Consider the following 55,308-nt stretch of genomic DNA (forward strand, 5'->3'; position numbering starts at 1 on the left):
GCCGTGGCGGCGAGCGAGGCGGCCGCCGCCTCGGGGTCGCTCGAGAGCTTCGTGCCGTAGCTCGGGATCATCTCGCGGAGCTTCGGCTCCCACTCGGCCATGCGGTCGGGGAAGCAGCGGCCGAGCACGTCGATCATGATCGGCGCGGCGGTCGATGCGCCGGGCGATGCGCCGAGGAGGCCGGCGATCGTGCCGTCGGCTCCGGTGATGACCTCCGTGCCGAACTGCAGCACGCCGCCCTTCTCCGGGTCCTTCTTCATGACCTGCACCCGCTGGCCGGCGGTGATGAGCTCCCAGTCCTCGCTCTTGGCGGTGGGCATGAACTCGCGGAGCGCTGCGAGCTTCTTGTCGCGCGAGGCGAGCAGCTCGGAGACGAGGTACTTCACGAGGTCGAAGTTCTTCAGGCCCACCTGGATCATCGGTCCGAGGTTGTGCAGGCGGATCGAGAACGGCAGGTCGAACCACGTCGAGGTCTTCAGGAACTTCGGTGTGAATCCGGCGTACGGCCCGAAGAGCAGGGCCGTCTCGCCGTCGACGACGCGGGTGTCGAGGTGCGGCACCGACATCGGCGGCGCGCCCTTGGCGGCCTTGCCGTAGACCTTCGCGTGGTGCTGGGCGACGATCTTGGGGTTCGTCGTGCGGAAGAACTGGCCCGAGATCGGGAAGCCGCCGAAGCCCTTGATCTCGGGGATGCCCGAGTGCTGCAGCAGGGAGAGGGCGCCGCCGCCGGCGCCGACGAAGACGAAGCGGGCGTTGATCGTCTTCGGAGTGTTGCCGACGAGGTGGCGGAGGCGGATCCGCCAGGTGCCGTCCTTCTGGCGCTTCAGCCGGGTGACCTGGTGGTTGGTCGCGATCTCGGCGCCGCGGCGCTCGATGTCGCTGAGCAGGAATCGGGTCAGCGCACCGAAGTCGACGTCGGTGCCTGCGACCGTGCGGGTCGCGGCGACGCGCACCTTCGGGTTGCGCTTCTTGGCGAGGAGCGGGGTCCACTCGGCGATGCGCTCGAGGTCCTCCGTGAACTCCATCTCTTCGAAGAGCGGCTGGTCCTGCAGGGCGGCGACGCGCTTCTTCAGGTACTCGATGTTGGCCTTGCCCTTGACGAACGTCATGTGCGCCGCGGTGTTGATGAAGTTGTGCGGTTCGGGCAGGGCGCCGTGCTCGACGAGGTACGACCAGTACTGCCGGCTGATCTGGAACTGCTCGTTGATCGAGACGGCCTTGTCGGCGTTCACCGTGCCGTCGGGGTTCTCGGGCATGTAGTTGAGCTCGCAGAGCGCCGCGTGGCCCGTGCCCGCGTTGTTCCACGCGTTCGACGACTCCTGTGCGACCTCGCCGAGCCGCTCGTAGACGCGGATCGTCCAATCGGGTTGGAGTTGCGAGAGCAGGGAGCCGAGTGTCGCGCTCATGATGCCCCCGCCGATCAGCACGACGTCGACGGTTTCCTCTGAAGTCACGGATTCCAGTGTAGATGCCGCAGATGGTGCCCCCGGACCAGCCCGCTCAGGCGCCGCCCAGCACCGGCAGCCCGCGTTCATCGAGCGGCCACGACGGGTTGTGCGCGAGTTCCCAGAGGTTGCCGTCGGGATCGGCGACGTACCCGCTGTAGCCGCCCCACTCGGTCTCGGCGGCGGCCTTGGAGATCGACCCGCCCGCGAGCACCCAGTCGCCGACGGCATCGTCGACCTCCTCGCGCGAGGCGAGGTTGATGGCGAGGGCGACCGCACGGAAGCCCGGGGCGTTCGCGTGCATGGTCGGCAGCGCGGCATCCTTCGCGAGCTCGGCGGTCTCCCAGAGGGCGAGCACGCCACCGGGAGTGGTGAAGAAGGCGACCTCGCCGGCCACCGACGATCGCGCTTCGCGCCAGCCGAGCCTGCGGTAGAACGCCGTGGCGACCTCGACATCGGCGACGCCGAGCGTGACGAGCGAGTAGCGCTGGGGAATGGCCATGGGCCGACGCTACGCCGGTCAGCGCGATCGCGCACCCATCGGCTCCATCAGAGCGCCTCGATCCCGCCGGCGACGAGGCCGACGCCGGCGGTGATCAGCCCCGCGGTCAGCACGGCGGCGCCGACCCAGAGGAGCACGATGAGGCGGTTCGGCTTCTCGGGCTCGCGGCCGAGCACCGACAGGAAGAAGCCCGCGGGCATGAGGATCGCTGCGATCGGCGCCCCGAGGCGGGCGACCCAGAGCCAGAACCCGTCGAGCGCGGCGTACGAGACGACCGAGAGGATCACCATCGAGAGCACGAGCAGCACGGCGGCATGGGCGTGGCCCGCGCGGAAGAAGCTCATCTGCAGCCGATTCGCGGGCGCGAGCCCCCGCACCACGCGCGTGAGGAAGTAGCCGCCGCTCTCGACCGTGACGAGTGCGAGCAGGAGGACGCCGATGAGGATGAGATCTGATGCGGACGGCATGGCCGGTCCCTTCTTCGCGGATTCATGATTGGATAGTTGTACTCTCCAATATTAGAGAGTCGCACTATCCAATGCAAGGGATTCCTCATGCGCATCTCCGCACTCGCCGCCGAAGCCGGACTGCCGGTCGCGACCGTGAAGTACTACCTCCGCGAAGGGCTCCTGCAGCCGGGCACCGCGACCTCGGCCACCCAGGCGAGCTACGACGAGAGCCACGTGCGCCGGCTCCGGCTCGTGCGCGCCCTCACGGGGCCGGTCGGCCTCAGCGTGCAGCAGGCGCGAGCCGTGCTGCAACTCGTCGACGAGCCCGGCGACGACCTCTACTCCACGCTCGGACGCGCGGTCGGAACCCTGCCGCCCGACGGCGCCCGGCCCGCTGACGACGCCGCCGACCCGTATCCGCGTGCGCGAGCCGCGCTCGAGGCCCTCGGCCAGGTCTACGACCCCGAGTTCGCCGCGGTCGCGCAGCTCGAGGGCGCCCTCGCCGCGGCCGACGACGCCGGCATGTCGATCACGCCCGAACGACTCGCCGCCTACGGGCGCGCTGCCGCGGATCTCGCCGCCTACGACCTCGAGCGGATGCCGACGGAGCCGCGCGCCGCCGTCGAGTACACGGTGCTCGGCACGGCGCTCTACGAGCCCGTGCTGCTCGCGCTGCGCCGTCTCGCGCATCAGGATGCCGCGGTGCGGCGCCTCGGCCGCGACGCCTGAGGTGTTCAGCGCGCGACGGGCTCCGCCTCGCGAGCGACCTCCGAACGGGGCATCCGCGTCGCGACCGTGACCGCGTCGCGCGCCCGCTCGAGGGCGTCGACCCCCGCTCCCGCCCGATCGAGCGCGAGCAGGGCGGCCCCCACGATCGGGGCCGCGTCGAGGATCTCGATGCGTGCGCGGGGCGCCACCGCGGCGAGGCCGGCGGTGATGCCGCCGATGAGCCGTTCGTCCACCGAGCGGATGATGCCGCCGCCGAGCACGATGGGGATGGCACGATCCGCCAGCCCGAGCCGCGTCACGCACGCGCGGGCGAACGCCACGATCTCTTCGGCCTGGCGATCGACGAGCCCGGCCGCGACGACGTCACCGGCGCGCGCGGCGTCGAAGACGCCGGGGGCGAGTGCGGTCAGCTCGCTCGAGTCCCGCCGACCGAAGTGCAGGTCCTCGATGAGGGCCGGCACCGAGGCGACGCCGAGCTGCTCGATGATCGCCGCGGTGAGCGCCGTGCGCGGGCCTCGGCCGTCGACGTCGCGCGCCGCGTGCCAGAGCGCCTGCTCGCCGAGGCCGCTGCCACCGCCCCAGTCGCCCGAGACACCGCCGAGCGCGGGGAAGCGCACATCGGCGCCGTCGGCGCGCACGCCGACCGCGTTGACCCCGGTGCCGCAGACGATGGCCACGGCATCCGGTTCATCGGTGCCGGCGCGCAGCACCGCATACAGGTCGTTGTCGACGACGCTCGATGCGCTCGCCCACTCGAACCCGGCGATCGCCGCGGCGTACTGCTCGACCTCGACGGGCAGGTCGAGCCCGGAGACGTAGAGCCCCGCGTGCACGACGGGCGACTCCCCCGCGACGGCGCGCACGAGCTCGTCGACGACGGCGACCGCCTCGCCGAGTCCTTCGAAGTGCGGGCTCGAGCCGGCACCGCGCTCGTGCGCGACGAGCTCGCCGTCGATCGTCAGGGCGACCGCGTCGGTCTTCGAACCGCCGCCGTCGACGGCGACGACGACGCCGCTCATCGCGCCCACTCCAGGAACGGCGCGTTCTCGGCCATGAGCAGGTCGGTGAGCTGCTCGGCCCGATCATGCTGCAGCACGAGCGGGTGGGCGCGCATCGCGCGGAGCACGCGATCGCGCCCGCCGTGCACCGCCGCGTCGAGCGCGAGCCGCTCGTACCCGGCGACGCCGGCGATGAGCCCACGGATGTCGTCGGGCAGCGGCGCGACCGGTTCCGCGACGAATCCGCCGTCGCGGAACACGGCCGGCACCTCGATCACGTGGTCGTCGGGCAGGAACGGCAGCACGCCGTCGTTGCGGAGATTGACCACGCGAGACCGACTCGCACCGTCCCGCATCGCGGCGAGCAGTTCGATCGCGGCCTCGGAGTAGAAGGCGCCGCCGCGCCCCTCGAGTGCGGCCGGTTTCTCGTGCTGTGCCGGGTCGGCGTAGAGCTCGAGCAGCTCGCGTTCGATCGCGCGCACCGCCTCGGCCCGGGTCGGCTCCTGCAGCTGCTCGCGCAGCACCTCGTCGTGCGCGTAGTAGTAGCGCAGGTAGTAGGAGGGCACGACGCCCAGCTGCGCGATGAGCGCCGGTGCCAGCTGCACCTCGTCGGCCAGCTCGCCGAGCCGGTGCCGGAGCAGCCCGGGCAGGCGGTCGTCGCCGTCGATGACGACGCTCCGCTCCCAGGTCAGGTGGTTGAGCCCGACATGGCCGAGGTTCACCCGGTCGTGATCGACGTCGAAGAGCGAGGCGAAGCGGCGCTGGAAGCCGATCGCGACGTTGCAGAGGCCGACGGCGCGATGGCCCGCCTCGAGCAGCGCACGGGTCACGATGCCGACGGGGTTCGTGAAGTCGACGATCCAGGCGTCGGGCTTGGCGTGCGCGCGCACCACGTCGGCGATGCGGAGCACCACGGGCACCGTGCGCAGCGCCTTGGCGAGCCCGCCGGGGCCCGTCGTCTCCTGGCCGATGCATCCGGCCTCGTGCGGCCAGGTCTCGTCGGCGTGCCGGGCGTCCTGCCCGCCGACCCGCAGCTGGATGAGCACGGCATCGGCGTCGGCGACGCCCGCGACGAGGTCGGTCGTGCCGATCACCGTCGCGGGGTGCCCGGCGTGCTCGAGCATGCGCTGCGACATACCGGCGACGAGCGAGAGCCGCTGCGGGTCGGGGTCGACGAGGCGGATCTCCTCGAGCGGCAGGGAGTCGCGGAGACGTGCGAACCCGTCGATGAGTTCGGGCGTGTAGGTCGAGCCTCCGCCGACGATGGCGAGCTTCATCAGTCCTCATTCCGTGCGTGGGGCGCCCCGCGCGCTCTGGCGCGAAGCGGAGTTCGGTGGCCGACCGGCGGATGCGCGCAGCATCCGCCCTTCGCCGGCCGAGTCAGGTGGCGAGCGAGATGTCCGCCTCGAGGTGGTCGCGGATCTGGTCGACGAGCTGCTGGCGCGCGCCGAGCAGCACCGGCTGGGTACCGGTGCCGCTCATCCGCACCGCGAGCTTCGGGTGAGCGGAGGGGTCGACCCGCTCGGCGACGAGCTCGGCGAGACGCGTGCCGCCGGCGATGCCGGTGGGCCCGCCGAGCACGACCATCGAAGGGTCGAGGATCGCGAGCAGCGGGTTCACGGCGAGGATGACGCGGTCGGCGAGGGCCGACAGCGCCACGTCGTCGTGCGCGAGTCGGGGCAGCACATCGGCGAGCGTCTCGTCGTCGCCGGCGATGAGTCGAGCCACGGCCGGGCCGCCCAGCAGGTCGGTGAAGTCGTTCGCCGCGGGAGCGAGCGGTGCCGCCGTCCTCGGCACCGCGAGGTAGCCGATCTCGCCGGCCCCGCCGGAGGCGCCGCGGTGCACGACTCCGCCGAGGTCGAGACCGACGCCGAGGCCGTCGCCGATCCAGAACAGCGCGAAGCTCGAGGCCTGCTGCGCCGCGCCCGCCGAGCGCTCGGCCATCGTCGCGAGGTTGACGTCGTTGTCGATCGTCACCTGCAGGCCGAGCCCCCGCTCGATGCGAGCACGGGCCCCGACCGCAGGCCACCCGGGCAGGGTGTCGGTGAACGAGAGCTCGTCGCCGTCGACGAAGAACGCGGCCTGGACGCCGATCACGACGCGGCTGACCGTGCTCTCGTCGATGCCCGCCTCCGCGCAGGCCGCGCGGACGGCGGCTCGCACATCGCCCTCGGGCGAGCGCTCGTGCACATCCGTCGCGATCTGCACGATCGGGTGATCGTGATCGACGGCGTCGACGACGACCGCCTGGATGGCGCGGTCGAGGATCGAGATCGCGACGCCCGTGATGCGATCGGTGCGCACACCGTACGTGATGGCGTTCGGCCCGCGGCCGCCCGACAGCTCGCCGACCGGCCGGATGAGGCCGACCCGTTCGAGGCGTGCGAGCATCTGCGATGCGGTCGGCTTCGAGAGCCCGGTGAGCTCGCCGAGCCGCGATCGCGTGAGCGGACCGTGTTCGAGGAGGAGCCGGAAGGCGGTGCGGTCGTTGCGCGCCGCGAGCCACGTCGGGGTGCCCGGGTCGATCTGGTTCACGGCAGTCCGCCTCTCTCGTTTCGTGTTCGTGGTCACTCTATCTGACAAGAATGTTTACTGATTGTTGGCTCACCCGCCGTTCCGCACGTCGTCGCGCAGCCGCCCGAGCCGATCCGGGTCGGCCGCGGCCTCGAGCAGCGTCTTCGTGTAGTCGTGTTGCGGATCGAGGATCACCTGCTCGCTCGGCCCGCGTTCGACGATCTCCCCGCGGTACATGACGAGGATCTCGTCTGAGAAGTGCCGCGCGGTCGCGAGGTCGTGCGTGATGTAGAGCACGCCCAGGTGCTCCTGCCGCTGCAACTCGGCCAGCAGGTTCAGCACGCCGAGGCGGATCGACACGTCGAGCATCGACACCGGCTCGTCGGCGATGATGAACCGCGATCCCGGGGCGAGTGCACGGGCGATCGCGACGCGCTGCCGCTGACCGCCCGAGAGCTCGTGCGGTCGGCGATCGGCGAACGTCGCCGCCGGTGACAGGCGGACGCGCTCGAGGAGTTCCTCGGCCCGCTCGCGGATCTGCCGCGACGAGAGCCGCGGGTTGTGGATGCGCAGCGGCCGTTCGAGGTGGTGCAGGATCGGGTGGAACGGGTTCAGCGAGCTGAACGGGTCCTGGAAGACCATCTGCACGTCCCGTCGATAGCGGGCGAGCCCGCCGCCGCGGGTGGCACTCACGCGCCCGTCGAGCAGCACCTCGCCCGACGACGGCGTCTCGAGCTTGGCCATCATGCGTGCGATCGTCGACTTGCCCGAGCCGCTCTCGCCGACGAGGGCGATCGTGCGGCCCGGCTCGAGGGTGAACGAGACATCCTTCACCGCATGGAGCGTGCGGACCTTCGTGCCGCTGCGCAGCCGGAAGTCCTTGACGAGGTGGCGCGCCTCGAGGGTCGAGGTCGCCGTCGCCGTCGCCGGCCCGCTCACGCCGCGCCTCCCGCCGCGACGCCGGTGCGGATGAAGTCGCCGCGATCGCCGCGCAGGCTCGGGAAGCTCGAGAGCAGCCGCCTGGTGTACGGATGCCCCGGCGCCCGGTAGATCTGCTCGGCGTCGCCCTGCTCGATGATCTCGCCGTCGAGCATGATCGCGATGCGATCGCTGATCTCGATGAGGAGCGGCAGGTCGTGCGTGATGAAGATCACCGCGAAGCCGAGACGCTCGCGCAGCCGCATGATCTCGCGGATGATGCCGCGCTGCACGACGACGTCGAGCGCCGTGGTCGGCTCGTCCATGATCATGACCTGCGGGTCGAGGGCGAGCGCCATCGCGATCATGACGCGCTGGCGCATGCCGCCCGACAACTCGTGCGGAAAGCTCGAGAGTCGCGTGGGGTCGACGCCCACGAGGGTCAGCAGCTCGGCGCTCCTGGCCTCGCGCTCGGCTCGCTTCATCGCCGGCCGATGGGTCGTGAACACGTCGTGCAGCTGCTTGCGAACATTCATGACCGGGTTCAGCGAGTTCATCGAGCCCTGGAAGACCATCGACACCTTGTTCCAGCGGAACCTGCGCAGCGCCTCGCCGTCGAGGGCGACGACGTCGATGTCGTCACCGGATGCGTCGTGGAACACCACTTCGCCCCCGGTCATGAGCGCCGGGGCCTTGAGCAGCCGGTTGAGTCCGTACGCGAGCGTGGTCTTTCCGCAGCCCGACTCCCCCGCGAGGCCGAGGATCTCGCCGCGGTGCAGCGTGATCGACGCGCCGCGGACGGCCTTCACCGGCGGGTCGACCTCGTACTCGATCGAGACGTCGCGTGCAGTGAGCACCGGCTCGCCGAGCGCGGCCGTGGCGTTCATGGCGTTCATGGCGTTCATGGCGTTCATGCGAATGCTCCGGTGTCGGCGACGCCCTTGCCGGCCTTCGCGGCCCTGCGCTGGCGCTTCGCGTTCTCAGGCGCGAGCCTGAGCTTCGGGTTCACGACCTCGTCGATCGCGAAGTTGATGAGGGACAGGCCGGCGCCGAGGGCGGCGATGATGAGGCCCGGCGGCACGAACCACCACCAGGCGCCCGTGCCGACGGCCTGGCCGGTCTGGGCGTCGTTCAGCATCGTGCCGAGCGTGATCGACCCGGTCGGCCCGAGGCCGAGGTAGGAGAGCCCGGCCTCGCCGAGCACGGCGAAGATGACGCCGAAGATGAACTGGGCGGCGAGCAGCGGAACGAGGTTCGGCAGGATCTCGACGAAGATGATGCGGCCGGGTTTCTCGCCCGCGACTCGGGCAGCCGCGACGTACTCGCGGGTGCGGAGCGAGCGCGCCTGCGCTCGCAGCACCACCGCGGAGCCCGCCCAGCCCGTGATGCCGAGCACGAGCGCGACGAGCAGCGAGCTGCGGGCGAGCGGCCCGAGGCCCTCGGCGGTCTGCACGTAGGCGGCGATCACCATGACGACGGGCAGGCCCGGGATGACGAGCACGATGTTCGTGAAGAGCGTGAGCACCTCGTCGAGCACGCCGCCGAAGTACCCGGCGAACACGCCGAAGATCACGGCGAGCAGCAGGGCCACGATGCCGGCGACGATGCCGATGAAGAGCGAGCCCTGCGTGCCCCAGGCCAGCTGCGAGAAGACGTCGTAGCCGAGCTTCGTCGTGCCCAGCCAGTGCTCGGCCGACGGCGGCTGCAGCGCCTCGTTGCTGGAGTCGCGGGGCGGCTGGGCGATCATCGGCCCGAAGATGCCGAAGAGGGTGATGAGGCCGACGATCACGACGCCCGTGACGAGCTTGCCCGAGCGGCTCGGCAGGATGTGGCGGAACCGGCCGCCACGGCTCGAGCGGGCCGCGGCGATCGCCGCGGTGGCCGTCGCGTCGCGGGCGGTCTCGCGCACCGCCTCGGCGGAGACCGGCGACTGGAACGGGGCATCGTCGCCGGTCGCGTAGCCGGAGTCGTCGGGCATGCGTTCGAGGGTGGGCTGGGAGTCATCCATTGTGTCGCACCCTCGGGTCGATGAAGCCGTAGATGAGGTCCATGAAGAAGTTGGCGGCGAGCACCGTGAGCGTGATCACGAGGAAGACCCCCTGCATGAGCGCATAGTCGAGACCCTGCACCGCCTGGATCATGAGCTTGCCGATGCCCGGGTAGCTGAACACCTGTTCCATCACGATCGAGCCGGCGACGACGAAGCCGAGCGCGATGCCGAAGCCCGCGAGGCTCGGGATGGCGGCGTTGCGCGACGCGTACTTCGTGCGCACCCGGCGCGGGGTCAGCCCCTTCGCCTCGGCCGTGACGACGTAGTCCTCGGACATCGTCGACACCATCATGTTGCGCATGCCGAGGAGCCAGCCGCCGACGGAGGAGAGCACGATCGTGATCGCCGGGAGGATGGCGTGGTAGATCGCGCTGCCGATGAACGCCCAGCTGAGCTCTGGGCCGGCCGGGAATTCGAAGACGTCGTAGCCGCCGACGATCGGGAAGAGCCCCAGCTGCACTGAGAACACGGCGACGAGCACGAGCGCGAGCCAGAAGTACGGGATCGACTGGAACACCGTGGTGATCGGCACGAGGTGGTCGAGCCAGGTGCCGCGCCGCCAGCCCACCCACGCTCCGACGATGATGCCCAGCAGGAATGAGATGACGGTCGCGACGCCGACCAGGATGATCGTCCACGGCAGGGCCGCCGCGATGAGATCGGCGACCGGGGCCGGATACCTCGTCGAGGAGACGCCGAGGTCTCCCTGAAGCAACCGGCCCCAGTACGCCACGTACTGGTCCCAGAGGGACATGTCCTTCCCTGCGCCGAGGATCGAGGTGATGGCCTCGATCGTCTCCTCGGAGAGCGGACGCCCGCCGCTGGCGCGCCGGAGCTTGCCGAGCATGATGGCTGCGGGGTCGCCCGGCAGGAGCCGCGGGAGCAGGAAGTTGAGCGAGATCGCCGCCCAGAGGGTCACCAGGTAGAAGGCGACCCGCCGAAGGTAGAAGCTCATGCCGCTGCCGTCCTCGAGATGGGGAAGGTTCGTTCCACGGGACCGACGACCTACTTCGCCGGGGTGAGGTGCGAGAGCACGACCGCGTTGGCCACCGCGAGGTACGGCAGCGGTGCTGCGTACAGCTCGCCCTCGCTCGGCCATCCACTGAACTTCTCGGTGTTGAAGAAGGACTGCGAGGCGTTCAGCACCACTGGGATGTACGGGAGGTCACGCGCGATCTCGGACTGGATCGTGGCGTAGGCCGCCTGCTTGGTCGCGACGTCCTGCGTCGCGCCAGCCGCGAGCACTGCCGCGTCGACGGCCGGGTTCGAGTAGCGCGAGTAATTCTGGCCGACGAGCGGCGTCTCGCCGACGCTCGCGGTCGAGGTGCCGGCGAAGTACTCGTGGTAGTTCGAGTAGGGGTCGGCGACGAGGCTCTGCGTGAGGCCGAAGAGCGCCATCTGGAAGTCGCCCGACTGGATCGGCGTCCAGTACTCGGCATCGGAGACGGTGCGGGCGTTGATGCGGATGCCGGCTTCGGCCGCCTGCTCCGAGATCAGTTTCGCGGCGTCGTTGTAGTCGGTCCAGCCGTCGGGCGAGAACAGGTCGATCTCGAAGGCGGCGCCGTCCGTACCGTAGAAGCCGTCGGCGTCCTTCGTGTAGCCGGCGGCCTCGAGGATCGCGCCGGCCTCTGCGGCGTTCGCCTCCTGCGGGCTCGTGGCGAGCTCCGGGTCGCTGAGCCACTGCTCGTCGCGCGGCTGGAGGGTGAACGACGGCGATGATTCGCCCGCGAGGCCGGCGAAGGCCTTGTCGGCGATCGTGGCGCGGTCGATCGCGACGTTGATCGCCTGGCGCACGGCCGGGTCGGTCTGCGGGCCTTCGCACCCGAGGTCGGCGTTGGCGCAGGTCGTGATCGTCGTCGGGTCCTGCTGGAGGTTCAAGGTCGTGATGTCGCCCGCACCGGTGACGGCGTCGGGGTTCGCGATGAACTGGCCGACCCAGTCGATCTTGCCGGTCGTCAACAGGTCTTGCGACGACTGGTTCGAGTCGAGGCCGAGGTACTGCACCTCGGTCACGGCGGGCGCGCCGTCGCGGAAGAGCTCGTTGGCGACGACCGTGTAGGCGGCATCGGAGAAGCTCTTGAGCATGTACGGGCCGGAGCCGACGGGCTCGGGGTTCGTCTCTGCCATGAAGTCGTCGATGTCGGCCCAGATGTGCTCGGGGATGATGTAGGTCGTCCCCAGCGTGAGCGATGCGCTCGTGAACTGCGGTTCGGTGTAAGTGAGTACGACGGTGGTGTCGTCGGTCGCCTCGGCCGAGACGAACTGCTCGGTCTTGTTCGAGCCGTAGCCGAAGGTGAAGGCGACGTCGTCAGCGGTGAGGTCCTCGCCGTCGCTCCACTTCAGGTCGGGCTTGATCGTGACGGTGAGCGTGCGGCCGTCTTCGCTGTACTCGTAGCCGTCGCCGATGAGTCCGGTGGGGGCGTCGGCCGAGAGCTGGTTGAAGAAGAACAGCGGCTCGTAGATCGCGCCGAAGGTCGCGTGCACGGCCGTGTCGACGGCGAACGGGTTGAAGTTGTTGTTGATCGGGGTGGCGCTGCCCGCCCAGACGCGCAGGACAGAGGCGTCGTCGCCGCCGCCTCCTGCCGCCGGGCTGCATCCGGTCATTCCCAGGGCGATCGCGGCCGCTCCTGCGGCGAGTGCCACCGCGAAGGAGCGTGTGGTTCGAGTCATCTCCGGCATTCCTCTCGTGCTTCGTTGCGTGGAAGGTGGTGCAGTTTGCCGCGTGCGGGATCTCGGTGCTCACGCGTTACTGGAAGCGACCCTAACAGAAAAGATAGTAACTGGAAACAAGTCATTCAGTTTCTGTTTCCCCGCGTGTTTTCGACGTGCATCCGACGCATCGGGCTGGCGCCTATGCTCTGGTGTGCAGATTCAGCGCAGGTCGGTCGCGACGCTGCACCCACGCATGGAGAGAGGTGTCCGGATGCCGCAGCGCACGCGACTCGAAGCACTCGCCGACGAGCGGCTGAGCGCGTCCGACAAGGGTCTGCCCGCCCGCGCCGCCGGACTCACGGTGAGCGAGTTCCTCGCGACCGGGCCTCGCCTCGCCGAGTTCTGGACCCCGCTGCTCGCACTCGACGAGCGCGCGCTCGCACACAACGCCGCAGTGATCCAGGGCTGGTGCGGCGAACGCGGCCTCGAGCTCATGCCCCACGGCAAGACGACGATGGCCCCGGCGCTCTGGCAGCTGCAGCTCGATGCCGGTGCCACCGGCCTCACTCTCGCGACGCCAGGGCAGGTGCGGACCGCTCGCGCGTTCGGCATCGCCTCGATCATGCTCGCGAACACGCTCGTCGCGCCGGCCGCGCTCGACTTCATCGCCCGTGAGCTCGCCGACCCGGCCTTCTCATTCCGCTCATGGGTCGACTCGGTCGAGACGGTCGAGGCGATGGAGCAGGGACTCGCCGGTGTCGACCTCCCCCGCCCGATCGACGTGCTCGTCGAGCTCGGCGGATCCGGCGGACGAACCGGCGCGCGCGGCGTCGGCGAAGCCGCGCGCATCGCCGAGCGCATCGCCGCATCGCCCGTGCTGCGACTCGCGGGCACGGCCGGATACGAGGGCAGCCTCGGCCACGACCGCTCCCCCGCAGTGCTCGATGCGGTGCGCACCTCCCTCGGCGAGATGCTCGAGGTGCACGCGGCGGTGCGCGGCCTCGCCGAGGGCGAGCTCATCGTCACGGCCGGCGGCAGCGCCTACCTCGAGCTCGTCGCCGAGGCGTTCGCCCCGGCGATCGCCGCCGAGGCCGCGGAGTCGACCAGTGCACGCGGCACCCGCTGGATCCTCCGCTCCGGCGCCTCCCTCCTGCACGACGACGGCTTCTACCACGGCATCTCGCCGATCGACGGCGAGCTCACCCCCGCCATGCGCGGCTACGCCCGCGTCGTCTCGCACCCCGAGCCGGGCCTCGCGCTCCTCGACGGCGGCAAGCGCGACTTCCCGTACGACGACGGCCTGCCCGTGCCGTTCGGCGTCGCCGAGGTGCCCGGTGCCGCCGAGCGGCCGCTCGCCGGGGCATCCGTCACCGCGCTCAACGACCAGCACGCTTACCTGCGCGCCGACGGCCCGCTCGAGCTCGCCATCGGCGAGGTCGTCTCGCTCGGCCTCTCGCACCCCTGCACGGCCTTCGACAAGTGGCGCTTCATCCCGGTCGTCGAAGGCGGCGGTTCCGACCGAGTGGTCGCACTCGTGCGCACGTTCTTCTAGACCGGAGACAGCGGATGCCCCGTGGCCGATCGGCCACGGGGCATCCGTCGTTCAGCTGGTGCTAGACCACCGCGGGCAGCTTCGCCGCGAGGAGCTCCGCGATCTGCACGGCGTTCAGCGCCGCGCCCTTGCGCAGGTTGTCGTTCGAGACGAAGAGCACGAGGCCCTTGCCCTCGGGTGCCGACTGGTCTTGGCGGATGCGCCCGACGTAGCTGGGGTCGGTGCCGGCCGCCTGCAGCGGCGTGGGCACATCGGAGAGCTCGACGCCGGGCGCGACCGCGAGGATCTCGGTGGCGCGCTCGGGCGTGATCGGGTTCGCGAATTCGGCGTGGATGGTGAGCGAGTGCCCCGTGAAGACGGGAACGCGCACGCAGGTGCCGGCGACGCGCAGGCCGGGCAGTTCGAGGATCTTGCGGCTCTCGTTGCGGAGCTTCTTCTCTTCGTCGGTCTCGAGGTCGCCGTCGTCGACGATCGAGCCGGCGAGCGGGATCACGTCGAACGCGATCGTGCGCGGGAACTTCTCGGCCGCGGGGAACTCGACCGCCGAGCCGTCGTGCACGAGCTCGATCGCGTCCTGCGCGACGGCAGCACGGGCCTGCTCGAGCAGCTCTTCGCCGCCCGCGAGCCCGGCGCCGGAGACCGCCTGGTACGTGCTCACGATCAGGCGTTCGAGACCGGCCTCGTCGTGCAGCACCTTCAGCACGGGCATCGCGGCCATGGTCGTGCAGTTCGGGTTCGCGATGATGCCCTTGACGGCCTCGTCGATCGCGTGCGGGTTGACCTCGCTGACGACGAGCGGGACTTCGGGGTCCATGCGCCAGCCGCTCGAGTTGTCGACCACGGTGACGCCGGCCGCGGCGAACCGCGGGGCCTGGGCCTTCGAGAGCGTCGCGCCGGCGGAGAAGATCGCGATGTCGAGGCCGCTCGGGTCGGCCGTCGAGGCGTCTTCGATGACGATCTGCTCGCCCTTCCAGGGCAGCGTCGACCCGGCCGAACGCGCCGAGGCGAAGTAGCGGATCGAGGCGACCGGGAAGTCGCGCTCCTCGAGGAGGCGTCGTACGACCGCCCCGACCTGACCGGTCGCGCCGACGACGCCGATGTTCACTCCGTTGGTGTTGCCCACGTGCACTCCTCCATCACCCGACGGCGTTCGGCCGTCGGGAAGCGTTCTTCCATTGTCCCAGCCGAGGCGGCGACGCCCGGCGGTTCGCGGAACCTTGGCAGGAAATGCCGCGGGATCCGCGAGGATTTCGACGATCGGTCGGATGCGAGCATCCGCTCGTTCGAGTCAGCGCCCGGTGCCGCCGTGCACGACCGCGTCGTCATCGCCGTCGAGCTCGAACGCCGAGTGCACGGCCCGCGCGGCGGCGTGCACGCTGTCGGCACGGGTGACGACGGAGATCCGGATCTCGCTCGTCGAGATCATCTCGATGTTGATGCCCGCGGTGTAGAGCGCTTCGAAGAGACGGGCGGAGACGCCCGCGGCCGAGCGCATTGCGGCGCCGACGAGCGAGAGCTTGCCGATCTGGTCGTCGTACTGCAGCGAGAGGAAGCCGATGGCCTCCTGTGCACCGGCGAGCGCCGTGAGGGCTCGTTCGCCGTCGGATTTCGGGAGGGTGAAGGAGATGTCGGTGCGGCCGGTCGAGGCGGCCGAGACGTTCTGCACGATCATGTCGACGTTCGCGTTGGTGCCGGCGACGATCTTGAAGATCTTCGCGGCGACACCCGGCTTGTCGGGCACGCCGACGACCGTGATCTTGGCCTCGGTCAGATCGACCGCGACACCTGCGATGACGGACTCTTCCACAGCTTCTCCTTCGGGAAGGCGCGCGGGGTCGTAGACGATGGTCCCCTCGCTGTTGTTGAACGACGAGCGCACGTGCAGGGTCACGCCGTGGCGGCGCGCGTATTCCACTGCGCGGATGTGCAGGACCTTGGCTCCGGATGCCGCGAGCTCGAGCATCTCCTCGCTCGTGATCTTGTCGAGCTTGCGCGCCTTCTTCACGATCCGGGGGTCGGAGGTGAAGACGCCGTCGACGTCGGTGTAGATCTCGCAGACGTCGGCCTCGAGGGCGGCGGCGAGTGCGACCGCCGTGGTGTCGCTGCCGCCGCGGCCGAGCGTCGTGATGTCGCGGGTGTCGCGGTTGAAGCCCTGGAAGCCGGCGACGATGACGATGGCTCCGTCGTCGAGCGCTTCGCGCAGGCGCACCGGGGTGACGTCGACGATGCGGGCTGCGCCGTGCGTGGCATCCGTGATCATGCCGGCCTGGCTGCCCGTGAACGAGCGCGCCTCGTGCCCCATGCCCTTGATCGCCATCGCGAGCAGCGCCATCGAGATGCGTTCACCGGCCGAGAGCAGCATGTCGAGCTCGCGCGGCGCGGGAAGCGGCGTGACCTCGTTCGCGAGATCCAGCAGTTCGTCGGTCGAATCACCCATCGCGGAGACCGCCACGACGACGTCGTTGCCCGCCTTGCGGGTCTCGACGATGCGCTTGGCGACCCGCTTGATGCTCTCCGCGTCGGCGACGGACGACCCGCCGAACTTCTGCACGATCAAGCTCACGTGGTCTCCCAGGGGTGGATTCGCTGGCGGCCGCTCGGGTAGCCGGCGCCGGAAGCACCATCATACGGCGGGCCGCATACGCGCCCGGCTATGTGACGTCCCCTCGGGCAGCGGTAGCGTGTTCCCATGCCGGAGGCGCTCGAGGCTTGGACCGAGTTCAACGTCGCGATGGTGGGCGCCACAGCCGCCCTCGCCGGTCTCCTCATCGTGGCGATGTCGGTGAACATCGGCGAGATCATGAAGTCGGTGACACTGCCGCCCCGCGCCGCCGCGTCGATCGCGGCGCTCGTGCTGGCGATCACCGCCGGCGCGTTCGGGCTGGTCCCCGGCCAGCCGGTCGTGGCGTACGGCGTCGAGGTGCTCGTGGCATCCGTGCTCGCGGGCGTCTTCCAGGTGCACGCGATCCGCGTGGTCATGCGGGAGGACCACGTCTCGCCGTTCGACCGGGTGCTGAAGAGCATCGCCGGTGTGCTCCCGATCGCGGCCTTCCTCGTGGGCGCCGTGCTCGTCGTGACGGGCGTGGTGGAGGTCGGACTCATCACGATGGCCGTCGGCTCGGTGCTCAGCATCATCGCCGCACTGGTCATGGCCTGGGTGGTGCTCGTCGAGGTGCTGCGGTAGCGGCTCAGCCCTTGTGCGGGCGCGGCATGTACCACTCGGTGAACTCGGTCGCGCGGCCGTCGTCGGCGAGGCGCACGATCCAGAGGTTCAGGTAGTCGCGGTCGGCCGGGTAGTTCGTGCGCCCCTGGATCACGAGGAACCCGTCGTCCTCATGCACGATGCGCCAGTCGAACGCCCAGTCGCCCGGTGCGTCGAGGTCGGCGAGCCAGCCCGCGACGATCGCGCTGCGGCCGATCCGCGGCTCGGAGTCGGGGCTCGTGAGGTAGCGGGCGTCATCGGTGAAGAGCGCTCCGATCTCGGCCGGATCGTTCGACTGCCAGGCCGCGACGTACCCTGCGACCCACTCCGCACCGTTGCTCGCCATGGCTCCGTTCTAGCCCTGCGCGATGGGAGCGTCAAGGGGGCGACGAGCGTCAGCCGACGACGCGCCGGCCCTCGAACGCGCGCCCGAGCGTGACCTCGTCGGCGTACTCGAGATCGCCGCCGACGGGGAGGCCCGAGGCGAGCCGCGTGACGCGGATCTCGAGGGTCGAGAGCAGGCGACTCAGGTAGGTCGCGGTGGCCTCGCCTTCGAGGTTCGGGTCGGTCGCGATGATGACCTCGGTCACGGTCGCGTCGGCGAGGCGCTGCATCAGCTGGCGGATGCGGAGCTCGTCGGGGCCGATGCCGTCGATCGGGCTGATCGCGCCGCCGAGCACGTGGTAGAGCCCCCGGAACTCCCGGGTGCGCTCGATCGCGACGACGTCTTTGGCCTCTTCGACGACGCAGATGAGAGCAGGGTCGCGCCGCGGGTCGCGGCAGATGCCGCAGGTCGCCTCTTCGGAGACGTTGCCGCAGATCTCGCAGAATCGCACCTTGTCGCGGATCTCCATCAGGATCTCGGCGAGCCGGCTGACGTCGAAGTGCTCGGTCTGCACGATGTGGAACGCGATGCGCTGCGCCGACTTCGGCCCGATGCCGGGCAGGCGCCCGAGTTCGTCGATCAGTTCTTGGACGATGCCTTCGTACATGATCAGCCACGCTCCCCGAAGCCGGGCCGCGGCGGCGCTTCGACCTCTTCGAGGAAGGTCGCGCCGAGCACCTCGCGCACGACGGCCTCTCCGTAGCGCTGGATGCCGCCGTCATTGCCCGCGGTCGGAAGCGGACGGCTCGTGCGCTTGGGCGCGCGAGCGGGTGCGGGTGCAGGAGCAGGAGCAGGAGCGGATGCCTCGACGATCACCTCGGGCTCGGGCCCGGGGTCGAACGGAGGCTCCTCGTCTTCGGGCGGTGCGTCGGCGTCATCGGGCAGTTCGTCGACGCCACCACGCGTGGGGACCGGCGCGACGCTCGAGGCGACGGGCGCCTCCGCTGCGGGTGCCACCTGCGGCCGCTCGGCGACGGCCGTCGCAGTCCGGGCGCTCGTGGGGGCCGACTCGGCGCCCGCGTCGGTGATCGGGTCGCGCGGGATCGCCACGGTCGCCCACGAGTCCACGGGCCCGGCGGGTGCTGCGGACGCGGACGCCGACGGCTGTGCGGGCGCGGCGGTCTCCGGCGCAGACGACGACGGCCGAGCAGACGACGAGGCGGGCGCTGCGGCGGACGGCCCGCGTGCCTCGGCCGGAGCCGACGGTTCGGCCGGAGCCGGCGGGGTCGACGGCGTCTGCGGGGCGGCGGCCGGCGAGCCGCCGGGGCCGTCGACTCGCGCGACGAACTTCACTCGCACGCCGAGCACGTCGACGATCGCACCGCGGAGCAGTTCGCTGACGCTCTGCCCCGGTGCGCCACCGCGGAAGCCCGCGACGTCGTGCTCGCTCGGGAACGTGAGCACGAGCACCTCGCCATCGCGGAAGTCGCGCACCTGCGCCGTGAACGCCACCATCCAGGCGCTGCGCTTCGTTCGCTGGAGCGAGGAGAGCACCTCCGGCCACGCGTCGCGGACCTGCTGCAGCGTGACCGGTCCGACAGGTTTCGAGGGTGCAGCAGCCGCCGGCGCTGCAGCCGGCTCGCTCTCGGCCGGGGCCACGCTCTCGGGCCGGCCGGCGGCCACGGGCGTCGGGACCGGAGCTGGCGTTGCGGGCGCGGCGTCGACGGGTGCAGGGCTCATCGGCGGCGTTGCCGCCATCGGTGCCGCGACCCGCTCCGCCGGCACTCGCGGCGCCGGAGCAGCCGCCTCGGGCCGGGCGACCGGTCGCGAGTCGGATGCCGCCGGAAGCGAGCCGGCCGCGTCGGCCACGCCGACCCGGCGCTCGAGGCGCTCGACGCGCACGAGCGCGCCGCGCTCGGTGTCGTCGGCCGCAGGCACGAGCACCCGCGCGAGCATGAGTTCGAGGTGCAGGCGCGGCGAGGTGGCGCCCGTCATCTCGGTGAGGGTCTGGTTGACGAGGTCGGCGACCCGCGAGAGCTCGGCCTGGCCGAACGCGGCGGCCTGGGTCGCCATGCGGGCGAGCTCGTCTTCCGGCACCCCGCGGAGCACGGCCGCAGCCGTCTCGGGCGACGAGGCGGCGACGACGATGAGGTCGCGAAGTCGTTCGAGGAGGTCTTCGACGAAGCGACGGGGGTCTTGCCCCGTCTGCACGACGCGGTCGGCCGCGGCGAATGCCCCGGCCGCATCGGCGGCCCCGATCGCGTCGACGACCTCGTCGAGCAGGGCGCCATGGGTGTAACCGAGCAGCGCGACGGCTCGCTCGTAGTCGATGGTCGGCCCGTCGGAGCCCGCGATGAGCTGGTCGAGCAGCGACAGCGTGTCTCGAGGCGACCCGCCGCCGGCGCGCACGACGAGCGGCAGCACGCCCGGCGCGACCTCGACACCCTCTTCGGTGCAGAGCTGCTGCACGTACTCCAGCATGGGGCCGGGCGGCACGAGCCGGAACGGGTAGTGGTGCGTGCGCGAGCGGATGGTGCCGAGCACCTTGTCGGGCTCGGTCGTCGCGAAGATGAACTTGATGTGCTCGGGCGGCTCCTCGACGAGCTTCAGCAGCGCGTTGAAGCCCTGCGGCGTGACCATATGCGCCTCGTCGAGGATGAAGATCTTGAACCGGTCGCGCGCCGGGGCGAACACGGCGCGCTCGCGCAGGTCGCGCGCGTCGTCGACGCCGTTGTGGCTCGCGGCGTCGATCTCGACGACGTCGAGCGACCCGCCGCCGCCCCGAGCGAGCTCGACGCAGCTGGGGCAGACGCCGCACGGGACATCCGTCGGACCCTCTGCGCAGTTCAGGCAGCGCGCGAGGATGCGCGCCGACGTCGTCTTGCCGCAGCCGCGAGGGCCGCTGAACAGGTAGGCGTGATTGACACGATCGGTGCGGAGCGCCGTCATGAGCGGCTCCGTCACCTGGGACTGGCCGATCATCTCGGCGAACGTCTCTGGCCGGTAGCGGCGATACAGGGCGGTGACCACGCATCAATCGTAGTTGCCGCGTCCGACACCACAGCCGGATGTCGGAGGCGTACCATGCGGGAATCGGAAGGGGGCGCGATGACGTCGACGATGACACAGGCACAGCTCGATCGGTTCCGGGCGAAACTCCTGCAGGAGCGGGCCGATGCGGAGGGCAGGTTCGCCGAGTTCGGCGACGTCATGAGCGAGGTGCGGGCCGCGAGGTCGGGCGCGTCGGCCGATGACGAGCACGACCCCGAGGGCCCGACGATGACGCAGGAGTGGTCACAGCGCACCGCGGTGCTCGCCGATGCGCGCGCCGAACTCGCCGACATCGACCACGCCCTGGCGCGCATCGACGACGGTACGTACGGCTTCTGCAGGAATTGCGGCAAGCGCATCACCGTGCCACGGCTCGAGGCACGCCCCACGGCCGAACTCTGCATCGACTGCGCGCGCCTCGCGCGCTGAACCTGACAGGCAGACGGATGGCCCGTCCGCGGCAACCGCCGCGAACGGGCCATCCGTCATCGATCAGTGCTGCGCGCCTCGGCGCCGACGTGCGATCAGCAGCGACACGGCGCCGACCAGCAGGGCGAGGACTCCGAGCGTCATCGGCACGATCGGCTCGACGCCGGTCGATGCGATGCCGCCCCCGGTCGGGGCTCCGGTCGAGCCTCCGGCAGCGATGTAGCCGAAGCCGCCGGGCAGGGTTCCCGTTCCGCAGCTCGTGCTGCCGACCACGGTGATATCGACCGTGCCGGTTCCGGCCGGCGACACCGCCACGATCGTGGTGTCGTTCACGACGCGGAAGGAGGTCGCCGGCGTCGAGCCGAACCGCACCGCGGTGGCGCCGGTGAAGCAGTGGCCCGAGATGGTGACTTCGGTGCCCCCGGTCGCCGGACCGGTCGGCGGCGTGACCCCGTCGACCGTCGTGACGGGCGTGTAGGTGAACACGAGCGGTGCGGATGCCCCGTTCGGGGTCGTCACCACGATGTCGACCTCACCGGCGGCATGCGGCGGCGTCGTGAACGTGATCTCCGTGTCGCTCACCTGCGTGAACGGCACCGAAACCCCGTCGACCGTCACGCTCGTCGCACCGCCGAGGTCGGTGCCTCCGATGGTGACGGAGGTCCCGCCCGTCTCGGGCCCGTTGTCGGGCGCCAGATCCGTCAGGACGGGCGCGGGCAGGAAGGTGAACGGCAGGGCGTTGCTCGCCCCGCCCGGCGTCGTGACGACCACATCCACCGGGCCGGCCGCGTGCGCCGGAGTGGTGAAGGTGATCTCGGTGCCGCTCACCTGCGTGAACGGCACGGATGCCCCGTCGACCGTCAGCCCGGTGGCCCCTGCCAGGTCCGTGCCAGTCACGGTGACGAGCGTGCCACCGGCGGCCGGTCCCTCATCGGGCGCCAGCGAGACGATCGCGGGAACGGCGACGTACGTGAACGGCAGCGCGTTGCTCGCCCCGCCCGGCGTCGTCACCACGACATCCACGGTGCCGGCCGCGTGAGCGGGCGTCGTGAACGTGATCTCGGTGTCGCTCACCTGCGTGAACGGCACAGGCACCCCGTCGATGGTGAGGCTCGTCGCCCCGCCGAGACCGGTGCCGGTGATCGTCACCGGAGTGCCGCCGGCGACCGGCCCCTCATCGGGAGCCAACGCCGTCAGCACTGGAGCCGCCACGAACGTGAACGGCAGCGCGTTGCTCGCCCCGCCGGGTGTCGTGACGACCACATCCACCGGGCCGGCCGCGTGCGCCGGGGTCGTGAACGAGATCTCCGTGTCGCTCACCTGCGTGAACGGCACCGACACTCCGTCGACCGTGACACTCGTCGCTCCGGCGAGGTCCGTGCCGGTGATCGTCACCGGAGTGCCACCGGCGACCGGCCCCTCATCGGGAGCCAACGCCGTCAGCACCGGAGCCGCCACGAACGTGAACGGCAGCGCGTTGCTCGCCCCACCCGGCGTCGTGACCACGACATCGACCGGGCCCGCGGCATGCGCCGGCGTCGTGAACGAGATCTCCGTCGCGCTCACCTGCGTGAACGGCACGGATGCCCCGTCGATCGTGAGCTCGGTGGCCCCGGCCAGACCGGTGCCCGTCACCGTGACGAGCGTGCCGCCCGCCACCGGGCCTTCGTCAGGCGAGAGCGCCGTCAGCGCAGGAACCGGCACGAACGTGAACGGCAGCGCGTTGCTCGCCCCGCCCGGCGTCGTGACGACCACATCCACCGGACCCGCGGCATGCGCCGGCGTCGTGAACGAACGTGAACGGCAGCGCGTTGCTCGCCCCGCCCGGCGTCGTGACGACCACATCCACCGGACCCGCGGCATGCGCCGGCGTCGTGAACGTGACCTCCGTGGCACTCACCTGCGTGAACGGCACCGACACCCCATCGACCGTCAGCCCGGTGACCCCCGCCAGATCGGTGCCCGTCACCGTGACGAGCGTGCCGCCCGCCACCGGGCCCTCGTCAGGCGAGAGCGCCGTCAGCACCGGAGCCGGCACGAACGTGAACGGCAGCGCGTTGCTCACACCGCCCGGTGTCGTGACGACGACATCGACTGGCCCGGCGGCATGAGCCGGAGTCACGAACGCGATCTCCGTGTCGCTCACCTGCGTGAACGGCACCGACACCCCGTCGATCGTGACCGCGGTCGCCCCGGCCAGCGCCGTGCCCGTCATCGTGACGATCGTGCCGCCCATCGTCGGGCCCTGGTTCGGGTCGAGCGTCGTCAGCGTCGGCGCCGGCACGAAGGTGAAGGGCAGCGCGTTGCTGTCTCCGGCCGGCGTCGTGACGACCACGTCCACCGCACCGGCCGCGTGCGCCGGCGTCGTGAACGTGATCTCGGTGGCGCTCACCGGCGTGAACGGTACCGACACTCCGTCGATCGTCACGGCCGTCGCTCCCGCGAGCCCGCTGCCGGTGATCGTCACGGGCGTGCCGCCCGCGATCGGGCCGAGGTCGGGGTCGAGCGCCGTCAGCGCCGGCCCCGGCAGGTAGGTGAAGGGCAGCGCATTGCTCGCCCCGCCGGGTGTCGTGACGACCACGTCCACCGCTCCTGCGGCGTGCGGCGGGGTGGTGAACGTGATCTCCGTGTCGCTCACCTGCGTGAACGGCACCGACACGCCGTCGACCGTGACGCTCGTCGCTCCGGCGAGGTCGGTGCCCGTGATCGTCACGATCGTCCCGCCGGCCGCCGGGCCCTCGTCAGGCGCCAGCGTCGTGATCGCCGGTGCCGGAACGTACGTGAACGGCAGCGCGCCGCTCACCCCGCCCGGCGTCGTCACGACCACGTCGACCGGGCCCGCGGCGTGCGCGGGGGTCGTGAAGGTGATCTCGGTGTCGCTCACCTGCGTGAACGGCACCGATGCGCCGTCGATCGTCACCACGGAGGCCCCGGCCAGGCCGGTGCCCGTGACGCTCACGATGGTGCCGCCCGCCACCGGACCCGAGTCGGGTGTCAGGGCGGTGAGCGCTGGCACTGGGATGTACGTGAACGGCAGCGCGTTGCTCGCCCCACCCGGCGTGGTGACCACGACATCGACGGGTCCCGCGGCATGCGCCGGCGTCGTGAACGAGATCTCCGTCGCGCTCACCTGCGTGAACGGCACGGATGCCCCGTCGATCGTGAGCTCGGTGGCGCCGGCCAGACCGGTGCCCGTCACGGTGACGAGCGTGCCGCCCGCCACCGGGCCCTCGTCAGGCGAGAGCGCCGTCAGCGCAGGAACCGGCACGAACGTGAACGGCAGCGCGTTGCTCGCCCCGCCCGGCGTCGTGACGACCACATCCACCGGACCCGCGGCATGCGCCGGCGTCGTGAACGTGACCTCCGTGCCGCTCACCTGCGTGAACGGCACCGACACGCCGTCGACCGTCAGCCCGGTGACTCCCGCCAGATCGGTGCCCGTCACCGTGACGAGCGTGCCGCCCGCCACCGGGCCCTCATCGGGCGAGAGCGCCGTCAGCACGGGCGCGAGCGGAGCGACGACATTGGGTCCGACGAGCGCGTGCGCGAGGTTCAGTTCGAGCAGCTGGGGCACGATCGTGGTCGGCAGGAGGCTCAGCCGAAGGGCGGTCTCCTCGAACACGGCGCCCGCGACCGCCGGCTCGGGCTCCTGCACGTTGGCGAGCAGCGAGAGCACGGTGTTCAGCAGTTCGATCACGGGGTTCAGCGTGTCGATGACGGGGTTCACGACATTCGTCGTGAGCGAGGTGAGCAGGGTGCCGAGGGCACCGGTGGACGGATTGATCACCGCGTCGACGATCGGCGCCAGCACCCCGAGGATGACGGCATCGGTGAGGCCCGAGATCGGGAGGACGCCGAGCGCCGTGATGTCGACGGTCGCGGTGCCCTGCGAGATCTCGAGCAGCGTGCCGCTGACCGTCACGTTCACGAGAGGCAGGAGGCCGAGCGCGTTCACGTCGACGTCGATCGAGACGGCGGCGTTGTTCAGTGCCGTCGTGACGGCGGTGCCGATGTCGGCGACGAGGCCGTCGATGAGGTCGGCGACCTGCGTGGTCACCTCGGTGAGCACCGCCGCGGAGAGCAGCTCGGTGCTCGGGTCGAGACCGTTCAACCCGCCGACCAGCTGCTCGAGGTCGAGCGTGATCGTGCCTGCGGCGAGGTCGATGACGACCCCTCCCCCGGAATCGAGTGGCGCCGCGAGGATCGGGGCGACCGCGGCGGGCAGGTCGACGTCGACCGAAGCGGATGCATCGCCGAGTCCGCCGGCCGAGAGCACGCTGCCGACGGCCGCGAACACGCCGCCCACGAGCGAGCCGCCCGGGCCGGCGAGCGCATCGACCGCGGTGTCGAGATCGGCGACGGCGCTGTTCACCGTGCCGGTGACGCCTTCGACCACGGGGCTGTCGAGCACCACGGTCGCATCGGCGATCTCGTAATCGCCGACCGGCTGCGCCCCGGCGGTCACCGCGGCGTTCGCGCTGATCGCGCCCAGGGTCACATCGAGGTCGGTGATCGTCCCGGCGAACTCGGCGCCGAGCAGCTGCGCGAGGTCGAGCGTCAGCGGGCCCGGCGCGACGCCCGGGGCCGGGGTCACGCCCGTGCCGATGGCGCCGGCATCGGAGATGAGTCCCGACGCGCCGATCGACGAGGCATCCGTCTGGGCGCTCGCGTACTGTCCGACGACGCCGGCATCGGCGAACTCGATCGGCAGTTGGATGCCGCCGCCGATGTCGACGTTGATCAGGCCGAGGACTCCGAGGTCCAGGTTCGTCGAGTTCGTCTCCGGTGTGACGCCGTCGCTCGTCGCGGTCTCGCCGTCGATCCCGACGATCGCGTCGAGATCCATCAGGTCGAAGAGCGAACCCGAGAGGAAGCGCCCCTCGGCGTGCGAGGTGTCGCCCGGCGCGGCCTGTGCGGGAATCACCGCACCGGCCGACAGGAGCGCGATCGTGCCGCCGAGCGCGAGCGCGCGGAACCCCGCGCCCCTGCGCGGCACGCGCTCGGCTCGGTGCGCGCCGCGGCCACGGCGTGCGGTCGAATTGGACGTCGAACGGTCCGAACGCATCGGATACCCCCCCAGATATCGGCTTGCTTTTCCCCCGAGTGCACATCGACGTTGACGTGCACCCATGCACAACCTAGGGGGCGAATCGGCGCCGGCGATAGCGTTTTCGGAAAATCCCCCATTCGGGGGCCAAATGACCCCCATTCGGGGGGCATCGGCACCGGGTTCCGGGTCCGCAGGAATGCGGACTTCGGGGCATCGTGCATGACGACGGTCGGGGACCAGAGCCGGCGAGCTCCGGGTTCACGAGCGCGGACGCCCAGTACGGGGTCGGGGACCTCAGCGGCCTCGAGGTGATCCTCGGCCCCTGCTCGGCTCGGTGCCGACGACCGGCCCGGTGTCGGGCGTCTACACGACCCGGTTCGGCTCGGGCTGTTGTCGGGGCTGCTCCTCGGCACCAAGCCGGTCGCGGTGCGATTCCTGCACCCGAGCGGCTGGACGTCGAACTGGTCGCAGGCCAACGCCTCCATAGGGCTCGCCGGCACGAACCCGCAGTGCACGGTCGATCCGTGACCCGCGAGCGGTCGCGTCAGTCTCGCCGACGGTACGAGTTGATCATCGGGCAGTCGAAGGGATCGCGGGCGGCGAGCCCGACCCGGTTGAGGTACGCGATGACGATCGAGTACGACTCGACGAGCCCGGTCTCGGTGTAGCGCACGTCGTTCTCGCGGCAGTACTCGCGCACGATCTGCTGGGTGCGGGCGAGCGCCGGCCGCGCCATGCTCGGGAAGAGGTGGTGCTCGATCTGGTAGTTGAGGCCGCCCATGAACGAGTCCATGAACCGGCCGCCGCGGATGTTGCGGCTCGTGAGCACCTGGCGCTCGAGGAAGTCGACGCGCACTCCGCGCGGGATGAGGGGCATGCCCTTGTGGTTCGGAGCGAACGAGGCGCCCATGTAGACGCCGAACACGCCGAGCTGCACGAGCAGGAAGGCGGTGGCCAGCAGCGGCGGGAACGCCCAGAACACGAGCGCCGCGACGCCGACGAGGCGAACCGCGATGAGCGTGATCTCGAGGCCGCGTCGCTTGACGGCGCCCTTGCCGAGCACGTGGCGGATGCCGTGGACGTGGAGGTTGATGCCCTCGAGCAGCAGCAACGGGAAGAAGAGATAGCCCTGCTTGCGCGTGATCATCCGGACGAGCCCGCGGCTCTGCGCGGCATCCTCTTCGAGGAAGGAGATCGTGTCCTTCACGATGTCGGGGTCGCGGCCGATGACGTTCGGGTTGCCGTGGTGGCGCGTGTGCTTGTTCATCCACCAGCTGTAGCTGATGCCGACCACGAAGTTGGCGAGGAAGAGCCCCGCCCAGTCGTTGGCCGGCCCGGAACGGAAGACCTGGCGGTGCGAGGCCTCGTGCGCCATGAAGGCGAACTGGGTGAAGATCACGCCGAGCACGGCGGCGATGACGAGCTGCCACCACGAGTCGCCGATGATGACGGATGCCGCGATCGTGGCGCCGAGCACGACGGCCCAGAACACGGCCTTGCGAACGTAGAAGCCCACGAAGCGGTCGAGCAGCCCCTCGGCCTTGATCTGGCGCGAGAGCTGGGCGAATCCGCTCTGCGCCGGATCGGCGCCTTCACGACGACGACCTGCGGTCAGGATGACGGGCGACATGGTGCCCAGGGCCCCATCGGGGCGTTCTACGACCTGCAGGCTCACGTGCGCTCATCTCGTCGTCCGAAGGTGCGAATGGAACTCAGACGAACGTTTCGGGGGTGTGCTTCACCGGCCGATCTCGACCGTGATGCGAGCGTATGGAGCGGGCGATGATCGTCACATCACACGGGTGAGCCATTTGCACCCCGTACCCCGGTAGGGGTGCGGGCCGCTGCGAGGCCGGCGAAGGAGCGCAGGACGAGCGGGCTCGAGCCGAGCAGCAGGTAGGCGATCGCGCACACGAGCATCGTCGGCGCGAGGCCGAACCGCTCCACCGAGAGCCCGCCGAGGAACGCGCCGAGCGGCATCGAGGCCGCCACGCCGGCGGTCATCGCGCCGAACACCCGGGCGCGCATGCCGTCGGGCACGACGCCGTACATCGCCGTCGCGATCATCGGGTTGAGTGCGCCGGCGGCGAGGCCCGACACCACGAGCACCGGGAGCAGCACCGGCACGGGTGCGCCGAGCGCCATCGCGAGGTACGGCGGGGTGCCCGCGAGCACGAAGCACAGGGCGAAGACCGCGCGACCCGAGTAGCGGTGCCCGGCGGCCGCGAAGACCGCCGAGCCCGTGAGGGCGCCCGCGGCGAAGCACCCGACCATGAAGCCGAGCATTGCCGGGTCGCCGAGCACCTGCGTCGCGTAGACGGGCTTCAGCACGGTCATGCCCGCCGCATCGATCGCGTTCGTGAGGGTGACGAGCAGCACGATCGAGCGCAGCAGCGGCGAGCGGGCGATGAAGCGGATGCCCGCGACGAATCCGCCGCGCGACGCCGCGTCGCCCGTATCGACGGCGCCGTCCTGAGCCTGTCGAAGGGATGCCGCGGCGCGACGCGGCACGAAGCACACGACGAGGAACGCGGAGACCGCGAACCCCGCGGCGTCGACGAGCAGCGCGGGCATCGGACCCGCGATGGCGACGAGCGCGCCGGCGATGCCGGCGCCGATCATGGTCGCCGTGCGCTGCACCGCGGACTGGGCGCCGGCCGCACGGGCGAGGGGAACCCGGGCGAGATCGGCGAGATCGGGCATGAGCACGGTCTTCGCGGTGTCGCCGGGGCTGTCGAGCAGGCCGCCGAGGAACACGAGGGCGAGCAGCACGCCGAAGTGCAGCCCGACCGTCGCAGCGAGCACCGGGATCGCGAGCACGGTGAGCCCGCTCGCGACATCGGCCACGATCGACGAGGTGCGGTAGCCGAACCGGTCGACGAGCACTCCCCCGAGCGCACCGCCGATGACGAGCGGCACGGTGGCGAACACGCCGGCGACCCCGGCTGCCAGCGGGGATCCGGTCTGGGTGAGCGCGATGATCGGGATCGCGATGAGGGCGATCGCGTTGCCCGAGAGCGAGCAGAGCTGCGCGGCGAACAGGGCGACGAGCGGGGTGCGGCGGCGCGCGGCATCCGTCGTCGACGTCGCACTCGCCGCCGACTCGGTGGTCATCGCTCCGGCCTCGGGAAGGTGTGGGTCATCCAGCGCACCGTCGTGGTGCCGGGGCGAGGCTCCAGGCCGACCGCCCACCACTTGTCGCGCACCGCCCTGAGCTCGGCGCTCAGCTCGCGGAACTCGTCGATCGTGAGGCGCGCCGCGCCGTCGCTCGAGTCGGAGGCGGCCACCCACTCGAGCTCGAGTTCCGCCTCGTCGTCGATGGCGTCGAGCAGCTCCCGGTGATACGTGTCGAGCACAGCGCGGCGCATCGAATCGGATGCCGCGTGGCGCTCAGGGTCGCCGAGGAACTCCTCGGTGCGCCACCTCGTGCTCTCGTGCGCGGCCCGCCACCACCGCTCGCGCCGGTCGCGGGCGAGCTCGGGCGCCTCGACGACGAAGCCGTGCTTGGCGAGGGTCGCCAGGTGGTAGCTCGCCGAACCGGGCGCCTCGCCGGTGCGCTCGGCGAGGGCGCCGACCGTGCTCGGCCCATCGACGCGAAGGAGGCCGAGGATGCGCAGTCGCATCGGGTGCGCGAGCGCCCGCATGGCGCCGGCGTCGTGCAGGTCGACGGACTCCCGTGGCTCGGTCATGGCACCCAGCATAGTTCCACAAGAGTTCTTGTACAACGGTTCTTGTGGAATTCGCCGTGCGGCGGCACCGGTGCGCTCGCGACGGAGGCCGGCGAGGCTGCCGATCAGGCGCCGACGAGCTCCAGCGTCTGCCTGGCGATCTCGAGCTCCTCGTTCGTCGGCACGACGAGCACCGCGGTCTTCGAGGCCTCGGTCGAGATGCGCCGGGCCTCGGAGCCGCGCTCCCGGTTGCGCTCGAGGTCGAGCTCGACGCCGAAGCCCTCGAGCCCTGCGAGCGAACGCTCTCGCACCTCGGGCGAGTTCTCGCCGACCCCCGCCGTGAAGACGATCGCGTCGACCCGGCCGAGCTGGGCGGCGTACGCACCGACGTAGGAGCGCACCCGGTGCGCGTAGACGTCGAGCGCGAGCGCGGAGGCCTCGTCTCCCGCCGCCTGCGCGGCCACGAGGTCGCGCATGTCGGCGTGCCCGCTCAGCCCGAGGATGCCGCTCTGCGAGTTCAGCAGCCGGTCGACGCCGTCGGCGTCGAGCCCCGCCCGGCGCTCGAGGTGCAGCAGCACCGCAGGGTCGATGTCACCCGAGCGCGTACCCATGACGAGGCCCTCGAGCGGCGTCATGCCCATGCTCGTCTCGACCGATCGCCCCTCGGCGACGGCGCACGCCGACGCCCCGTTGCCGAGGTGCAGCACGATCATGCGCAGCTCCTCGACCTGACGATCGAGGAAGGCCGCCGCCGCCCGCGAGACGAACCGGTGCGAGGTGCCGTGGAACCCGTAGCGGCGGATGCGGTGCTTCGCGGCGAGTTCGCGGTCGATCGCGTACGTGTACGCGGCCGGCGGCATCGTCTGGTGGAACGCGGTGTCGAAGACCGCGACGTGCGGCACGTCGGGGAAGGCGCGCTGCGCCGCCTCGATGCCCTCGAGGTTCGCGGGGTTGTGGAGCGGCGCGAGCGCCGAGAGCTCGTCGATGTTGATCTTCACGAGCGGCGTGATCACGGTCGGCTCGAAGAAGCGCGCCCCGCCCTGCACGACCCGGTGCCCCACCGCGATCGGCGCGTTCGCCTCGAGCGACGGACCGTGCGCGGCGAACGCCTCGAGCATCACCGCGAACGCGGCCTCATGGTCGGCGACCTCGACGGCCGCGTCCCACGTCGAGCCCAGGCTGTCGTTCTCCGGCCCCTCGTGACGGTGCCGGGCGTGCCCGACGCCGCGGCCGATGCGCTCGACGAGCCCGCTCGCGAGCGTCTCCGACGCCTCCACGTCGATGAGCTGGTACTTCAGCGACGACGACCCGGAGTTCACGACGAGCACGACGCTCATGCGCGGTCCGCCGCCTGGATCGCCGTGATCGCCACGGTGTTGACGATGTCCTGCACGAGCGCCCCGCGCGAGAGGTCGTTGATGGGCTTGTTGAGCCCCTGCAGCACCGGCCCGATGGCGACGGCGCCCGAGGAGCGCTGCACCGCCTTGTACGTGTTGTTGCCGGTGTTGAGGTCGGGGAAGATGAAGACCGTCGCCCGCCCCGCGACATCCGACGCGGGCAGTTTCGTGCGCGCGACCGCGGCGTCGGCCGCCGCGTCGTACTGGATCGGCCCCTCGACCGCGAGCTGCGGGGCGCGCTCGCGCACGAGCTCGGTCGCCCGTCGCACCTTGTCGACGTCGGCCCCCGAGCCGGATTCGCCGGTCGAGTACGAGAGCATCGCGATGCGCGGCTCGATGCCGAACTGCGCCGCGGTCGCCGCCGATGAGATCGCGATGTCGGCGAGCTGCTCGGCGGTCGGGTCGGGCACGATCGCGCAGTCGCCGTAGACGAGCACCCGATCGGCGAGCGCCATGAGGAACACGCTCGAGACGACGTCGACGCCGGGCTTGGTCTTGATGACCTCGAACGAGGGCCGGATCGTGTGCGCCGTCGTGTGCGCCGCGCCCGAGACCATGCCGTCGGCAAGGCCGAGCTCGACCATCATCGTGCCGAAGTACGACACGTCTTGAACGGTCTCGCGTGCCTGCTCGAGCGTGACGCCCTTGTGCGCACGCCGGCGCTGGTACTCCTCCGCGAAGCGGGCGACGTGCACGAAGTCGTGGTTCGAGAGCACCTCGGCCTTCGAGATGTCGAGGCCGAGGCCGATCGCCCGCGACCGCACCTCGATCTCCTCGCCGAGGATGGTGAGGTCGGCGACGTCGCGGGCGAGCAGCGTCGCAGCGGCGCGCAGCACCCGGTCGTCGTAGCCCTCGGGCAGCACGATGCGCTTGCGCGTCTGCCTGGCCCGCTCGAGCAGGTCGTACTCGAACATGAGGGGCGTCACGACCTCGGGGCGGGCGACCTCGAGCAGGTCGAGCAGCGCCTGGCCGTCGATGTGCTTCTCGAAGAGCGCGAGGGCGGTGTCGCGCTTGCGCTGCGACTCGGCCGCGAGCCGGCCCCGTGTCGCAGTGATCGCGAGCGCCGTCTCGTAGCTCGAGAGCTCGGTTCGGATGATCGGCAGCCCGGCCTTCAGCCCGTCGACGAGCCGGTCGACCTGCTCGGCGATCGGGATGCCGCCGTTCAGCACGATGCCCGAGAGCGACGGGAAGGTCGCGCTCGAATGCGCCGTGAGCACTCCGAGCAGCACCTCGCTGCGGTCGCCGGGCACGACGACCACGGCGCCCTCGGTGAGGTGCGTGAGCACGTTCTCCATCGACATCGCCGCGACGATGACGCCGAGCGCCTCGCGGTTGAGCAGTTCGGGGTCACCGGCGTGCAGTGTCCCGTCGACGGCTTCCATGATGGCGCGCATCGACGGGGCGACGAGGTACGGGTCCTCGGGGATCGCCCAGGTGGCGACGGCGCCGTCCTGAGCCTGTCGGAGGGATGCCTCGGCGGCGCGCCCGGCGGAGGCCGCCGAGCTGTTCGGCCGCGCGGCCGACGCCACGGCCTCGACGATGTCGTCGAGCCGCTCGGGGTCTGCGCGGTTCGCGACGATACCGAGCAGCGTCGCGTGCTCGCGTTCGAGCTCCTCGACGGCGAGCTCGGTGAGCTGAGCGAGCTCTTCGGGGCTGCGCGCGTCGGAGTAGCCGAGCCGCTCCGACCGGCTGCGGCCCTGCCCCTGGCCGACCCGGCCGCCGAGCACGAGCAGCACCGGGGCGCCGAGGTTCGCGGCGATGCGCGCGTTGTAGGCGAGTTCGGTGGGGCTGCCGACATCCGTGAAGTCCGAGCCGATGATGACGACCGCGTCGCAGCGGTCCTCGACGGCCTTGAACCGGCTCACGATGGTCGCGAGCGCGCCCTCGGGGTCGGCGTGCACGTCGTCGTAGCCGACGCCGACGGCGTCGTCGTACGGGATCGGCACGACGCCCTCGTGGGCGAGCAGCAGTTCGAGCACGTAGTCCCGTTCGGCGGTCGATCGTGCGATCGGCCGGAACACGCCGACCCGGGCCGCCCGGTGGGTCAAGGTGTCGAGTGTGCCGAGCGCCACGGTGGACTTGCCCGTGTTGCCCTCAGCCGAACAGATGTAGATGCGGTGCGCCACTCGTCCAGCCTATTGGGCGCGCGGCGTCCGGGGTCTGGGAATCCGCCATCGATCGGAGGAGGACGGACGCGGTCGTGATCCGGTGCTGGGTCGCCAGCGACACGGCGGTCAGCCAGATGAGCGCCGACGTCGTCGCGATGAGTTCGAGCCATCCGCCGAGTCCGGTCGCGACGCCGACGAGCGAGAGGATGCCTCCGGCGGCCGCCGCCGCGATCACGAGCACGAGGCTCGGCACGGCGAGCGACGCGTAGACCCGGCCGAACCGGAGGGTCTGGATGATCGCGACTCCGGCGAGCGCGAAGCCGAGCACCGCGGCCGTGGTGTGCACGAGGTCCTGCGGGGCCGCGCCGGGCGTGAGCGGGATCGGGCAGCCGGTGCTGCACGGCACGGCCGCCCCGACGCCGAACATCGCGCTCGCGGCGAGCAGGCTCGTGCTCACCGCCCACGCGCCGAAGAGGCCCCGGCCGCTGCGCAGGCCCCAGAGGCCGACGGCCGACGCCGCACCGCCGAGCGCGACCAACGCGAGCGACACGTTGAAGGCGACCGACGTGATCTCGCCGGCGGCGCCCAGGCCGCTGACGTACGTGTTGCCCGGGAAGATGATGCGGGACGCCCACATCATGCCGAGGGCGAGCAGCACGAGGCCGGCACCGCCCAGGCGGAGCGCCACGGCTGCCGGGTGGCGGAGCCAGGTCGAAGCGTACGGGGAGACGAGCGGAGTGGAACGGGGCACTGTCTCCACGCTAGGAAACCGCATCGCCGCGTACATCGGCTGCCGGTACCGCCGACGTCCTACCGTGGTCGGATCGTCGCGGCCGAGGCATCCGTCGAGCGGATGACCAGGACGCGACCGGTGCCGTTACGCCGAGCGCTCGATCGCGGGCAGCACATAACCGCCGTCGAGCACCGACTCGTCGGGCATGTACATGCGCAGGAGCGGGCGGAACGCCCCGGTCGGCGCCGGCAGCCAGTTCGCGGCCGCCGCGGGGTCGGCGGGCCTGGCCGCGCTCATCGTGATCGTGATCCCCCCGTCGGCGTCGCGCACGACGCCGGGCGTGCGGTCGCCGATCGAATACCGGTCGATCTCGTTGTCGACGAGGTAGAAGTTCGGCACGTCGTACATCGTGATCGACCAGAACGCACCGACCGGTGGTGTGGGCGACAGCCGCAGCGTGTACGAGTGCGATCCGTCGAGCGGCTCGCCCGCGGCATCCACGTAGGTCACGACGTAGGCGGCCTCGTACGCATGGTTGCCCCAGAGCCCGCCGAGCGCGGCGGCGGCGCGCTCCGCGATGCGCAGCTTCGGGTCGGAGATCTTCCAGGCCGGGTCGTCGATCGCACCGACCTCGAAGAAGTCGAGGTTGTAGTCGAAGGCGTGGAACGTCAGCGTCCAGCCGTTGACGACCGGGCTGCTGCTCGAGTGCAGGATCTTCTCGAGCACGGCCCGCCCCTCGGCGAAACCGGCCTCGAGCACGGCCTTCGCCTCGACGTCGAGCGAGGCGACCGACGTCGAGCCCGTGAGCCCGAGCGGTGCGAACGACGCCTGCAGCGCAGCATCCCGCTCGGCCGGCGGGAACGTCTGCGAGTACACGCGGAACCTCTCGAAGAAGTCGAGGGCCTCCGGCAGCCCGACCTCGGTCTCGGGCAGCCCGACCGGCGGCACGAGCGAGCGACGCACCGGAGTGAGCGTCATGGCGTCCTGCAGCGCGTGCACCGCGGGCAGGTCGTCGACGCCGAGGCAGGCCCAGCGCCCGACGATGGAGGCGATGCGCGTCGGGAAGCGGATCGCGGTCGCGTCGCCGAGCTCCTCGCCGTCGCCCTCCCAATCGGGCGGCAGCAGGAGGAAGTCGCGGGCCGCGCCGCCGGTGGCGCGCTTGCCGACGTAGGCGAAGTTGTCGGTCCACGCGTCGACGAACTGCAGCACGAAGTACCGGTCGCCCGTGTCGGGCACGCTGAGCAGCACCGGTCCGACGCTCAGGTCGATCTCCGCCATCGAGTAGACGGTGTCGTTGTTGATCGAGACGAACGTGTCGTCGGCAGTCGTCAGGGCACGTGCGTGACTGAACGTGTTGAACGAGGCGGCCGGGTTCGCGCCGACGCCCGTCGTGACGTAACGGTTCACCTGCTCGAGGTCGAACACGATCGGGAAGCCGTACAGGTACGCCTCCGACGCCAGTTTCACGAGTCCTGCATCAACCATGGTTCCCCCCGAATCGTCGTCCCGACAGCCTATGGCGTCGTGGACACCGGGACGTCGGGGCTCGTTCCGCCGCGGCATCCGCTCGCTGAACGCTTCCGCGGTCAAGAACGCCGCTCGCGCTCGGGTAGACTGTCTCCGGCTCCTCACGTGGCGCCATCCAGGCCAACTCCCCCAGGGCGGAAACGCAGCAAGGGCAACCGGGCTCTGGCGGGTGCGTGAGGAGTCCCCGGGAGGATTCGCCTAGTGGCCTATGGCGCACGCTTGGAAAGCGTGTTGGGTGCAAGCCCTCGGGGGTTCGAATCCCCCATCCTCCGCGGATAAGAAATAGCCTCTCATCTGGACTTTCCAAGTTCAGGTGAGGGGCTTTTCTCGTTCGTGTGCCGAATCCTGTGCTACGCGCCTTCGATGTGCGCTGCGAGCCGGTCGATCGCGTTCCGCTGCATCGTCGGCGTGACGTGCGAATAGATGTTCATCGTCGTCGTGATCGTCGAGTGCCCGAGACGCTCCTGCACGACCTTCGGATGCTCGCCGAGCTCGAGGAGCAGCGTCGCGTGCGTGTGCCGCAGACCCTTGAGGGTGATGCGCTTGAGCTCGGGCAGCGCCTTCTGCGCGGCCGCGACGCGATACGTCCAGCGCCGGCCGACCTCGTTCGGTGAGCGGATCGCGCCGTCGAGGTTTCCGAACACGTAGGCGTCGGCCCTGGCGAACCCGAGGGTGATGCTCCCCCGTGTCGCCTTCCACGATTTCAGCGCGTCGAGCGTCACCGAGTCGATATCGACGACGCGCGCGCTGCCGGTCTTCGTGACCTTCGCGACGTTCCGCGTCGTGACGTCTGCTGCTCGCCGGATGCTGAGTCGGCCGTGCTTCACGTCGACGTCGGACCATCGCAGCGCGAGCGCCTCGGAGCGGCGCATCCCCGTGTACGCGATGACGCGCCAGAGCGTGAACAGGTCGTCATCGAACACGTCACGATCCCACGTGAGGAAGGAATGCAGCTCCTCAGCGCTCCACGCGACGATCTCAGGCCGTTGCGCGCGGATCTGCTTACCCGTGGGCGCTTTCACCGTTCGGCGCTTCCTCGCGGGGTTCTGCGCGATCAGGTTGTCGTCGACTGCAGCGTCGAGGATGGAGCCGAGCACGATGTGAACCTTGTTGACGGAGTTCGCCGAGAGTGGTTTGCCAGCGTTCGCGCCGTCGCGCCGGCCGCTCTCCTCGAGCTCGCGATAGTGGCGCGCGATTCGCGTTGACGTGAGGCGATCGATCCTCAGCGTGCCGAGCTGCGGGACGATGTGATTCCGCACGATCTTGTCGTAGCCCTGAATCGTTGACGCCTCGAGTCTGAGCCCCGCAAGCCACTCATTCGCGAACGCCTGGACTGTCGGCGCTCCCGTTGTCGCGAAAGTCTCCTGATTGCGGAGCCGCTTGACCGCGTCGCGGAGCGCATCATCGGCGTCGTCCATCGTCTTGAACCCGCCGCCGCTCGTGCGTCGCAAATCACCGTTTGGCTGCTCGGGGTCGACGGGCACGTAGAGCTGCCACCGCCACCGATCCCCCGCCTTGGTCTTGTAGCGGTAGAGCGCGCCACGACCGCGGCGCCGGCTCCCACGCCTTGGGGATGCCACTACCGTCGCCTTTCGCGGAGCAGAGCAGTCAGTGCCGATCTGCGATCTTCGGCCTCGCGCGCCAGCCGCTCCGCGGCGCGGACCTGAGTGATCGCGCGCGCACGAGCTTCCGGGTCAGAGAGTGCCTCTCGCCACCGCTTGGTGTCTTCGACTTCAACTTCGCGAACCGCGGCAACGGCCGACCAGTGATCCCGTAGCGGTTCCAGTTCCAAACTTGCCCCGCCTGCACCCCATGCCGTCAGATCGTCGACCGTGACGTACTCGGGTAGCCCGGTGCCCATCCCAGTCTCAATCTGCTCGGTGGGGAACAAGAGATCCAACGGAGATGCATCGAGGGCCGTGCTCAGGGCCATGAGGTCATCCACATCGACGCGGCGGTCGCCGCCTTCGAGACGACTGAGCGCAGCTACTGAGACGGGCCAGCCCACGCTGCGCAGTCGTGCCGAAAGGCTCTTCAGATCAAGCTCGCGCGCCTTGCGGAGGCGCTTGACGTTGCCCGCTACGACCGCGGTCGTGATGCCCTTCGGATTCCCACGCTGCTTCAAGTTCGATTCCATAACTAGGAATCTACATTCCGGAACTTGACAGCGCAAGATGATGCGTCTAGATTCACAACTAGGAAGTTCGCTTCCGTAACTAGGAAGGAGACAAGATGGCCGTCACGCTCGACTCGCTGCGAAAGTCCGCCGCCGCGACATGCACACGCAGGGACATCGCAGAAGTCATGGACGTGGACCCGCGCACCGTGACCGAGGGCATCAAGCAGGGCAACATCCCGTCGATCAAGGTCGGCCGGCGAGTGCTGATCCCCCGTGAGAGGTTCCTCGCGCTCTTCGAGAGCGAGGTCGCATAGTGCGCACGCTCGCTCCGATCGCCCGCCCGCACGATCCTGAGACGTCTTGGGATGCCGCGGAGCAGCAGACCGAGAGTCGCCGGGATCTCATCAAGGCCGTCATCGTGACGATCTTGAAGAACCACGGGCCCTGCTCGGACGAAGAGATCTCGGACCGGTTCGAGGCCTACAGGTTCGTTCACCCGTCCGTACCGAACGTGACCCCGCAGAACCTCCGCACCAGGCGGAAGGAACTCGAGGTCGAGGGAAACGTGCGCGCCACGGAAACGCGCGGCCGGACCCGCACCGGGAACACGTGCCACCTCTGGGTGATCGCGTGACCAAGAAGAAGGCCCCCGTAGCCGGTAGCCGCCGACCCGAGGGCAAAACCAAGTTCGAGAGGAACTAGATCGAGATGATTCTGTCACCCCCTGCCCTCGTCGGCAAGAACCTGCCGAAGGCTTACATCCGGCACAACCTCGCGCGGCTCGCCGAGATCGACGACGAGATCGACGCACTTCGCAGCCGGCGCACCGAAGCCGTGCAGCGCCTCATCGAGGAGCTCGAGTGGATGGACTGCCCCACGCTCAAGCTGCGCGGCTATGACGGCTCAGGTCTCGCGAGGACCGCGACCGGGATCGACGTGCACGTGGTTCGTCAGCTCGAAGAGCACAACGGATACGTGCAGCACCGCTTCCACCTCGCAGACGACTGCCCTGGCGTCTGGTGCGATCGTCTCGGCAAGGTTCGTCGGACTCATCACCATCGCGGCAGCGGGTACCAGTTCACGTACCTCGGCTTTTGGCACGTCGTCGCGAGGCAAGACGACGACGTGATCCTCATCCCGGTTGGCGAGGCCGAGCCGGGCCCCACCATCGCGGATGGCGACTGAGATGGGCGCGAGGGAGGAGCCGCGGAGCCTTGCCGGCTCCCCCCTCGACCACGAGCAGCGTCTGACCGACTGGGCCAGCGGCTGGGACGCCTGCGCCGCGTGGCTCCTGCCCCGCATCGAGTGGCTCGAGGTCGAGTGCGATCGCCTCTACCTCGCCGCGTTCAACCCGAAGGAACGCGCCGAACTCATCCAACGCCGACTCGACGAGCACTTCGCCAACGAGTGGGAACGCTTCATCCAGACCCAGCCCGAGCACGGGCAGAAGACACGGGAGGTCGCATGAGCGACACCAGAGCACTCCGCATCACCCCGGCCGCGCACATCCGCTCGCGTCGCCAGAAGTGGTTGTGGACCGACCGCATCCCCCTCGGCACTGTGACGATCTTTGCCGGCCGTGGCGGTGAGGGGAAGTCCACGTTCGGACTCTACGTCGGCGCCGAAACCATCAAGGGCGCTCTGCCCGGTGACTTGTACCGGATGCCTGCACCGTTCCTGATCGTCTCGCACGAGGACGACTGGGCGACGATCATGAAGCCCCGCCTCATCGGCGCGGGAGCCGACCCGGAGCACGTGTACAAGGTCGCGGTGAACGTCACCGTCGACCAGGTCACGCACGAGACGGTGCCCGCACTCCCGATCGATGTCGACCTCATCCGCGAGGCCGTCGTGCAGACCGGCGCGAAGCTCATCATGCTCGACCCGATCACCTCGACCATCGGCGGCGACATGCACAAGGTCGCCGACGTCCGAAGGGCGCTCGACCCTCTCGCCGCGCTCGCGCAGGAGCTCGAGATCGCGGTGCTCGCGATCATGCACTTCAACAAGGGCACCGGCAACGTCTCGGACAAGCTCTCCGGCTCCCACGCCTTCCGAGACCTCTCCCGATCGGTGCTGCTCTTCGCGACCGACGATGAGACGGGGCAGCGGGTCGTGTCCGTCGATAAGTCGAACTACTCCGCCGAGCGCGGCTCCTCGTTCGCGTTCAACCTCACCTCGGTGATGGTCGACACCGACGACGGAGAATCCACGGCCGTCGCCCGCGTCGACTATCTCGGCGACACCGACCTCAACGTCTCCGACATCGTGAACCGCGGCCACGACGACGAGGGCGAGCACGACGACCGCAACGCGGCACAGGCATTCATCCTCGACTACCTCCGCGACGCCGAAGCGCTCGAAGCGAAGGCGGGCGACGTCCTCAAGGCCGGCCGGGCTGCGGGGTTCAACGAGACCGAACTGAAGAACGCCCGCAAGCGGAGCCACGACCCGAAGATCGCGTCGAAGAAATCCGGATTCGGCGCCGGATGGGTCTGGGCGATCGATCACGAAGGTGTCACCGAAGGTGTCCAAGGTGTCAAGGATTCGGAGCCCGACACCTTCGACACCTTCGTGACACCTTCGATCGCGGAACGCCTCGACCTCCCTCTCATCGAGGAGGTCGCGTGATGCCCGAGCACACCGCCGCCGCGCTCGAATACGTCTGCCCGGACTGCAACTCCGAGACCCGCCTCGTGACCCTCGCGCCGGGGGTCTACGCCCTGCAGGTGTTCCACGACGACACCTGCCCGTCGACCAGGGAGGCGCGATCGTGACGGTCGACGACCACGCGTTCACGCTGATCGCGGAAGCCGCCGTGCACGGTCTCGACATCGTCGGCGCAGGCGGACCAGGAGTGTTGCTCGACGCGATCGACGACCTCGGCGACACCGCCCGCATCCGCCTCGAGCTCGGACATCCCCTCCTCGAAGACGACCTCTTCATCGACATCCACATGGCCCGATTCCACCTCCGCGACCGCTTCGACGGAGTGCACTCGTGAGCGCCGCCGACGCGGCATTCGCCCGACTCGCGGATGCGCTCGCCGAACGTCGGCCCCTCTGCTCGAACGATGCACGGTTCATCGCCGATGACGTCAGCCCGGCTGACACCGCCGACATGGAGGCGACCTGCGAGGTCTGCTCCCTCCGAACCCTCTGCCTCGACTACGCCGTGCTCGCCGTGCCCGAAGCAGGCTTCTGGGCCGGCCGTCGTTGGAAGACCAGCTACCGGAAGGACACCAGATGACAGTCACAACACTCGATCCCTACAGCAAGGAGTACCCCCGATGAGATACCTCGACGATGACGCGATCCGAGCCCTACTCGACGACGCGGAGCGTGACCCTGACAGCCTCACGGCCGAAGAGATCGTCACCCGATCCCGTGGCGGCCTCGTCAGCAAGGCCACCAGCCCCCACACCGACCTCGACACCAAGTACGCCGAAGTCGCAGAACGTGCCGCAGAAGTCCGATCCGAAACCCGCGACCGCAACCGGCGCACCCACTAGAAGGAGCAGAAACATGATCACCCGATCCGCAACCACGACCGATATGTACGAGCGCAAGCAAGCGCTCACCGACTGGGTCGACACCATGCGTGACCTCGGCGTCGACGCCGACAGGGAACTCGAGACCGAACTCGCGGCACTCAACCGCAGTTCCGTCCTCGCAAAGCACGCCGGCAAGCTCGCCGCCCGACGACTCGACAACGCCGCCGAGCACACGGCCGCCGCGCTCACGCTAGCTCAGACCGACCGGGGTTACGAAGACGCCGTCGCCCTCGCGATCGACGCGGCCACGGACCTCACCGAACAGCAGCTCCACAAGAGCCTCGACATCCTCAGTCACGCCAGCGAGCAAGCCGTAACGATCGCATGGAACCGGTTCAAGAACCGTGGCGACACCGCCCTCGACCTCATCCGACCGCACTACATCGAGCACGCCGAAGCCGCCATACGCGTCTGGGAGTCCCTGCCGGATGGGATCACGAACCGTGAGCATGCCGTTCGCTTCCGTCGCGCGGCCGACTGGGATGAGCTCGAGGACCGGATGACCAGGGTCCGCAACGCCCAGACGATGGTCTTCGCCTGGCTCGTTGACGACATCATCAACACCAACGGCGTCAACACTGCCAAGGGTCGGAACAAGCTCGAGCACTACAACCTCGACATGTTCTTCTACGAAGACCGCGCAGCAGCCCGTGACGCCAAAGCAGGACGTGGCGGCACAGCCGCAGAGGTTCGAGCGATCGCAGCCGGCCGACCCGCACTCAACACCATCACCACCGTCGACGCCACCACGTTCAACATCGCACCCCACGAGGACCCGACCCACGACCCGGCGTTGCGCCAGCGGCAGGCCGATGCCGAGGCCCTCAAGGATCTCGAGCGCTCCAACCCCGGCCCGCACAAACTCGGCCGCACTCGCATCCGGGGATGAGCACCAACGACGAGGACTGGACCCTCACACCCACAGCCGAGGAGATCGTGTCACACGTAAAGGACGGCACACCTCTCCGCGAACGTGGAACGCTGCGAACCTTCCAACCACAACCCGACCGCGTCACCATCGCACATGGTCGACACACGGACGTGACGAGAGACCGTGACACGTGAGTCAGTCACCCACAAGCTCCGGGGTCGCGAGAACCCTCCTACTCGCGGCCCCGGAACCTCTCACACCCCCTGGGGGGACCCCCCTCGACCCGAGGCAGATGACCGACGGGCCTAGCAACCGAGCTTCAGCACGCATTTTCAGGTGGTTTTTTCGCGAAGAGAACCAGGCGGGCTCGCCCGGTCGTGGAGGCCGGCTCGACCGGCCTGACCGGGCCTACTCATGCACCACCAGATCGCCGAGACCGAAGCCGGACCATTCATCCATCGGCGTCAATCGATTCATCGCAGATCCACACATTAGGAAAGGACCCGCATCATGGCCAACTTTGCGTTTCCCCCCGCCGAGGACGACATCCCCCGCCGCCTCAGGGACATCGAGCGCCGGCAGATGGAGGATGCCGCGGCACGAACCTCCGAAGCAACCACGATCGGCTCCGGCGGTATCCGGGTGAAGGACGGCGGCTCGATCGTCGTCGAAGCGCCCGGCACCATCGACCTGCAGGGCGGCGCGTTCTCCGCGAACTCACTCGCCGCGGCGACGACGGTAACTGCGGGCGGCGACATCCAGGGCGGTGGGCTCGTCTCCACCGGGACCGCGACCATCGCGGGAACGCTCTACGCCGGAGCCGTTTCCGCGGGCGGAGAGGTCAGCGGCAACCACGCGACATTCCCCGGCGGCATCAAATCGACGGACGTGCACAGCCGTTCGGTGACCTACGGCGGCGCCTATTCCGCGACGTGGACTCACGTCGACGGAACGATGGGCACCGCACCGTCGTCGGAGCGGTTCAAGCAGGACATTGTGCCGGTCAAGCTCGACGTCTCCGCGCTCGAGCGCGCCGAGGTCGTGACGTTCCGGTACCGCGACGCGGTCGCCAACGTCGGAGATGATGCCGAGGTTCGCCTCGGCGGTATCGCTGAGCAGTTCGTCGACGCGGGCCTCGGGTTCGCGGTCACCTACGGCGAAGACGGGTTGCCGTTCTCGATCGAGGATCGACCACTCGTCTACGCGCTCCTCGCCGGCTACCAGGCACTCGCTCGACGAGTCACCGAACTCGAGGCGTAGCCACGACAAACCGGGGGCGTGTGAACTCTGCGCACCCCCAAGCCCCGTGCCGGAAAGCGGCTACGGGCGCGCGGACTCGAGCATCAGTGCGATGAATCCAAGCGAAGTGGAAGCGGGACCGTTGAGGGTAGGGAACTCGGTCCCGGCCTCCATGAGCGTGGCTGGGCTAACCATCTGCGGAAGCGGCACTTGCCCCATCAGCTCGCACTGAGTTTCGTACCACCTCCGCGATCGGTGATAGTCGCCGCAGTTGGCACAGCTCATCTCGCCATCGACATCCGGGTGATCTGCAAGATGTGGGCGAAGCGGCGGGATCGGAAACTCATCGCTTCGCCCGTAGTAGGTTCCTGATCTCGGCGTTCGAGCACGGGGTCCCACTCGGATCGTGAGCAGATCGCGCGGCGACACGACGGCGACAACCCGAGCAAGATCTGCAGCGAGCTGAGCTGCCGGCTTATCGACCCTGAGCTTAGTCATGCCGGCGAGCCTACCCTCGACATCCGCCCTCCTCGTTCACCCCTTCAACGCGCAGCAGCCGGCGAGTCCGTACGATGTCGGCATGAACTGGTGGGAAGGGCTCGGAACCGCACTGATTGCTGCGGCCGTTGCGTTGCTGACATCGATTGTGTTCCGGTGGTGGGACCGACGAAGCGTGAAATGGGTCATCACGGGCGAGGCGCATGACGAATATGAATCAGGTCGCACAACCGGCCGGGTCCAGATCAATCTCGAGATATTCAACGCTGGTGACGACGATGCCTATGACGTGCGACTACGGCGGTGCAATGGAGGCGCTGCCGATCCGTGGGTGACGTTCCAGGCAGGCAAAGTGGCTGCAGGGGAATCGTTCCCTGTTCGATTCTCAACGTCTGCCGATATCTGGGAGTCGTCATGGGTGGAGTTGATCGCTCGAGCCAGCCCTATCGGTCGGAGCAGATCCAGAACTCACCCGAGAGTCATTCTTCGATCCGTGACTGGTCGCAAGTCGGATCGGCCACCATCCAGGGATGCAGCGAAGCGGCTCGTAGAAGGATACGGGCTCGACATTCCCGAATCGGAAGGTGGCCGGCGACTATGAGCGATGAGCGAACGGCCCGAACGATGGTCGGGTTTGCAGTTGCATTCCGCTAGTCAGTCACGGTGACGTCCGCAGACTCGATCGCGCCGTCTTCGAAGGTGATCATGCAGATCACCGATGCGCGCTTGGTTGAACCATCGTCGTCGTAGATCACATCGCCGGCACCGGTGTACATTCGGTCTCCCTCTGGGCGCTTCTCATCGCTGATTTCAAGGTCGAAGAGTGCAGCGTCCATGTCGGTTACCTCGATACCGCTCAGGTCGACGTTTCCGGCACCATCGGGGAGTTGTTCACGTATCCCGTCGAAGCACTCTGTTTCCGCTTGTGACTCCGGGGACGCTGACGCGCACCCTGTCATCACGAGCAGGGTGAATACGACGACGAGCGGAAGCAGCCTCTTCATGCTCGCGAGCCTAACTTTCGGGCCAGCTGCCACGTGCCCCCAGTGAGAGGGGGCATCACTGATCCGCTACCCCTTCGGCCTACTCTCATCGGATGGTCACATCTTCCGGGCTCGCGTTCATGTCCGAATTCCCACCCGCACCCGAACGGACCCTCGACGAGCCAACGGTCGACCCACATGAGGTGGCCACCTACCTTGGGGCGCACGTCGGCACCGTTCGGCGGTACGCCAGCAATGGAGAGATACCGGCGTTCAAGGTGGGCGGCCGGTGGCGCTTCTTCCTCTCGGATGTCCGAGCGCACCTCACAACGCCGAAGTCTGAGGGGCAATGGAACCAGTCAAACCAGTCACGCGGGCGCACACGGAAGCGGTAGCCAGGAGGCTGGGCCGTGCAAAGATGACCCGCATGGAGAACCGAGTCATGGAGGCGGTGCGCCTCTACTCCGTGGCGGCAGTCGCTGACCTCCTGGGCGTCTCGCGCCAGTGGGTCTATGACCGCATCAATGGTGGGCAGATCCGCGTCGTCGAGCTCGGCGACGAACGCTCGAAGCAGCGCGTCCGTGCGGATGACCTGCAGGCGTTCATCGACGGCCGCACGTTCGGCGGCGAGACGCGATGAGGATGAGCGCGGCATCGCCGACTCTGTCGATTCCGGTGTGCTAAGCCGTGTGCTACCGATGGCGTAGATGTGCGTATCTCGATGTCTGCGAGCGGCTCAGGCATACGGCGCATCCCTTGATTTCCGGCCCCTCAACGCCTCATCGAGTAGTTGAGCGCACCGAGGTACTCGGCAGTTCGAATCCCCCATCCTCCGCGGAAATACAACAGAACAGCACAGGGTGCGCCCACAGCGCTCAAGAGGGTTCGAATCCCCACCCTGCACCACGAGAACGGCCCCGGCATCGCTGGGGCCGTTCGTCGTTTCCGGCCGTGTCCTCATTAATGCGGAATGGTGCAATTCCCGCGGGGAGCCGATGATGTGAGAGATGTCAGCGGCAGCGATGGAGATGAAGAGTGGGGACGCAGGGGGCTCTTCCATCAGGGCGGCGGCAGCAGGGGGCGACGGCCTCAGGGTGCAGACCCTGAGGCCGCGTCGCACTCTCGGACGAAGCGTCGGGCTTCCACTCGCAGCTCTCTCGGTGCCGGTCCTCGCCGCCGAGCTCTGGCTCATGGACCCGCGCGAGGCATGGCCCATCGTGACGGCGACCGCCGCAACCGTCCTCGTGCTCATCGTCGTCGCCTGGGTCGGGTATCGCCGGGCCAACGCCTCCGTCAGCCGCTACGGCATCGTCGAGCGCGGATTCTTCGGCGGCGTCTCGACCGTCGCGGCACGCGACGTCGCAGGCGTGCTGCGCGTGCAGCTCTACCGGGCGAACAGCCTCGACACGACGCAGGAGCTCTTCGTCGTCGAACGCACGGGCCGGGGCGCGTTCCGCATGCGCGGCAGGTTCTGGGACGAACCGACCATGGACCAGGTCGCCGATGTGCTCGGCGTCGAGGAGACCGTCGGCGCAGAGCCGATGACCCTCGCCGAGCTGCGCGAGGCGAACCCGCGCCTGCTCTACTGGTTCGAGCGCCGCTCGCTCACTCGCTGACACCCGCCGTCTCGCCCGTCGCGATGCCGAGCAGGGGCGAGCTCTGGCTGCTCGAGGGCAGTTCGTGGAAGCCGAGCCGGTTGTAGAACGCCCGTGCGCCGGTGTTCGCGGCGTCCATGCCGAGGTGCACCGCCGGCACTCCCTGCGCGGCGAGCGCCGCCCGCAGCGTGTCGATGAGCCGGCGGCCGAAGCCCTGCCCCTGCAGTTCGGGCAGCAGGTCGATGTGCAGGTGCGCGGGATACCGGTCGAGCTCGTCGATGAGCATCCGTTCCGGCGCGGTGCCCGCCTCGATGAGCTGCGCCTCGGTGAACCGTGGGTCTCGGCCGGTCGCGGCACCTGGTGACGGATGCCTCGCTGCGAAGCCCGGCGCCCACTCGCGCTTCCACCACTCGACGAACGCCGCCGTGTCGGCCACGCCGATGACGTACCCCAGCACCCGGTCGCCCTCGGCGACGACGAAGGCGAGCTCGGGCGCGTACTCGACGTAGGGCAGGGCGAACACCTCGGGCATCAGGGCGTCGTCGGAGTAGACCCCGGTGGCGTCGCCGCCCTCTGCCGCCGTGAGCAGGCAGATCCGGGCGAGCTGGTCGCGGTCGGCGGGGCGGTACGGGCGGATCTGCGGCACGCGTCCATCCTCCCGCATGGCGGCGATCCGACCGATGAGCCGGGGCGGTGCGCTCAGCGGCGCTTGGCCATGCCGAAGATGCCGGTGATGACGCTCGTCAGCACGTTCTGCGTCGTCTTCGAGCCGAGCACCTGTTCGAGCGCCGACTTCTCCTTCGACCGCGACGAGCGCGAGCGCGACGTCGTCGAGGTCTGCTTCATGAGCCGGTCGTACTCGGCCTGCGCCTTCTTGTCGGCCTTGGCGGCATCCGCTGCGATCTTCGCCTGCATCTTCTCGTACTCGGCGTCGGCCCTCGCCTTCGCGGCGGCCGCCTCCTCGGCGTCGACCTTGGCCGCTGCGTCCGCGAGCTTCTTGGTCAGGATCTCGTGCGCCGACTCGCGGTCGATGCCGGTGCCGTACTTCGCGAGCAGGGGCGACGCGGCGACGGCCGCGTCGATCACGGCGTCGGGCGACGGCGACATCGACGCCTGCGGAGCGCGGAGCCGCGTCCACGCGACCGGACTCGGCGCCCCCTTCTCGTTCATGACGGTGACGATCGCCTCACCCGTGCCGAGCTGGGTGAGGGCCTCCTCGAGGTCGTAGCCGGACTTCGGGTACGTCGAGACCGTCGCGCGCAGCGCCTTCGCGTCGTCGGGCGTGAAGGCGCGCAACTGGTGCTGCACGCGCGAGCCGAGCTGGGCGAGCACGTCGGCCGGCACGTCCTTCGGGGTCTGCGTCACGAAGAAGACGCCGACGCCCTTCGAGCGGATGAGCCGCACGGTCTGCGTGATCTGCGCGAGGAAGTCCTTCGAGGCGCCGTTGAAGAGCAGGTGCGCCTCGTCGAAGAAGAAGACGAGCTTGGGCTGGTCGAGGTCGCCGACCTCGGGCAGGTCGGTGAAGAGATCGGCGAGCAGCCACATGAGGAACGTCGAGTAGAGCGCCGGTTTGTCGGCGACGCCGGGCACCTCGAGCAGGCTGATGACGCCGCGGCCGTCGGATGCCACGCGCAGGAACTCGGCCGTGTCGATCTCTGGCTCGCCGAAGAAGACGTCGGCGCCCTGGTCGGCGAAGGTGATGAGTTCGCGCAGGATCACGCCGACCGTCGCCTTCGACAGTCCGCCGAGCCCCTCGAGTTCGGGCTTGCCCTCGTCGCTGACGAGGTAGGCGAGCACGGCCCGCAGGTCTTCGAGGTCGAGCAACGCGAGGCCGCTCTTGTTCGCGTAGTGGAAGACGAGGCCGAGGCTCGACTCCTGCGTCTCGTTCAGGCCGAGCGCCTTCGAGAGCAGCAGCGGGCCGAAGCCCGAGATCGTCGCCCGGATCGGCACGCCCCTGCCGACGCCGCCGAGCGAGTAGAACTCGGTCGGGAAGCTCGCGGGGCTCCACTGCTGGCCGATGCCGTCCGTGCGCGAGAGCAGCTTCTCGTTGCCCTCCCCCGGCGTCGCGATGCCCGAGAGGTCGCCCTTGATGTCGGCGGCGAACACGGCGACGCCGCTGGCTGAGAGCTGCTCGGCGAGCACCTGGAGCGTGCGGGTCTTGCCCGTGCCGGTCGCCCCGGCGACGAGGCCGTGCCGGTTCGTCATCGCGAGCGGGATGCGCACCGGAACGTCGGGCAGCGCCTCGCCGTTGACGAGGGCGCCGATCTCGAGGGCGGCACCCTCGAGGGCGTAGCCGGCGCGGATCGCGTCGACCTGAGCCTGGTCGAGGGGCCCGGATGCCGCAGGCGCCGCACCCGCCGTGCCGGTGGCAGCCGGGGTCTCGGGCGCCGCGGGCGCCGAGGCATCCGTCGCCTCGGCCGCTGCCTCGGCGAGCGCCGCCGCCTCCTCCGCCTTCCGGATGGCCTCCGCCGCCTGCGCCTGCAGGGCCTTCGCCGCCTCGGCCGCCGCTGCGGCCGCCTCCTGAGCCTGCTTCACCGCGTCATCAGCCATGCGGCGATCCTAGCGACGCGGCATCCATGCGCGGGTCCGCTCACGCCGATGGTCCCCGCGCACGCACGATGCGTACGCTGGGCGCATGACCGATGCCGCGCTGATCGGGCCGGTGAGCGAACCCGACGTGCACGTCATGACGTTCAACGTCCGACGGCGCACCAACTCGCTGCCGGGGAGTCCCGATCGCTGGGCCGGACGCGCGCCGCTCGTCCGGCGTCTGCTCCGCGCCGAGCAGCCGACGCTCCTCGGCGTGCAGGAGGCACTCGCAGACCAGGTCGACGCGATCGCAGACGCCCTCGGGCCGCGGTATCGGTGGGTCGGTCGCGGCCGCAGCGCCACGGGGACGGACGAACACTGCGCGATCTTCTACGACGCGGACCGGCTCGAGCTGACGGCGTGGCGCCAGCGGGCCCTGTCCGCGACCCCTGACGTGCCCGGCTCGAGGTCGTTCGGCAACCTCACCCGACGCATCGTCGTGTCGGCCGCGTTCACCGACGCGGCGACCGGGGCGAGGCTCCTCGCTTTCAACACCCATCTCGATCACCTCTCGTGGCGCTCGAGGCTCGCATCGGCGGCGATGATCCTCGACCTCGTGCGGCACGCGGCATCCGCGGAGCCCGACGCGGCGGTCGTCGTGACCGGCGACTTCAACGCCGGCACCGATTCCGCCGTCTCCCGTCGGCTGACGGCGGATGGAGCGCTCCGGGATGCCTGGGGAGCCGCCTCCGAACGGCTGACGCCGCAGTGGGGAACGTTCTCGAACTACCGTCGGCCGCGGCCGGGCGGCAGCCGCATCGATCTCATCCTCGTCGGCCGGCGGGTCGAGGTGCTCCGCGCCGGGGTCAACGCGGCGAGGTTCGCCGGCCGGGCGGCATCCGACCATGAACCGATGCAGGCCGTGCTCCGCCACGGGAGCCGCGCGACGATCTAGTCTGATGGCATGATCCGCACCTCGCTGCGGCGCCCAGAAGGACCGGCCGAGATCGTCGCCGACGCGCTCCGCGTGCTCGGCGTGCTCAGCATCGTCGTGGCGGGCATCGGGTGGGGCCCGCTCTCCGGCTTGAGCTTCGTGGCGGCGTCGGCCGCGATGCTCATTCCCCGATGGCTCCGAGTCCGGCCGGCCTTCGACATCCTCTTCGGCACGGCGGTGCTCGTCTCGACCTGGAGCAGCGTGCTCGGGCTCTTCCACACGACGCGCTGGTGGGACATCCCGATGCACTTCTTCACCAACGGCATTGCCGCGGCGATGCTCTACATCGTGCTCGTGCGGTTCCACGTGCTCGCGGACGCAGAGACGCTCCCACGCCCGGTGCTCTCGGCCGCGGTGATGGTCACGGCGCTCGGGTTCTCGCTCGGCGCGCTCTGGGAGTTCTTCGAGTGGTTCGGCCGCACGTACCTCGATCCCGAGATCCTGACCGGCTACTCCGACACCCTCGGCGATCTCCTGCAGGGCGGCCTCGGGTCGCTCGCCGCCGGACTGTCGATGCGGTTCCTCGCCGGCCGTCCCCGTCGGATCGGTGAGCAGCTCCCGTCGCGCGGGGCGAGTCACTCGGGCTGAGCCCGCGGGCGCGGACCGGCAGGCGCCGCAATCCGCCGCGCAACTACTTCAGGCGCATCGTCGGGCGGAGCCGCTCGGGCTTCGCGATGCCGACGCGGGCCATACGCACCGCCGAGTTCAGGTAGAAGAACGCGAGCACCGCGTACTGCAGTGTCGAGCCGATCCAGACGGGCATGGCGAGCGGCACCGAGGTGGCGGTGACGCCCGCGGCCTCGAGGACGAGGCCGATCAGGGTCGACGCCGCGAGCGCGCCGAACAGGATGCCGAGCCGGCGGCTGAGCGTCGGCCACGCCGTCATGCGCCACCATGCCCGGGGCGGGTCGATCGCCTCACCCTGGCCGCGGAAGATCCGCACCGCGAGCGCGAACGGCCCGAATGTCGTCAGCAGGGCGACAGCCTCGATCACGACGACGGGTGCACCGAGCGCCCGGAGCAGGTCGGCGATCGCGAACCCGACGATCCACGCGACGACGATGTAGAGCACCTTGAGCTCCCAGCGAACGATCCTGAACGCGGGCGCTCGCTCCATGGGTGTCTCCTTCGCCGACCGGTGGTGGCCTCACGCTACTCTGCGCGCGGTCACGACGGGAAGGGCAGCGCCTTCCCGGTCTCGACCCACGACTTGAAGCTCGACAGCACGAGCGGCCACGTGTCGGACGTCTCCGCCTGGGCGGGGTGCCCCTCGCTCCACTCGTCGTTCGTGAACGTGAGCTTCGTGAGTGCCTCCCCCGCCGGCTCGAGCCGCCACGTCATGCGGCTGCGGAGCTCGGCGTGGTTCTCGCGGTAGGTCGGCCCCGGGTGCTCGGTGAGCTGCAGGATTGCCTCCGGCTCCGCCTGCAGCACCTCGCCGTAGACGTGCACGGTCTCGTCGCCGTCCTGTCCGGGCCCGACGTACTCGTAGCGCGCGCCGGGGACGAGCTCGCCCTGCAGTGCCGAGCCCCACATCACCGCTCGACTGCCCTCCTCGCCCGTGATCGCCTCCCACACGCGATCGGGGGCGGCGGCGACGAACAGGGTCATCTCGAAGTCGGTCATGGGGTCCTCCTGTGCTGGGTTCCGGGTGGTCGAGATGAACGCTACGGATGCCCCGGTGCCCGCGTCTTGCACAAACGCGACGCTTCGACCGGCTCGGTGCCCGGGCGTCGGTGGGGCCCGGCATACTCGACCCATGCAGAGGGGTGAGAACTACTGGCGCTCGCGAGCCGGCGCCGCCACGAAGGGCGTGCTCGCCGGTCGGCCCGGCCAACCCGGCATCGCTCCGTTGGCGGGCGACGCGGCAGCGCAGGCGAGCTCGGCCGACGCCCCCGTGCGGCTGACCCGCCACGCGGTGAGCGCCGACCTCGAAGGCCTCGTGCGACACATCTGGATCCCCCGCTGGCGGCTTCCGCCGGGCATCGTCATCGAGCAGGGCGTCCTCGACTACCCGTCGGCGAACCTCGTCGTCGAACGGCACACCGCCGCGCTCTACGGGCCCGAGCTCGGGCGCAGTCGCCAGCGCCTCGAGGGCGAGGGTTGGGCGTTCGGCGTGCTGCTGCAGCCCGGCGTCGCGCACCGGATCGCTCCCGGCCCGGTGCGGGAGCTCGTCGGCTCGTCGGTCGCGTTCGACGCACTGCGGGCGACGGACGCCTCCGGTCTCGCCGAGCAGGTGCGCGCCGCGGTCGACGCCGGCGACGAGGCATCCGCCGTCGCCGTGTTCGAGACGTGGCTCCGCGCGCAGCGCATCGAACTCGACGACGATGCCGCGCTCCTGCGGCGGGTCGTCGACCTCGCCGAGACCGACCGCTCGATCGTGCGCGCCGACGAGCTCGCGTCGTCGTCGGGCCTGAGCCTCCGCGCGCTCGAGCGCCTCGTTCGGGACCGACTCGGACTCACCCCGAAGTGGCTCATCGGGCGCTACCGCATGCAGGAGGCAAGCAGCCGCCTCGTGGCGGCCGAGCCGCCGTCGCTCGCCGACCTCGCCGCCGAACTCGGCTTCTCCGACCAGGCGCATTTCACACGTCAGTTCCGCGCCGTGATCGGCGAGACCCCGCGAACGTACGCCCGCGCGGCCGCTGCCACCGCGACGGCGTCGGAGGCATCCGCCTGATGCACGCCCCTCCCATTCGGCGCTGCCGCGGCCTAGTGTGGGGAAGGTGAGCCCGAAGGCGTCGACGGCCGAGGTGCTGCAGATCGGCGACCGCGAGGTGCGTATCAGCAGCCCCGACAAGATCGTGTTCCCCGAACCGGGCCTCACGAAGCTCGACGTCGTGCGGTACTACCTCGCCGTTGCAGACGGCGCCCTGCGCGGCGCCGGCGGCCGGCCGATGGTGCTGAAGCGTTTCGTGAAGGGCATCGACCAGGAGGCGTTCTTCCAGAAGCGCGCCCCCGAGAACCGGCCCGAGTGGATCGAGACGGCGACGCTCCACTACGCCTCGGGCAACACCGCCGACGAGGTCGTGATCCGCGACGCCGCCGCGCTCGCCTGGGTCGTGAACCTCGGATGCCTCGACCTCAACCCTCACCCGGTGCGCGCGGAGGACCTCGACCACCCCGACGAGTTGCGGGTCGACCTCGACCCCATGCCGGGCGTCGAGTGGGGCCAGATCGTCGACGTCGCGATGGTCGCGCGCGAGGTGCTCGCCGATCACGGTCTCGTCGGCTGGCCGAAGACCTCGGGCTCGCGCGGCATCCACATCTGCGTGCGCATCGAGCCGCGATGGACCTTCCGCGAGGTGCGCCTCGCCGCCGAGACGCTCGCCCGCGAGGTCGAGAACCGCGCGCCGGGCCTCGCCACGGCGAGGTGGTGGAAGGAGGAGCGGGGCGAGAGCGTCTTCGTCGACTTCAACCAGAACGCGAAGGACCGCACCGTCGCCTCCGCCTACTCGATCCGGCCGCTGCCCGATGCCCGGGTGTCGACGCCGCTCGACTGGAGCGAGGTGCGCGGCAGCCACCCCGAGCGGTTCACCGTCTCGACGGTGCTCGAACGCTTCGCGGAGCGCGGCGACCCTGCGGCCGGCATCGACGACGACGCCGGCGGGCTCGAGGGGCTCCTCGCCCTTGCCGACGAGCTCGGCCCCGCCGAGAAGCCGCCGAAGGCCTCCGACGGGTCGGGGCATCGCGCCTCGACGATGCCGCTCATCGAGATCGCTCGGGCGAAGACCAAGCCCGAGGCGCTCGAGGGACTCGAACGGTGGAAGGCGAGGCACCCCGAGGCCGCAGCCCTCCTCCACCCGGCCGACACCCTCGTCGACGGCATGCGCGGCAGCTCGTCGCTCTGGTACCGCATCCGCGTGAACCTGCAGCACGTGCCGGAGCGCGAACGGCCGGAGCAGGAACCGCTCGAGGTCGACTACGACCCGTGGGCCGGCAGGGAGTGGAATCGCCCGTGAGCGACCTCGGACCGGTGGACCCCGGATTCGCCGGCGATGCCGCGTGGCTGCGGCGCTGGCGGCTGCGCCCCGACGGCGAACCGGTGACGACGGCCACGAGCCGGCTCATCCCAGTGCAGACGAGCGACGGCGAGCCGGCGATGCTGAAACTCGCGCACACCGAAGAGGAGGAGCGCGGCGCCGAACTCCTCGTCGCCCTCGACGGCCACGGCGCCGCGCGGGTGCTCGCCCACAGCGAGGAGGCCCTGCTCCTCGAGCGGGCGACCGGCACCCGCGACCTCGTTCGCATGGTCGCCGACGGTGGCGACGACGAGGCCACGCGCACGATCTGCGCGGCGGCCGGCCGCATCCACGCGGCATCCGGCCTCGTGCTCGAACGCCCCGACCCGCCTGAGCTCGTCGACCTGCCGACGTGGTTCCGCGAGCTCTTCGCGGCGGCCGACGGGCTCGCGGCACTGCACCGTCGCGGCGCCGACGTCGCACTGGCGCTGCTCGACGACCCGCGCGACCCCGTCGTGCTGCACGGCGACCTGCACCACGGCAACGTGCTCGACTTCGGCGAGCGAGGCTGGCTCGCGATCGACCCGAAGGGGCTCGTCGGCGAGGCCGGGTTCGACTACTGCAACCTGCTCTGCAACCCCTCGCCCGAACGGGCGCTGCGCCCAGGCCGACTCGAACGGCAGTTCGGCGTGGTCGTCGAGGCGAGCGCCATCGAGCGGTCGCGACTCGCCCACTGGCTCGTGGCCTGGTGCGCGCTCTCGTCGACCTGGTTCGCGCTCGCCGACGACCCCGGCCGGGCGGCGTCGACCGCGGCGATCGGCGAGCGGGCGCTGGAACTCGTCGACGCATGAGGCCAGGTCGTCGCGTGGAGTGAGGCTCTCGCGTCGGAGGGCGCGGAACGGGTCACTCCGACGCGAGAACCTCACTCCGACGATTGGAGTCCGGGCACACCCGGGTCAGCGCGTGAGCTCGATGGGCGCCGTGACGGCCCACTCTCGCACGAGGGCCTCGCGCACGGTGACACCCGTGCCCGGGGCATCCGGAACCCGCAGCTGTCCGCGGTGCTCGCCGGCGCCGAGCACGAACGGCTCGGTGAGGTCGTCGGCGTAGTAGCGCGACGACGCCGAGGTGTCGCCGGGCAGCACGAATCCGGGCAGCGCCGCGAGGGCGACGTTCGCCGCCCGGCCGATGCCCGTCTCGAGCATGCCGCCGCACCACACGGGAACGTCGAGGGCGCGGCAGGCGTCGTGCACCCGCAGCGCCTCGAGGTAGCCGCCCATGCGACCTGGCTTGATGTTGATCACCGAGGAGGCACCCCGCTCGATCGCATCCACCGCGGTCGCGACATCGAGGATCGACTCGTCGAGGCACACGGGCGTCTCGCACGCGCTCGCGAGCAGTGCGTGGGTCGCGAGGTCCTCTTCGGCGAACGGCTGCTCGATGAGCAGCAGCTCGAAGGCGTCGAGGCTCGCGAGCAGCGGGATGTCGTCGGCGGTGTACGCCGTGTTCGCGTCGACCTGCAGCAGCCCGTCACGCCCGAGCAGCTCGCGCACCGCGCCGACCGGCACGACGTCCCACCCGGGCTTGATCTTCAGCTTGATGCGTCGGTAGCCCTCCTCGACGTAGCCCGCGACCTCGTCGAGCAGCTCCTCGAGCGTCGGGGCGATGCCGA

At 70.0% G+C, this 55,308-nt stretch carries 57 protein-coding genes, 1 tRNA gene and 1 other RNA gene (2 of these 59 only partly in view); 26 read left to right on the top strand and 33 right to left on the bottom strand.

The window, feature by feature from the left end; translation table 11 throughout:
* The 3 genes in view from ASE14_RS06260 to ASE14_RS06270 are tightly spaced (at most 47 nt apart) and all read right to left on the bottom strand, a layout consistent with a single transcriptional unit that may run on beyond the window.
* Window positions 1-1,535: the 5' portion of a malate:quinone oxidoreductase gene (locus ASE14_RS06260; RefSeq protein ID WP_082600257.1), read on the bottom strand. 25 nt of this gene lie to the left of the window's left edge; 1,535 of the gene's 1,560 nt are visible here — the first part of the coding sequence; it begins with the start codon at window positions 1,533-1,535; the stop codon falls past the left edge of the window.
* Window positions 1,501-1,947: a VOC family protein gene (locus tag ASE14_RS06265; RefSeq protein WP_056652402.1), complete on the bottom strand. Its 447-nt coding sequence runs from the start codon at window positions 1,945-1,947 to the stop codon at window positions 1,501-1,503. The genes ASE14_RS06260 and ASE14_RS06265 overlap by 35 nt, the downstream gene beginning before the upstream one ends.
* 47 nt (window positions 1,948-1,994) lie before the next feature.
* Window positions 1,995-2,414, bottom strand: a complete 420-nt coding sequence (locus ASE14_RS06270) for a hypothetical protein (protein ID WP_056652404.1) — start codon at window positions 2,412-2,414, stop codon at window positions 1,995-1,997.
* Between the two features lie 87 nt (window positions 2,415-2,501).
* Here ASE14_RS06270 and ASE14_RS06275 point away from each other — a divergent pair, with 87 nt between their 5' ends.
* Window positions 2,502-3,125, top strand: coding sequence for a MerR family transcriptional regulator (locus tag ASE14_RS06275; protein ID WP_056652407.1), 624 nt, complete (start codon window positions 2,502-2,504; stop codon window positions 3,123-3,125).
* 5 nt (window positions 3,126-3,130) lie between these two features.
* On the opposite strand, the gene ASE14_RS06280 is transcribed toward ASE14_RS06275, so the two are convergent.
* The 8 genes from ASE14_RS06280 to ASE14_RS06315 form a co-directional block, all read right to left on the bottom strand.
* Window positions 3,131-4,144 (bottom strand): N-acetylglucosamine kinase, encoded by a 1,014-nt coding sequence (locus ASE14_RS06280; protein ID WP_082600772.1) that lies wholly within the window; start codon window positions 4,142-4,144, stop codon window positions 3,131-3,133.
* Complete coding sequence (locus ASE14_RS06285) at window positions 4,141-5,400, bottom strand: 6-phospho-beta-glucosidase (protein ID WP_056652410.1); 1,260 nt, start codon at window positions 5,398-5,400, stop codon at window positions 4,141-4,143. The genes ASE14_RS06280 and ASE14_RS06285 overlap by 4 nt, the downstream gene beginning before the upstream one ends.
* A gap of 103 nt (window positions 5,401-5,503) precedes the next feature.
* Window positions 5,504-6,658 carry an ROK family protein gene (locus tag ASE14_RS06290; protein ID WP_056652413.1) on the bottom strand — a complete coding sequence of 385 codons (1,155 nt, stop codon included), beginning with the start codon at window positions 6,656-6,658 and terminating at the stop codon, window positions 5,504-5,506.
* Between the two features lie 69 nt (window positions 6,659-6,727).
* Window positions 6,728-7,576, bottom strand: a complete 849-nt coding sequence (locus ASE14_RS06295; RefSeq protein ID WP_056652415.1) for an ABC transporter ATP-binding protein — start codon at window positions 7,574-7,576, stop codon at window positions 6,728-6,730.
* A complete protein-coding gene (locus tag ASE14_RS06300; RefSeq protein WP_056655913.1) occupies window positions 7,573-8,460 on the bottom strand; it encodes an ABC transporter ATP-binding protein in 888 nt (295 codons plus the stop codon). Before ASE14_RS06300 ends, ASE14_RS06295 begins: the two co-directional genes overlap by 4 nt.
* Window positions 8,461-8,465: 5 nt before the next feature.
* On the bottom strand, window positions 8,466-9,563 hold the full coding sequence (locus tag ASE14_RS06305) for an ABC transporter permease (RefSeq protein WP_235511128.1): 1,098 nt from the start codon (window positions 9,561-9,563) through the stop codon (window positions 8,466-8,468).
* Window positions 9,556-10,560, bottom strand: a complete 1,005-nt coding sequence (locus ASE14_RS06310) for an ABC transporter permease (RefSeq protein WP_056652418.1) — start codon at window positions 10,558-10,560, stop codon at window positions 9,556-9,558. Before ASE14_RS06310 ends, ASE14_RS06305 begins: the two co-directional genes overlap by 8 nt.
* A gap of 50 nt (window positions 10,561-10,610) precedes the next feature.
* Window positions 10,611-12,275, bottom strand: coding sequence for an ABC transporter substrate-binding protein (locus ASE14_RS06315; RefSeq protein WP_056655919.1), 1,665 nt, complete (start codon window positions 12,273-12,275; stop codon window positions 10,611-10,613).
* Between the two features lie 253 nt (window positions 12,276-12,528).
* On the opposite strand from ASE14_RS06315, the gene ASE14_RS06320 reads away from it, so the two are divergent.
* Window positions 12,529-13,809 carry an alanine racemase gene (locus ASE14_RS06320; RefSeq protein ID WP_056652421.1) on the top strand — a complete coding sequence of 427 codons (1,281 nt, stop codon included), beginning with the start codon at window positions 12,529-12,531 and terminating at the stop codon, window positions 13,807-13,809.
* Window positions 13,810-13,870: 61 nt separating this feature from the next.
* On the opposite strand, the gene ASE14_RS06325 is transcribed toward ASE14_RS06320, so the two are convergent.
* The gene (locus ASE14_RS06325; protein WP_056652424.1) at window positions 13,871-14,932 is read right to left on the bottom strand and encodes an aspartate-semialdehyde dehydrogenase; all 1,062 of its coding nucleotides are present in this window, start codon (window positions 14,930-14,932) and stop codon (window positions 13,871-13,873) included.
* 165 nt (window positions 14,933-15,097) lie between these two features.
* Window positions 15,098-16,372, bottom strand: coding sequence for an aspartate kinase (locus ASE14_RS06330; protein ID WP_056652427.1), 1,275 nt, complete (start codon window positions 16,370-16,372; stop codon window positions 15,098-15,100).
* 126 nt (window positions 16,373-16,498) lie between these two features.
* Between ASE14_RS06330 and ASE14_RS06335 the strand changes: the two genes are divergently transcribed.
* The gene (locus ASE14_RS06335; protein WP_056652430.1) at window positions 16,499-16,993 is read left to right on the top strand and encodes a hypothetical protein; all 495 of its coding nucleotides are present in this window, start codon (window positions 16,499-16,501) and stop codon (window positions 16,991-16,993) included.
* 4 nt (window positions 16,994-16,997) lie between these two features.
* On the opposite strand, the gene ASE14_RS06340 is transcribed toward ASE14_RS06335, so the two are convergent.
* From ASE14_RS06340 to ASE14_RS06350, 3 genes are read right to left on the bottom strand one after another with little or no spacing between them, the layout of a single operon-like run.
* A complete protein-coding gene (locus ASE14_RS06340; protein WP_056652432.1) occupies window positions 16,998-17,357 on the bottom strand; it encodes a nuclear transport factor 2 family protein in 360 nt (119 codons plus the stop codon).
* A gap of 49 nt (window positions 17,358-17,406) precedes the next feature.
* The gene (gene recR / locus ASE14_RS06345) at window positions 17,407-18,003 is read right to left on the bottom strand and encodes a recombination mediator RecR (protein ID WP_056652436.1); all 597 of its coding nucleotides are present in this window, start codon (window positions 18,001-18,003) and stop codon (window positions 17,407-17,409) included.
* 2 nt (window positions 18,004-18,005) lie between these two features.
* A complete protein-coding gene (locus ASE14_RS06350) occupies window positions 18,006-20,366 on the bottom strand; it encodes a DNA polymerase III subunit gamma and tau (RefSeq protein ID WP_056652439.1) in 2,361 nt (786 codons plus the stop codon).
* 78 nt (window positions 20,367-20,444) lie between these two features.
* Between ASE14_RS06350 and ASE14_RS06355 the strand changes: the two genes are divergently transcribed.
* Complete coding sequence (locus ASE14_RS06355) at window positions 20,445-20,816, top strand: TraR/DksA C4-type zinc finger protein (protein ID WP_056652440.1); 372 nt, start codon at window positions 20,445-20,447, stop codon at window positions 20,814-20,816.
* Window positions 20,817-20,879: 63 nt separating this feature from the next.
* Here the strand turns inward: ASE14_RS06355 and ASE14_RS06360 are convergent, their stop codons facing one another.
* A complete protein-coding gene (locus tag ASE14_RS06360) occupies window positions 20,880-22,577 on the bottom strand; it encodes an IPT/TIG domain-containing protein (RefSeq protein ID WP_162257711.1) in 1,698 nt (565 codons plus the stop codon).
* Window positions 22,486-25,812 carry an IPT/TIG domain-containing protein gene (locus ASE14_RS06365; protein WP_162257712.1) on the bottom strand — a complete coding sequence of 1,109 codons (3,327 nt, stop codon included), beginning with the start codon at window positions 25,810-25,812 and terminating at the stop codon, window positions 22,486-22,488. Before ASE14_RS06365 ends, ASE14_RS06360 begins: the two co-directional genes overlap by 92 nt.
* Window positions 25,813-26,256: 444 nt before the next feature.
* Between ASE14_RS06365 and ASE14_RS20385 the strand changes: the two genes are divergently transcribed.
* Window positions 26,257-26,394 (top strand): hypothetical protein, encoded by a 138-nt coding sequence (locus ASE14_RS20385; protein WP_157372843.1) that lies wholly within the window; start codon window positions 26,257-26,259, stop codon window positions 26,392-26,394.
* 16 nt (window positions 26,395-26,410) lie between these two features.
* Here the strand turns inward: ASE14_RS20385 and ASE14_RS06370 are convergent, their stop codons facing one another.
* From ASE14_RS06370 to ASE14_RS06400, 7 genes are all read right to left on the bottom strand, one after another.
* A complete protein-coding gene (locus ASE14_RS06370; protein ID WP_056652449.1) occupies window positions 26,411-27,496 on the bottom strand; it encodes an acyl-CoA desaturase in 1,086 nt (361 codons plus the stop codon).
* Between the two features lie 164 nt (window positions 27,497-27,660).
* Entirely contained in the window at window positions 27,661-28,980 is a 1,320-nt protein-coding gene (locus ASE14_RS06375) for an MFS transporter (protein ID WP_056652451.1), read from the bottom strand.
* Complete coding sequence (locus ASE14_RS06380; protein WP_056655921.1) at window positions 28,977-29,555, bottom strand: helix-turn-helix transcriptional regulator; 579 nt, start codon at window positions 29,553-29,555, stop codon at window positions 28,977-28,979. The genes ASE14_RS06375 and ASE14_RS06380 overlap by 4 nt, the downstream gene beginning before the upstream one ends.
* Window positions 29,556-29,659: 104 nt before the next feature.
* The gene (locus tag ASE14_RS06385) at window positions 29,660-30,871 is read right to left on the bottom strand and encodes an acetate/propionate family kinase (protein ID WP_056652452.1); all 1,212 of its coding nucleotides are present in this window, start codon (window positions 30,869-30,871) and stop codon (window positions 29,660-29,662) included.
* On the bottom strand, window positions 30,868-33,057 hold the full coding sequence (gene pta / locus ASE14_RS06390) for a phosphate acetyltransferase (RefSeq protein WP_056652456.1): 2,190 nt from the start codon (window positions 33,055-33,057) through the stop codon (window positions 30,868-30,870). Before pta ends, ASE14_RS06385 begins: the two co-directional genes overlap by 4 nt.
* The gene (locus ASE14_RS06395; protein ID WP_162257713.1) at window positions 33,026-33,790 is read right to left on the bottom strand and encodes a DUF998 domain-containing protein; all 765 of its coding nucleotides are present in this window, start codon (window positions 33,788-33,790) and stop codon (window positions 33,026-33,028) included. Before ASE14_RS06395 ends, pta begins: the two co-directional genes overlap by 32 nt.
* A gap of 126 nt (window positions 33,791-33,916) precedes the next feature.
* Window positions 33,917-35,257 (bottom strand): DUF1254 domain-containing protein, encoded by a 1,341-nt coding sequence (locus ASE14_RS06400; protein WP_056652463.1) that lies wholly within the window; start codon window positions 35,255-35,257, stop codon window positions 33,917-33,919.
* A gap of 134 nt (window positions 35,258-35,391) precedes the next feature.
* Here ASE14_RS06400 and ffs point away from each other — a divergent pair.
* Both ffs and ASE14_RS06405 read left to right on the top strand, forming a co-directional pair.
* Window positions 35,392-35,488: signal recognition particle sRNA small type (gene ffs / locus ASE14_RS19935), an RNA gene on the top strand.
* A tRNA-Ser gene (locus ASE14_RS06405) sits at window positions 35,487-35,571 on the top strand. The genes ffs and ASE14_RS06405 overlap by 2 nt, the downstream gene beginning before the upstream one ends.
* Before the next feature lie 78 nt (window positions 35,572-35,649).
* Here ASE14_RS06405 and ASE14_RS06410 read toward each other — a convergent pair.
* Window positions 35,650-36,879, bottom strand: a complete 1,230-nt coding sequence (locus tag ASE14_RS06410) for a site-specific integrase (RefSeq protein ID WP_157372846.1) — start codon at window positions 36,877-36,879, stop codon at window positions 35,650-35,652.
* Entirely contained in the window at window positions 36,879-37,436 is a 558-nt protein-coding gene (locus ASE14_RS06415) for a helix-turn-helix domain-containing protein (RefSeq protein WP_157372847.1), read from the bottom strand. Before ASE14_RS06415 ends, ASE14_RS06410 begins: the two co-directional genes overlap by 1 nt.
* Window positions 37,437-37,531: 95 nt before the next feature.
* Here ASE14_RS06415 and ASE14_RS06420 point away from each other — a divergent pair, with 95 nt between their 5' ends.
* From ASE14_RS06420 to ASE14_RS19940, 11 genes are all read left to right on the top strand, one after another.
* Window positions 37,532-37,732, top strand: a complete 201-nt coding sequence (locus ASE14_RS06420; protein WP_056652471.1) for a helix-turn-helix domain-containing protein — start codon at window positions 37,532-37,534, stop codon at window positions 37,730-37,732.
* Between the two features lie 394 nt (window positions 37,733-38,126).
* Entirely contained in the window at window positions 38,127-38,603 is a 477-nt protein-coding gene (locus ASE14_RS06430) for a hypothetical protein (protein ID WP_056652476.1), read from the top strand.
* Complete coding sequence (locus ASE14_RS06435; RefSeq protein WP_157372848.1) at window positions 38,593-38,886, top strand: hypothetical protein; 294 nt, start codon at window positions 38,593-38,595, stop codon at window positions 38,884-38,886. The genes ASE14_RS06430 and ASE14_RS06435 overlap by 11 nt, the downstream gene beginning before the upstream one ends.
* On the top strand, window positions 38,883-40,049 hold the full coding sequence (locus tag ASE14_RS06440; protein ID WP_056652482.1) for an AAA family ATPase: 1,167 nt from the start codon (window positions 38,883-38,885) through the stop codon (window positions 40,047-40,049). Before ASE14_RS06435 ends, ASE14_RS06440 begins: the two co-directional genes overlap by 4 nt.
* A complete protein-coding gene (locus ASE14_RS20390; RefSeq protein ID WP_157372849.1) occupies window positions 40,049-40,195 on the top strand; it encodes a hypothetical protein in 147 nt (48 codons plus the stop codon). Before ASE14_RS06440 ends, ASE14_RS20390 begins: the two co-directional genes overlap by 1 nt.
* Window positions 40,192-40,422 carry a hypothetical protein gene (locus ASE14_RS06445; RefSeq protein WP_056652486.1) on the top strand — a complete coding sequence of 77 codons (231 nt, stop codon included), beginning with the start codon at window positions 40,192-40,194 and terminating at the stop codon, window positions 40,420-40,422. The genes ASE14_RS20390 and ASE14_RS06445 overlap by 4 nt, the downstream gene beginning before the upstream one ends.
* A complete protein-coding gene (locus ASE14_RS06450) occupies window positions 40,419-40,667 on the top strand; it encodes a hypothetical protein (RefSeq protein WP_056652490.1) in 249 nt (82 codons plus the stop codon). The genes ASE14_RS06445 and ASE14_RS06450 overlap by 4 nt, the downstream gene beginning before the upstream one ends.
* 40 nt (window positions 40,668-40,707) lie before the next feature.
* Window positions 40,708-40,929 (top strand): hypothetical protein, encoded by a 222-nt coding sequence (locus ASE14_RS06455; protein ID WP_056652495.1) that lies wholly within the window; start codon window positions 40,708-40,710, stop codon window positions 40,927-40,929.
* Between the two features lie 13 nt (window positions 40,930-40,942).
* A complete protein-coding gene (locus ASE14_RS06460; protein ID WP_157372850.1) occupies window positions 40,943-41,860 on the top strand; it encodes a hypothetical protein in 918 nt (305 codons plus the stop codon).
* Window positions 41,861-42,352: 492 nt separating this feature from the next.
* Window positions 42,353-43,102, top strand: a complete 750-nt coding sequence (locus ASE14_RS06465) for a tail fiber domain-containing protein (protein WP_157372851.1) — start codon at window positions 42,353-42,355, stop codon at window positions 43,100-43,102.
* A gap of 559 nt (window positions 43,103-43,661) precedes the next feature.
* A complete protein-coding gene (locus ASE14_RS19940; RefSeq protein WP_082600776.1) occupies window positions 43,662-44,180 on the top strand; it encodes a hypothetical protein in 519 nt (172 codons plus the stop codon).
* Window positions 44,181-44,229: 49 nt separating this feature from the next.
* Here ASE14_RS19940 and ASE14_RS20395 read toward each other — a convergent pair whose 3' ends face one another.
* Complete coding sequence (locus ASE14_RS20395) at window positions 44,230-44,583, bottom strand: hypothetical protein (protein WP_157372852.1); 354 nt, start codon at window positions 44,581-44,583, stop codon at window positions 44,230-44,232.
* A gap of 119 nt (window positions 44,584-44,702) precedes the next feature.
* Here ASE14_RS20395 and ASE14_RS21395 point away from each other — a divergent pair, with 119 nt between their 5' ends.
* From ASE14_RS21395 to ASE14_RS06485, 3 genes are all read left to right on the top strand, one after another.
* Entirely contained in the window at window positions 44,703-44,957 is a 255-nt protein-coding gene (locus tag ASE14_RS21395) for a helix-turn-helix domain-containing protein (RefSeq protein WP_157372997.1), read from the top strand.
* Window positions 44,958-44,989: 32 nt separating this feature from the next.
* Entirely contained in the window at window positions 44,990-45,202 is a 213-nt protein-coding gene (locus ASE14_RS06480; RefSeq protein ID WP_056652507.1) for a helix-turn-helix domain-containing protein, read from the top strand.
* A 520-nt stretch (window positions 45,203-45,722) separates the two neighbouring features.
* On the top strand, window positions 45,723-46,178 hold the full coding sequence (locus ASE14_RS06485) for a hypothetical protein (RefSeq protein WP_056652510.1): 456 nt from the start codon (window positions 45,723-45,725) through the stop codon (window positions 46,176-46,178).
* Here the strand turns inward: ASE14_RS06485 and ASE14_RS06490 are convergent.
* A complete protein-coding gene (locus ASE14_RS06490; protein WP_235511129.1) occupies window positions 46,168-46,803 on the bottom strand; it encodes a GNAT family N-acetyltransferase in 636 nt (211 codons plus the stop codon). The two genes, ASE14_RS06485 and ASE14_RS06490, sit on opposite strands and share 11 nt — an antisense overlap.
* Window positions 46,804-46,856: 53 nt before the next feature.
* Window positions 46,857-48,707, bottom strand: coding sequence for a helicase HerA-like domain-containing protein (locus tag ASE14_RS06495; RefSeq protein ID WP_056652517.1), 1,851 nt, complete (start codon window positions 48,705-48,707; stop codon window positions 46,857-46,859).
* Window positions 48,708-48,792: 85 nt separating this feature from the next.
* Here ASE14_RS06495 and ASE14_RS06500 point away from each other — a divergent pair, with 85 nt between their 5' ends.
* Together ASE14_RS06500 and ASE14_RS06505 are read left to right on the top strand one after the other, a co-directional pair.
* Window positions 48,793-49,641 carry an endonuclease/exonuclease/phosphatase family protein gene (locus ASE14_RS06500; protein WP_056652520.1) on the top strand — a complete coding sequence of 283 codons (849 nt, stop codon included), beginning with the start codon at window positions 48,793-48,795 and terminating at the stop codon, window positions 49,639-49,641.
* 9 nt (window positions 49,642-49,650) lie between these two features.
* A complete protein-coding gene (locus tag ASE14_RS06505; protein ID WP_056652522.1) occupies window positions 49,651-50,268 on the top strand; it encodes a hypothetical protein in 618 nt (205 codons plus the stop codon).
* 43 nt (window positions 50,269-50,311) lie between these two features.
* On the opposite strand, the gene ASE14_RS06510 is transcribed toward ASE14_RS06505, so the two are convergent.
* Together ASE14_RS06510 and ASE14_RS06515 are read right to left on the bottom strand one after the other, a co-directional pair.
* Window positions 50,312-50,797: a hypothetical protein gene (locus tag ASE14_RS06510; RefSeq protein WP_056652524.1), complete on the bottom strand. Its 486-nt coding sequence runs from the start codon at window positions 50,795-50,797 to the stop codon at window positions 50,312-50,314.
* A gap of 50 nt (window positions 50,798-50,847) precedes the next feature.
* Window positions 50,848-51,303 carry an SRPBCC domain-containing protein gene (locus ASE14_RS06515; RefSeq protein ID WP_200953287.1) on the bottom strand — a complete coding sequence of 152 codons (456 nt, stop codon included), beginning with the start codon at window positions 51,301-51,303 and terminating at the stop codon, window positions 50,848-50,850.
* 133 nt (window positions 51,304-51,436) lie between these two features.
* On the opposite strand from ASE14_RS06515, the gene ASE14_RS06520 reads away from it, so the two are divergent.
* Genes ASE14_RS06520 through ASE14_RS06530 form a run of 3 tightly spaced genes read left to right on the top strand, consistent with a single transcriptional unit; the run spans window position 51,437 to window position 54,487 of the window.
* Window positions 51,437-52,354, top strand: a complete 918-nt coding sequence (locus ASE14_RS06520; RefSeq protein WP_056652528.1) for an AraC family transcriptional regulator — start codon at window positions 51,437-51,439, stop codon at window positions 52,352-52,354.
* Between the two features lie 46 nt (window positions 52,355-52,400).
* On the top strand, window positions 52,401-53,636 hold the full coding sequence (gene ligD, locus ASE14_RS06525; protein ID WP_056655926.1) for a non-homologous end-joining DNA ligase: 1,236 nt from the start codon (window positions 52,401-52,403) through the stop codon (window positions 53,634-53,636).
* Entirely contained in the window at window positions 53,633-54,487 is an 855-nt protein-coding gene (locus tag ASE14_RS06530; protein ID WP_235511130.1) for an aminoglycoside phosphotransferase family protein, read from the top strand. Before ligD ends, ASE14_RS06530 begins: the two co-directional genes overlap by 4 nt.
* Window positions 54,488-54,592: 105 nt before the next feature.
* On the opposite strand, the gene menC is transcribed toward ASE14_RS06530, so the two are convergent.
* Window positions 54,593-55,308, bottom strand: partial view of an o-succinylbenzoate synthase gene (gene menC, locus ASE14_RS06535; RefSeq protein WP_056652531.1) — the 3' portion only. The gene runs 496 nt beyond the window's last position; 716 of the gene's 1,212 nt are visible here — the last part of the coding sequence; its start codon lies off the right edge, out of view; the stop codon is at window positions 54,593-54,595.

Source organism: Agromyces sp. Root81 (assembly GCF_001429165.1).
Classification (GTDB): domain Bacteria; phylum Actinomycetota; class Actinomycetes; order Actinomycetales; family Microbacteriaceae; genus Agromyces.

Excerpts from the sequence above, each read along its gene's own strand:
- ASE14_RS06265 (WP_056652402.1), bottom strand. The coding sequence starts at position 1,947 with ATGGCCATTCCCCAGCGCTACTCGCTCGTCACGCTCGGCGTCGCCGAT.
- ASE14_RS06270 (WP_056652404.1), bottom strand. The coding sequence starts at position 2,414 with ATGCCGTCCGCATCAGATCTCATCCTCATCGGCGTCCTCCTGCTCGCA.
- ASE14_RS06275 (WP_056652407.1), top strand. The coding sequence starts at position 2,502 with ATGCGCATCTCCGCACTCGCCGCCGAAGCCGGACTGCCGGTCGCGACC.
- ASE14_RS06280 (WP_082600772.1), bottom strand. The coding sequence starts at position 4,144 with ATGAGCGGCGTCGTCGTCGCCGTCGACGGCGGCGGTTCGAAGACCGAC.
- ASE14_RS06285 (WP_056652410.1), bottom strand. The coding sequence starts at position 5,400 with ATGAAGCTCGCCATCGTCGGCGGAGGCTCGACCTACACGCCCGAACTC.
- ASE14_RS06300 (WP_056655913.1), bottom strand. The coding sequence starts at position 8,460 with ATGAACGCCATGAACGCCATGAACGCCACGGCCGCGCTCGGCGAGCCG.
- ASE14_RS06305 (WP_235511128.1), bottom strand. The coding sequence starts at position 9,563 with ATGGATGACTCCCAGCCCACCCTCGAACGCATGCCCGACGACTCCGGC.
- ASE14_RS06310 (WP_056652418.1), bottom strand. The coding sequence starts at position 10,560 with ATGAGCTTCTACCTTCGGCGGGTCGCCTTCTACCTGGTGACCCTCTGG.
- ASE14_RS06315 (WP_056655919.1), bottom strand. The coding sequence starts at position 12,275 with ATGACTCGAACCACACGCTCCTTCGCGGTGGCACTCGCCGCAGGAGCG.
- ASE14_RS06320 (WP_056652421.1), top strand. The coding sequence starts at position 12,529 with ATGCCGCAGCGCACGCGACTCGAAGCACTCGCCGACGAGCGGCTGAGC.
- ASE14_RS06335 (WP_056652430.1), top strand. The coding sequence starts at position 16,499 with ATGCCGGAGGCGCTCGAGGCTTGGACCGAGTTCAACGTCGCGATGGTG.
- ASE14_RS06340 (WP_056652432.1), bottom strand. The coding sequence starts at position 17,357 with ATGGCGAGCAACGGTGCGGAGTGGGTCGCAGGGTACGTCGCGGCCTGG.
- recR (WP_056652436.1), bottom strand. The coding sequence starts at position 18,003 with ATGTACGAAGGCATCGTCCAAGAACTGATCGACGAACTCGGGCGCCTG.
- ASE14_RS06355 (WP_056652440.1), top strand. The coding sequence starts at position 20,445 with ATGACGTCGACGATGACACAGGCACAGCTCGATCGGTTCCGGGCGAAA.
- ASE14_RS06370 (WP_056652449.1), bottom strand. The coding sequence starts at position 27,496 with ATGTCGCCCGTCATCCTGACCGCAGGTCGTCGTCGTGAAGGCGCCGAT.
- ASE14_RS06375 (WP_056652451.1), bottom strand. The coding sequence starts at position 28,980 with ATGACCACCGAGTCGGCGGCGAGTGCGACGTCGACGACGGATGCCGCG.
- ASE14_RS06380 (WP_056655921.1), bottom strand. The coding sequence starts at position 29,555 with ATGACCGAGCCACGGGAGTCCGTCGACCTGCACGACGCCGGCGCCATG.
- ASE14_RS06385 (WP_056652452.1), bottom strand. The coding sequence starts at position 30,871 with ATGAGCGTCGTGCTCGTCGTGAACTCCGGGTCGTCGTCGCTGAAGTAC.
- ASE14_RS06400 (WP_056652463.1), bottom strand. The coding sequence starts at position 35,257 with ATGGTTGATGCAGGACTCGTGAAACTGGCGTCGGAGGCGTACCTGTAC.
- ASE14_RS06415 (WP_157372847.1), bottom strand. The coding sequence starts at position 37,436 with ATGGAATCGAACTTGAAGCAGCGTGGGAATCCGAAGGGCATCACGACC.
- ASE14_RS06420 (WP_056652471.1), top strand. The coding sequence starts at position 37,532 with ATGGCCGTCACGCTCGACTCGCTGCGAAAGTCCGCCGCCGCGACATGC.
- ASE14_RS06430 (WP_056652476.1), top strand. The coding sequence starts at position 38,127 with ATGATTCTGTCACCCCCTGCCCTCGTCGGCAAGAACCTGCCGAAGGCT.
- ASE14_RS06435 (WP_157372848.1), top strand. The coding sequence starts at position 38,593 with ATGGCGACTGAGATGGGCGCGAGGGAGGAGCCGCGGAGCCTTGCCGGC.
- ASE14_RS06440 (WP_056652482.1), top strand. The coding sequence starts at position 38,883 with ATGAGCGACACCAGAGCACTCCGCATCACCCCGGCCGCGCACATCCGC.
- ASE14_RS20390 (WP_157372849.1), top strand. The coding sequence starts at position 40,049 with ATGCCCGAGCACACCGCCGCCGCGCTCGAATACGTCTGCCCGGACTGC.
- ASE14_RS06455 (WP_056652495.1), top strand. The coding sequence starts at position 40,708 with ATGAGATACCTCGACGATGACGCGATCCGAGCCCTACTCGACGACGCG.
- ASE14_RS06460 (WP_157372850.1), top strand. The coding sequence starts at position 40,943 with ATGATCACCCGATCCGCAACCACGACCGATATGTACGAGCGCAAGCAA.
- ASE14_RS06465 (WP_157372851.1), top strand. The coding sequence starts at position 42,353 with ATGGCCAACTTTGCGTTTCCCCCCGCCGAGGACGACATCCCCCGCCGC.
- ASE14_RS19940 (WP_082600776.1), top strand. The coding sequence starts at position 43,662 with ATGAACTGGTGGGAAGGGCTCGGAACCGCACTGATTGCTGCGGCCGTT.
- ASE14_RS20395 (WP_157372852.1), bottom strand. The coding sequence starts at position 44,583 with ATGAAGAGGCTGCTTCCGCTCGTCGTCGTATTCACCCTGCTCGTGATG.
- ASE14_RS21395 (WP_157372997.1), top strand. The coding sequence starts at position 44,703 with ATGTCCGAATTCCCACCCGCACCCGAACGGACCCTCGACGAGCCAACG.
- ASE14_RS06480 (WP_056652507.1), top strand. The coding sequence starts at position 44,990 with ATGGAGAACCGAGTCATGGAGGCGGTGCGCCTCTACTCCGTGGCGGCA.
- ASE14_RS06495 (WP_056652517.1), bottom strand. The coding sequence starts at position 48,707 with ATGGCTGATGACGCGGTGAAGCAGGCTCAGGAGGCGGCCGCAGCGGCG.
- ASE14_RS06500 (WP_056652520.1), top strand. The coding sequence starts at position 48,793 with ATGACCGATGCCGCGCTGATCGGGCCGGTGAGCGAACCCGACGTGCAC.
- ASE14_RS06505 (WP_056652522.1), top strand. The coding sequence starts at position 49,651 with ATGATCCGCACCTCGCTGCGGCGCCCAGAAGGACCGGCCGAGATCGTC.
- ASE14_RS06510 (WP_056652524.1), bottom strand. The coding sequence starts at position 50,797 with ATGGAGCGAGCGCCCGCGTTCAGGATCGTTCGCTGGGAGCTCAAGGTG.
- ASE14_RS06515 (WP_200953287.1), bottom strand. The coding sequence starts at position 51,303 with ATGACCGACTTCGAGATGACCCTGTTCGTCGCCGCCGCCCCCGATCGC.
- ASE14_RS06520 (WP_056652528.1), top strand. The coding sequence starts at position 51,437 with ATGCAGAGGGGTGAGAACTACTGGCGCTCGCGAGCCGGCGCCGCCACG.